Origin of the sequence: Streptomyces sp. NPDC102462 (genome assembly GCF_044765425.1) — a bacterium.
Classification (GTDB): domain Bacteria; phylum Actinomycetota; class Actinomycetes; order Streptomycetales; family Streptomycetaceae; genus Streptomyces.
On record NZ_JBIWKB010000019.1, the window covers coordinates 53,363 to 111,033 of the forward strand.

General features: G+C 71.7%; 48 protein-coding genes and 1 tRNA gene (1 of these 49 cut by a window edge). 12 read left to right on the forward strand and 37 right to left on the reverse strand.

Features of this window, described 5'->3' with window-relative positions; translation table 11 throughout:
• Positions 1-59 precede the first annotated feature (59 nt).
• Positions 60-644 carry an isochorismatase family protein gene (locus tag ACIRFL_RS18535; RefSeq protein ID WP_404029562.1) on the forward strand — a complete coding sequence of 195 codons (585 nt, stop codon included), beginning with the start codon at positions 60-62 and terminating at the stop codon, positions 642-644.
• Between the two features lie 204 nt (positions 645-848).
• Here the strand turns inward: ACIRFL_RS18535 and ACIRFL_RS18540 are convergent, their stop codons facing one another.
• Positions 849-1,208, reverse strand: a complete 360-nt coding sequence (locus ACIRFL_RS18540) for a hypothetical protein (RefSeq protein WP_404029563.1) — start codon at positions 1,206-1,208, stop codon at positions 849-851.
• Between the two features lie 121 nt (positions 1,209-1,329).
• Complete coding sequence (locus ACIRFL_RS18545) at positions 1,330-3,681, reverse strand: immune inhibitor A domain-containing protein (RefSeq protein WP_404029564.1); 2,352 nt, start codon at positions 3,679-3,681, stop codon at positions 1,330-1,332.
• Between the two features lie 399 nt (positions 3,682-4,080).
• On the opposite strand from ACIRFL_RS18545, the gene ACIRFL_RS18550 reads away from it, so the two are divergent.
• On the forward strand, positions 4,081-4,368 hold the full coding sequence (locus tag ACIRFL_RS18550) for a hypothetical protein (RefSeq protein WP_404029566.1): 288 nt from the start codon (positions 4,081-4,083) through the stop codon (positions 4,366-4,368).
• Between the two features lie 85 nt (positions 4,369-4,453).
• Here ACIRFL_RS18550 and ACIRFL_RS18555 read toward each other — a convergent pair whose 3' ends face one another.
• Both ACIRFL_RS18555 and ACIRFL_RS18560 read right to left on the reverse strand, forming a co-directional pair.
• A complete protein-coding gene (locus tag ACIRFL_RS18555) occupies positions 4,454-5,242 on the reverse strand; it encodes an RDD family protein (protein WP_404029567.1) in 789 nt (262 codons plus the stop codon).
• 118 nt (positions 5,243-5,360) lie between these two features.
• A complete protein-coding gene (locus ACIRFL_RS18560) occupies positions 5,361-6,908 on the reverse strand; it encodes an RDD family protein (protein WP_404029569.1) in 1,548 nt (515 codons plus the stop codon).
• Between the two features lie 241 nt (positions 6,909-7,149).
• Between ACIRFL_RS18560 and ACIRFL_RS18565 the strand changes: the two genes are divergently transcribed.
• Entirely contained in the window at positions 7,150-7,563 is a 414-nt protein-coding gene (locus tag ACIRFL_RS18565; protein WP_404029570.1) for an SsgA family sporulation/cell division regulator, read from the forward strand.
• Between the two features lie 19 nt (positions 7,564-7,582).
• On the opposite strand, the gene ACIRFL_RS18570 is transcribed toward ACIRFL_RS18565, so the two are convergent.
• Complete coding sequence (locus ACIRFL_RS18570; protein ID WP_404029572.1) at positions 7,583-8,989, reverse strand: FAD-binding oxidoreductase; 1,407 nt, start codon at positions 8,987-8,989, stop codon at positions 7,583-7,585.
• 92 nt (positions 8,990-9,081) lie between these two features.
• On the opposite strand from ACIRFL_RS18570, the gene ACIRFL_RS18575 reads away from it, so the two are divergent.
• Positions 9,082-10,542 (forward strand): tetratricopeptide repeat protein, encoded by a 1,461-nt coding sequence (locus ACIRFL_RS18575; RefSeq protein WP_404029573.1) that lies wholly within the window; start codon positions 9,082-9,084, stop codon positions 10,540-10,542.
• Between the two features lie 80 nt (positions 10,543-10,622).
• Here the strand turns inward: ACIRFL_RS18575 and hppD are convergent, their stop codons facing one another.
• On the reverse strand, positions 10,623-11,777 hold the full coding sequence (gene hppD / locus ACIRFL_RS18580; RefSeq protein WP_404029574.1) for a 4-hydroxyphenylpyruvate dioxygenase: 1,155 nt from the start codon (positions 11,775-11,777) through the stop codon (positions 10,623-10,625).
• Positions 11,778-11,899: 122 nt separating this feature from the next.
• Here hppD and ACIRFL_RS18585 point away from each other — a divergent pair, with 122 nt between their 5' ends.
• Positions 11,900-12,379 (forward strand): Lrp/AsnC family transcriptional regulator, encoded by a 480-nt coding sequence (locus ACIRFL_RS18585; RefSeq protein ID WP_404029575.1) that lies wholly within the window; start codon positions 11,900-11,902, stop codon positions 12,377-12,379.
• Positions 12,380-12,424: 45 nt separating this feature from the next.
• Here the strand turns inward: ACIRFL_RS18585 and ACIRFL_RS18590 are convergent, their stop codons facing one another.
• From ACIRFL_RS18590 to ACIRFL_RS18605, 4 genes are all read right to left on the reverse strand, one after another.
• Positions 12,425-13,216 carry a S16 family serine protease gene (locus ACIRFL_RS18590; RefSeq protein ID WP_404029577.1) on the reverse strand — a complete coding sequence of 264 codons (792 nt, stop codon included), beginning with the start codon at positions 13,214-13,216 and terminating at the stop codon, positions 12,425-12,427.
• 302 nt (positions 13,217-13,518) lie between these two features.
• Entirely contained in the window at positions 13,519-14,160 is a 642-nt protein-coding gene (locus ACIRFL_RS18595; protein ID WP_404029579.1) for an IclR family transcriptional regulator, read from the reverse strand.
• A 289-nt stretch (positions 14,161-14,449) separates the two neighbouring features.
• Positions 14,450-16,237, reverse strand: coding sequence for a DEAD/DEAH box helicase (locus ACIRFL_RS18600; RefSeq protein ID WP_404029581.1), 1,788 nt, complete (start codon positions 16,235-16,237; stop codon positions 14,450-14,452).
• A gap of 574 nt (positions 16,238-16,811) precedes the next feature.
• A complete protein-coding gene (locus ACIRFL_RS18605; protein ID WP_404029583.1) occupies positions 16,812-18,344 on the reverse strand; it encodes an MFS transporter in 1,533 nt (510 codons plus the stop codon).
• 198 nt (positions 18,345-18,542) lie between these two features.
• Here ACIRFL_RS18605 and ACIRFL_RS18610 point away from each other — a divergent pair.
• Positions 18,543-18,614: transfer RNA gene (locus tag ACIRFL_RS18610), tRNA-Cys, on the forward strand.
• Between the two features lie 39 nt (positions 18,615-18,653).
• Here the strand turns inward: ACIRFL_RS18610 and ACIRFL_RS18615 are convergent.
• The 10 genes from ACIRFL_RS18615 to ACIRFL_RS18660 form a co-directional block, all read right to left on the reverse strand.
• On the reverse strand, positions 18,654-19,811 hold the full coding sequence (locus tag ACIRFL_RS18615; RefSeq protein WP_404029585.1) for an SUKH-4 family immunity protein: 1,158 nt from the start codon (positions 19,809-19,811) through the stop codon (positions 18,654-18,656).
• 329 nt (positions 19,812-20,140) lie between these two features.
• The gene (locus ACIRFL_RS18620; protein WP_404029587.1) at positions 20,141-22,450 is read right to left on the reverse strand and encodes a xanthine dehydrogenase family protein molybdopterin-binding subunit; all 2,310 of its coding nucleotides are present in this window, start codon (positions 22,448-22,450) and stop codon (positions 20,141-20,143) included.
• Complete coding sequence (locus ACIRFL_RS18625) at positions 22,447-24,216, reverse strand: 2Fe-2S iron-sulfur cluster-binding protein (RefSeq protein ID WP_404029588.1); 1,770 nt, start codon at positions 24,214-24,216, stop codon at positions 22,447-22,449. Before ACIRFL_RS18625 ends, ACIRFL_RS18620 begins: the two co-directional genes overlap by 4 nt.
• Complete coding sequence (locus tag ACIRFL_RS18630; protein ID WP_404029590.1) at positions 24,213-25,106, reverse strand: FAD binding domain-containing protein; 894 nt, start codon at positions 25,104-25,106, stop codon at positions 24,213-24,215. Before ACIRFL_RS18630 ends, ACIRFL_RS18625 begins: the two co-directional genes overlap by 4 nt.
• Before the next feature lie 781 nt (positions 25,107-25,887).
• The gene (locus ACIRFL_RS18635; RefSeq protein WP_404029592.1) at positions 25,888-27,609 is read right to left on the reverse strand and encodes a beta-N-acetylhexosaminidase; all 1,722 of its coding nucleotides are present in this window, start codon (positions 27,607-27,609) and stop codon (positions 25,888-25,890) included.
• A gap of 1 nt (position 27,610) precedes the next feature.
• Positions 27,611-28,456, reverse strand: a complete 846-nt coding sequence (locus ACIRFL_RS18640) for a carbohydrate ABC transporter permease (RefSeq protein WP_404029594.1) — start codon at positions 28,454-28,456, stop codon at positions 27,611-27,613.
• Between the two features lie 5 nt (positions 28,457-28,461).
• Positions 28,462-29,466: a carbohydrate ABC transporter permease gene (locus ACIRFL_RS18645; protein WP_404029596.1), complete on the reverse strand. Its 1,005-nt coding sequence runs from the start codon at positions 29,464-29,466 to the stop codon at positions 28,462-28,464.
• A gap of 5 nt (positions 29,467-29,471) precedes the next feature.
• Positions 29,472-30,767 carry an extracellular solute-binding protein gene (locus ACIRFL_RS18650; RefSeq protein WP_404029597.1) on the reverse strand — a complete coding sequence of 432 codons (1,296 nt, stop codon included), beginning with the start codon at positions 30,765-30,767 and terminating at the stop codon, positions 29,472-29,474.
• A gap of 220 nt (positions 30,768-30,987) precedes the next feature.
• Positions 30,988-31,263, reverse strand: a complete 276-nt coding sequence (locus ACIRFL_RS18655; protein WP_351736304.1) for a DUF3039 domain-containing protein — start codon at positions 31,261-31,263, stop codon at positions 30,988-30,990.
• Between the two features lie 29 nt (positions 31,264-31,292).
• Entirely contained in the window at positions 31,293-31,865 is a 573-nt protein-coding gene (locus ACIRFL_RS18660; RefSeq protein ID WP_404029675.1) for a YqgE/AlgH family protein, read from the reverse strand.
• A 318-nt stretch (positions 31,866-32,183) separates the two neighbouring features.
• Here ACIRFL_RS18660 and murA point away from each other — a divergent pair, with 318 nt between their 5' ends.
• Positions 32,184-33,524, forward strand: a complete 1,341-nt coding sequence (murA, locus tag ACIRFL_RS18665; RefSeq protein WP_404029599.1) for a UDP-N-acetylglucosamine 1-carboxyvinyltransferase — start codon at positions 32,184-32,186, stop codon at positions 33,522-33,524.
• Positions 33,525-33,857: 333 nt separating this feature from the next.
• Here the strand turns inward: murA and ACIRFL_RS18670 are convergent, their stop codons facing one another.
• The 6 genes from ACIRFL_RS18670 to ACIRFL_RS18695 all read right to left on the reverse strand — a co-directional run bounded on the left by ACIRFL_RS18670 (position 33,858) and on the right by ACIRFL_RS18695 (position 41,314).
• Entirely contained in the window at positions 33,858-34,139 is a 282-nt protein-coding gene (locus tag ACIRFL_RS18670; RefSeq protein WP_351736298.1) for an HU family DNA-binding protein, read from the reverse strand.
• Positions 34,140-34,428: 289 nt separating this feature from the next.
• A complete protein-coding gene (locus ACIRFL_RS18675; protein WP_404029601.1) occupies positions 34,429-35,844 on the reverse strand; it encodes an NAD-dependent malic enzyme in 1,416 nt (471 codons plus the stop codon).
• Between the two features lie 357 nt (positions 35,845-36,201).
• Entirely contained in the window at positions 36,202-38,637 is a 2,436-nt protein-coding gene (locus tag ACIRFL_RS18680) for a HelD family protein (protein ID WP_404029603.1), read from the reverse strand.
• Positions 38,638-38,754: 117 nt separating this feature from the next.
• Entirely contained in the window at positions 38,755-39,522 is a 768-nt protein-coding gene (locus ACIRFL_RS18685; RefSeq protein WP_404029605.1) for an anti-sigma factor family protein, read from the reverse strand.
• A 59-nt stretch (positions 39,523-39,581) separates the two neighbouring features.
• On the reverse strand, positions 39,582-40,103 hold the full coding sequence (locus ACIRFL_RS18690) for a sigma-70 family RNA polymerase sigma factor (RefSeq protein ID WP_010039908.1): 522 nt from the start codon (positions 40,101-40,103) through the stop codon (positions 39,582-39,584).
• 623 nt (positions 40,104-40,726) lie between these two features.
• Positions 40,727-41,314: a CGNR zinc finger domain-containing protein gene (locus ACIRFL_RS18695; protein WP_404029607.1), complete on the reverse strand. Its 588-nt coding sequence runs from the start codon at positions 41,312-41,314 to the stop codon at positions 40,727-40,729.
• Positions 41,315-41,560: 246 nt separating this feature from the next.
• Between ACIRFL_RS18695 and ACIRFL_RS18700 the strand changes: the two genes are divergently transcribed.
• Positions 41,561-42,070 carry a DUF1772 domain-containing protein gene (locus tag ACIRFL_RS18700; protein ID WP_404029608.1) on the forward strand — a complete coding sequence of 170 codons (510 nt, stop codon included), beginning with the start codon at positions 41,561-41,563 and terminating at the stop codon, positions 42,068-42,070.
• Between the two features lie 57 nt (positions 42,071-42,127).
• Here ACIRFL_RS18700 and ACIRFL_RS18705 read toward each other — a convergent pair whose 3' ends face one another.
• Positions 42,128-43,279, reverse strand: coding sequence for a uroporphyrinogen-III synthase (locus ACIRFL_RS18705; RefSeq protein WP_404029610.1), 1,152 nt, complete (start codon positions 43,277-43,279; stop codon positions 42,128-42,130).
• Between the two features lie 143 nt (positions 43,280-43,422).
• Positions 43,423-44,805 carry a nitrate/nitrite transporter gene (locus ACIRFL_RS18710; RefSeq protein WP_404029611.1) on the reverse strand — a complete coding sequence of 461 codons (1,383 nt, stop codon included), beginning with the start codon at positions 44,803-44,805 and terminating at the stop codon, positions 43,423-43,425.
• An 802-nt stretch (positions 44,806-45,607) separates the two neighbouring features.
• Between ACIRFL_RS18710 and ACIRFL_RS18715 the strand changes: the two genes are divergently transcribed.
• The 4 genes from ACIRFL_RS18715 (at position 45,608) to ACIRFL_RS18730 (ending at position 48,714) form a co-directional block, all read left to right on the forward strand.
• The gene (locus ACIRFL_RS18715) at positions 45,608-46,030 is read left to right on the forward strand and encodes a hypothetical protein (protein ID WP_376523774.1); all 423 of its coding nucleotides are present in this window, start codon (positions 45,608-45,610) and stop codon (positions 46,028-46,030) included.
• Positions 46,031-46,211: 181 nt separating this feature from the next.
• Complete coding sequence (locus tag ACIRFL_RS18720; RefSeq protein ID WP_404029613.1) at positions 46,212-46,832, forward strand: cell wall protein; 621 nt, start codon at positions 46,212-46,214, stop codon at positions 46,830-46,832.
• A gap of 11 nt (positions 46,833-46,843) precedes the next feature.
• On the forward strand, positions 46,844-47,764 hold the full coding sequence (locus ACIRFL_RS18725; RefSeq protein ID WP_404029615.1) for a MauE/DoxX family redox-associated membrane protein: 921 nt from the start codon (positions 46,844-46,846) through the stop codon (positions 47,762-47,764).
• Between the two features lie 425 nt (positions 47,765-48,189).
• On the forward strand, positions 48,190-48,714 hold the full coding sequence (locus ACIRFL_RS18730) for a hypothetical protein (RefSeq protein ID WP_404029616.1): 525 nt from the start codon (positions 48,190-48,192) through the stop codon (positions 48,712-48,714).
• Between the two features lie 83 nt (positions 48,715-48,797).
• On the opposite strand, the gene ACIRFL_RS18735 is transcribed toward ACIRFL_RS18730, so the two are convergent.
• The 9 genes from ACIRFL_RS18735 to ACIRFL_RS18775 all read right to left on the reverse strand — a co-directional run.
• On the reverse strand, positions 48,798-49,457 hold the full coding sequence (locus tag ACIRFL_RS18735; RefSeq protein ID WP_404029618.1) for a hypothetical protein: 660 nt from the start codon (positions 49,455-49,457) through the stop codon (positions 48,798-48,800).
• Positions 49,458-49,475: 18 nt separating this feature from the next.
• Positions 49,476-50,075, reverse strand: coding sequence for a hypothetical protein (locus tag ACIRFL_RS18740; RefSeq protein ID WP_404029620.1), 600 nt, complete (start codon positions 50,073-50,075; stop codon positions 49,476-49,478).
• Between the two features lie 90 nt (positions 50,076-50,165).
• Complete coding sequence (locus ACIRFL_RS18745; RefSeq protein WP_404029622.1) at positions 50,166-51,272, reverse strand: hypothetical protein; 1,107 nt, start codon at positions 51,270-51,272, stop codon at positions 50,166-50,168.
• Between the two features lie 137 nt (positions 51,273-51,409).
• Positions 51,410-51,727, reverse strand: coding sequence for a hypothetical protein (locus ACIRFL_RS18750; RefSeq protein WP_404029624.1), 318 nt, complete (start codon positions 51,725-51,727; stop codon positions 51,410-51,412).
• A gap of 125 nt (positions 51,728-51,852) precedes the next feature.
• The gene (locus tag ACIRFL_RS18755) at positions 51,853-52,890 is read right to left on the reverse strand and encodes a hypothetical protein (protein ID WP_404029625.1); all 1,038 of its coding nucleotides are present in this window, start codon (positions 52,888-52,890) and stop codon (positions 51,853-51,855) included.
• The gene (locus tag ACIRFL_RS18760) at positions 52,878-53,534 is read right to left on the reverse strand and encodes a hypothetical protein (protein ID WP_404029627.1); all 657 of its coding nucleotides are present in this window, start codon (positions 53,532-53,534) and stop codon (positions 52,878-52,880) included. The genes ACIRFL_RS18755 and ACIRFL_RS18760 overlap by 13 nt, the downstream gene beginning before the upstream one ends.
• A gap of 204 nt (positions 53,535-53,738) precedes the next feature.
• The gene (locus ACIRFL_RS18765) at positions 53,739-55,055 is read right to left on the reverse strand and encodes an acyltransferase (protein ID WP_404029629.1); all 1,317 of its coding nucleotides are present in this window, start codon (positions 55,053-55,055) and stop codon (positions 53,739-53,741) included.
• Positions 55,052-57,247 (reverse strand): glycosyltransferase, encoded by a 2,196-nt coding sequence (locus tag ACIRFL_RS18770; protein WP_404029631.1) that lies wholly within the window; start codon positions 57,245-57,247, stop codon positions 55,052-55,054. The genes ACIRFL_RS18765 and ACIRFL_RS18770 overlap by 4 nt, the downstream gene beginning before the upstream one ends.
• Positions 57,247-57,671, reverse strand: partial view of a hypothetical protein gene (locus ACIRFL_RS18775; RefSeq protein WP_404029633.1) — the 3' portion only. It continues 400 nt past the right edge of the window; 425 of the gene's 825 nt are visible here — the last part of the coding sequence; its start codon lies beyond the right edge, outside the window; its stop codon occupies positions 57,247-57,249. Before ACIRFL_RS18775 ends, ACIRFL_RS18770 begins: the two co-directional genes overlap by 1 nt.

Genomic DNA, 57,671 nt, shown 5'->3' on the forward strand with positions numbered 1-57,671 from the left:
TCGTATCTTCCCTCCCCGGGCTCTGGGAGCCGGGGACCGCCAGTCGAAGGACACCGACCATGCGCCGCGCCTTGATCGTCGTAGACGTGCAGAACGACTTCTGCGAGGGGGGCAGTCTCGCGGTGGCCGGGGGTGCCGATGTGGCCGCCGCCATCACCGAGCTGATCGGCCAGGCGCCGGCCGGCTACCGGCATGTGGTGGCGACCCGTGACCACCACATCGCGCCCGGTGGCCACTTCGCCGACAACCCCGACTACGTGCACTCCTGGCCCGCGCACTGCGTCGCCGGCACGGAGGGCGTGGGCTTCCACCCGAACTTCGCCCCCGCGGTCGCCTCCGGTGCGATCGACGCCGTCTTCGACAAGGGGGCGTACGCGGCGGCCTACAGCGGTTTCGAGGGCACCGACGAGAACGGCGTCCTGCTGGCCGACTGGCTCAGGACGCGTGGGGTCGACGAGGTGGACGTGGTGGGCATCGCCACGGACCACTGCGTGCGCGCCACCGCCCTGGACGCCCTGCGGGAGGGGTTCCGCACGAACGTCCTCCTGGACCTGACCGCCGGAGTGGCCGAGGACACAACGCAGCGCGCGATCGAGGCCCTACGCCAAGCAGGAGCAACCCTCACAGGCAAACCCCTCACCTGACCAAAGGGGCGCGAGGAACCGCGCACAGAACGACAACCCCGGCCCCCCGGCAAACCCCGCCCAGCCACCCACAGGGGCGCGGGGAACTGCGCGACCGGCCACAACACAGCCGCACCCGCCCGACAACCCCACACCCCCAAACCCACCGCGCACAGACCCCACCCGCGCCACAAAGGTCACCGCAAGATCAACAACCCCCCACGCCTAACCCAGCGGAGCGCTGGGGCGGAGGAGCGCCCTGATCGGATGCCACAGCTCGGTCACCAGATCCGCCGCGGTGACGTCGGCCGCGGGCGCGGTGCGCCATATCAGCCCGTCCGGATGGTGCAGGACCGCCGTGATCTCGTCCGGTGTCGGCGGAGCCGCGTTGCCCCGCAGATACACCGCCCGCATGCCCAGGTTGCGCAGCCGGGTCAGGGCCCGCGCCCGGTTCTGGGCGTGCACGAGCACCCGCACCCCGCACGCGGGCGTACCCGTGGGCGAGCCGTCGGCGGCGGGGCTGGGCAGGTTCAGTGCCACCACCACCGTGCCGTTCGGCAGCTTGCAGAAGCCTCCTGCGGCCATGCGGTCACATCCCCGTTTCGGTCGGTGTCAATAAGAGCGCCACAGGACGCACCTAAACACGATCGGCGGCGACCCGCCAAGGGGCCGCCGCCGATACGCCTCTGACCTGCGGAGATGCTGACTACTTCACCGCGGGACCGACCTCGATCTCGATCGTCGAGCCATCCTTGGCCTGCTTGTCGATCTTGATCTTGGTGTTGGTGTCAGTGATCTTGACACCACCGGCCGGGTTGGCCGGGTCGTAGTAGGTGTTGGTGTGGTCGTTGAAGACCGACACCCCCTTCGACGACTTGATCACGGTCGGCACGCCCGCCTTGTGCAGCGTGATGCCGTCCGTGCGCTCCAGGCTGAACGTCGAGTCGTAGGCCTGGATGCGGTTGCGCATCAGCGTGCCGTCGGTCCAGCGCAGCGCGGTCGGGTGCGAGTCGACCGGGAGGATCAGACCGGTGCCGGGGTGGCTGCCGGTGTTGTTGTCCTGCTGGGAGGTGTCCCACTTCCAGATCAACAGGCCGTTCTGGTACGGGTAGTGCTCCACCCAGTCCGGACGGGTCGTCGAGAAGCCGAAGTTGTACGGGCCGGTCTTCAACGTCGTGTCGTACGACTCGTACTGGCGGTTCTCGGCGATGTAGTACTGCTTGTAGTCCTTGGTGAAGGACGCGCCGACCCGGGAAAATCCGTTCGCCGTCCAGGCCGCGTCCGCGCTCTCCGCGTCGTCCGAGAAGACCGTCGCGCCGTCCGCGGTCACGGTGATCCGGTCGGCCGTGAAGCCCTTCTGCGCCACGCCGCCGTCGGTCTGGTAGCGGAAGCGCAGCTGGAACTTCTGGCCCGCGTAGGCGTCCAGCGGGTACGACAGCTTCTCGTAGCCGTCGATCGTGCCGGTCAGGGCCGGCTTGTCGCTGCCGTCGCGCGGGATGGGCCGGCCGTCCACCGTGCCGTCGAGCGCGGTCCAGTTGGCGCCGCCGTCGGTCGACACCTCGGTGTAGAGGTAGTCGTACTCGGCCTCGATGTCGTACCAGCCGTCCAGGGTCAGCACCGCCGAGGACGTGCCGGTCAGGTCGACGGAACGGGTCAGCGTGTTCTTGAGGTCGTCACCGCTGCCGCTCCACCACTGGGTCGCGCCCTGCGCCGGGGTGATGATCTCGGTCGTGACGGCCTTTTCGGGCAGCGTGACGACGAGGGCCTGCCGGTGCTTGGTGTTGTACTCGGCGAGGCCGAGCTTGTGCCAGGAGCTGATGCCGGCCTTGGCCACGTCGTAGTTCAGCCAGCCCAGTTGGAGCTTGTCCCAGGCGTTCATGTCGCCGGGCAGGTCACCGATGGCCTGCTGGCCACGGCCGAGCCAGGAACCGGACGACATCAGGGTCCAGAACCCGGTGGAGTTCTCGCCGCCCGCGGTGTCGTACTCGTCCGGCAGGCCGAGGTCGTGGCCGTACTCGTGGGCGAAGACGCCGAGGCCGCCGTTCTCCGGCTGGATGGTGTAGTCGCCGACCCAGATGCCGGTGCTGCCTATCTGCGCGCCGCCGAGTTTGTTGTAGTCGGGGCCGGTGGCGCCGGCGTCGGTGCCGAAGGCGTACCAGCGGTGGGCCCAGATGGCGTCCTCGCCCTGGACGCCGCCGCCGGCGGACTCGTCCTCGCCGGCGTGCACGATCTGGAAGTGGTCGATGTAGCCGTCGGGCTCGTTGAAGTCGCCGTCGCCGTCGAAGTCGTAGCGGTCCCACCGGTCGTACTGGGCCACGTCCGCCTTGATGTCGGCGTCCGTGCGGCCGGCCGCCTTCTGGTCGGCGACCCAGGCGTTCAGGCCGTCGCGGACGACGTTCCAGACGCTGGAGCAGGTGCTGCCGCCGCACGCGTTGTTGCCGTAACGGGCCTCGTTGTAGGGGACCTTGACCCAGTCGGAGACCTCGCCGTCCACCGAGTAGCGGCCCGAGGACTGCTTCTCGTAGTACTTCTTCAGCGACTCGGTCTTCTTGCCGGTGCCGAAGTAAAGGTCCTCGTAGTGCTTCTGGTTGTAGTCGGACTTCCAGTCGGTGCTGTTGTCCTTGGTGCGGTCCGGCGCCGCTATCTCGTTGTGCAGCGGGCCGGCGTCGCCGCCGTAGCGGGGGTCGACCTGGTCGCCGAACTCGACCAGGATCGTGAAGATCTTGTCGGTCTTCTCCCGGCCGAGTTCGACGTACTTGCTGTTGCCCTTCTTGCTGTCGAGCCGTACGACCTTCGAGCCGTCGCGGTCCTTCACCTGGGCCTTGCCGGCGATGACCTGGTCGAGGGCTTCCTGGCGCTGAGCCTCCTGGGTCTTGCTCAGCGGGCCGTCGAGGTCGTGTGTCTCCTGTTTCACCGGGGCCGGGTCGTGCCGGTTCGCGGCGGCCGACGCGGCCGTGGTGCTCGCCTCCGCGACGGCGAACGTCGCGAACGTGGCCGAGGCCGCCGCGAGCGCGACGCCGACCGCGGCGACTCTGAACGTCCAGGGTCTGCTGGTCACTTGAGTTCCTCCCCCGCGTCGCGCACACGGAATGGAGGGGTCCTGGCTTGGAGGTCCGTGCACGCCTGATCAACGCGTGTAGTCAAGTGACGACATTTGACTAGAGGTTTACGAGAAAAGACAGCCCTTGACTTGAGCAGGTCAACTGCACTATGGAGCGGCGGTGATTCGGGACGGATGCCCGTGGCATACCCAACCGGCGCGTGAGACCGTCCACTTGCTGGATGCATGACTCCGTGCGCCCCCTGTGCACCGGTACCGTGGGTTAGGCCACGCTTACCGGCCGTTCCGCTCGGGCATGCACGCGAATAGAGTCGAATGTGGAACGCCCGGAAGTCGGCGGAGAAGCCAGGCCGGTTGCCCGCCTCACCCCCAATATCCTCCGAGGACACGATTGCCATGCCTCGTCCGACTGCCGCACAGCTCGCCTACGGTTCCTGCACCGTGATCCTCTCGACGCTCGCCATGCTGCTGCTGTCGCAGACGAGTTCGGGAGCGGGGATCGCCGTGATCGCCCTCGCGGCGCTCGCCCTGGGGCTGCTGGTCGCCCTGACGGTTCCCCTGCCCAAGCCCCGTACGGTCGCCCCGGCGGCCGGGACGCCGGCCACCGCCGAGCGGGTGGTGCCGGCGCCGCGCAAGCCGGTGGCCGCCGTGGCCGAGCCCGTGCGCGAGCCCACCGCTCGCTGAGTGACACACGAAGTCGGCGGGTCCGTGAAGGATACGGACCCGCCGACTGCTGTTCGTTCCCGGCGGCTCGTGCGGCCCGCCGGACTCATCCGGTGCTGACCACCACCGTCTTGGCGGCCTTGTCGTGCAGGCCCTGTTTGTAGGGCCGGTCGAAGAAGCTCCAACCGCCGCAGATCGCGGTCCAGATGCAGGCGCAGCAGAACGCGAACGGGATCCACAGCACCAGCGCGCGCACCAGCGAGGTCTGCACGGAGGGCGTGGAGCCGTTGTCCAGGTTGGCCACGCGCATGCCGAGCCACTTCTTGCCCAGGGTCTGGCCCGTCCGGGAGATCAGGACGGTGTCGTAGGCGATGTAGAGCACGGCGGCGATCAGCGACTGCGCGAACGACTTGCCGACCTCGACCCTGTCGCTGTTCACCTGGTACTCGCGCACCCCGAAGGCCCAGGTGATCAGCCAGACGACGATGCCGACCAGGATCAGGTCGATGATGCGGGCGAGGGTGCGCTTGCCGCTGTCGGCGAGCGGGGGCATGCCGGCGAGCGGGTCGGCGGGCCCACCGCCGCCGCCGTAGGGTCCGGCTCCATAGGGCCCGCCCCCGTAGGACGGGGGCTGCTGACCGCCGTAGGGCGGGGGCTGCTCACCGCCGTACGGAGGCGGCTGCTGCCCGCCGCCGGGCGGAGGCTGCCCGCCTTCGCCGCCCCCGGGCGGGGGTTGGCCGCCTTCGCCGCCTCCTGGCGGGGGTTGGCCGCCTTCCCCGCCGCCGTGCGGGGTGTCGTAGGGCGAGCCCGACCCCGGGCCGGACGGGGGCCGCTTCCTGAACGGGTCTTCTTCCGGTGGCTGCTGTCCTGAGCCGGGGGGCGGTTCGCTGCTCATGGCCCGAGTGGACCGCGAACCGCCCGATTCCGCATCCGGCGGGCGGCCATCCGGGGTACGGAATCGAAGGGGCCGTACGACGGACCCACACCCGCCGCAACGGGCGTAGGGCCCTTGGTCAGCCCGCGACGAAGGTGTGGGCCGCCTTGTCGTGCCAGCACTGGTGCCACGGGCGGTCGAACAGGCACCAGGCGAAGCCGACGACACCGATGCCGAGCAGACCCGGGACGGTGTGCACGAGCCAGCGCCGCAGGGACGCGCCGAAGGCCGGCGGCTCATGGCCCTCGATGTCCCGCACCTCCAGGCCGCACAGCCGCTTGCCCAGGGTGCGGCCCCACTTGGCGGTGGGCAGCACCTCGTAGAGGACACCGGCGAGGAGCAGGACGGCGAGGACGATGCCGAGGTACGTGCCCGTCGTGCCGTCGAGCAGCCAGACCGTGACCGTGCGGCCGGAGAGCTTGGCCGCGTCGATCTTCTCCTGGATGTGGTCGGCCGCCCTGGTGCCGAGCGGTACGGCGGCCACGGCGGTGACGGCGCCGACGGCCACGGTGTCGACCAGCCGGGCCGCGAGCCGCTTGCCGAGCGCCGCGGGCCGGGCCGCCGCCTGCCGCCGCGCCATCGCCTGGAAGGGGTCCTCCACGGGCGGCTTCCAGGGCGCCACGGGCTGCTCGTCGCCGCCGCCCGCGAGCCGGTGCACCTGCTGGGCCCAGGAGGACTGCCCGCCGCCGGGCCCGGTGGTCACGGGGGTGGACTGCTGCGGTACGGCGGGAGCGGCGGTCCGGGCCGCGGCGCCCGCCGCCTGGCCCTCGCCCTGCGCCGCCGCGGCACGGGCCGCGGCGGCCTTGCCCGCCCCGAACCCGGGCCCGCCGGAACTGCCGCCGGGGGAAGCACCGGAGGAACCCGCACCGGGCGAAGCCGCACTGCCCGTGCCCGGAGCGCCGGCGGGAGCGGAGGCGGAACCGGCCGCGCCGGAGCCCTGTGCCGGGATCGCCGCGCCGGACCCGCCGGACCCGGCAGGACCCGGCTGCCCCGAGGGCGCGCCGAAGGCCGGCCCGCTCCGGTCGGCGGGGGCCGCCGCGCCCGGCTCCCCGGTGCGCGGCACCGCGCGGAAGGTCATGGTGCCCTCGTCCTCGGCGGCGGGCGCGGCGGCCGGGCCGGGGATGGGACGGCGGAAGACGAACGTGCCGCTCGCGGGCAGATCACCGGATTCGGCCGGCGGGATCGTCGCCGTGCCGTCGGTGCTGGTGGCCCGGCCGTCCGGCGCCGGCGGCGGATCGGCGGGCACCCGCGGGTCGGCCCCGGGCACCCGCGGGTCGGCGCCCCAGGAGATCCGGCGGTCCGGTTCGCCGCCGAAGCCGGACTGCCGGGACCGGTCGGCACCCCACGCGGATGCCGGCTCGGGCCCGGCGGGCTCGGGCTGCGGCCCGGCGGGCTCCGGCTGCGGGTCCTCGTCGAAGAAGTGCGGGCCGGTCTCCTCGACCGCGGGTGCGGCCGGACGCGTCCCGGGCGGCGGGGTGAGCGGTTCGCCGTCCCGGGGGGCTGGCCGGCTGGTGCCCGGCACCCAGGCGGCCCCGTTCCAGTACCGGACGTAGCCGGGGATGGAGGGGTCCGGGTAATAGCCCTCGCGTGGCCTGTCGTCGCCGGGGGCCGGGGTTGGGGCGCTCATGTCCGTCGTCCCGTATCTGCTCGGAAGTCGGTTGGGGGCCTCCACATCTATCAGACCCGGTGGCCCGCCACGGCCAGTCCGGCCGGACCCACTCCTTTCCGGGGATCCGCGCGCACCGGCTCCACAGCCGTGGGAAAAAGTTCTCCGAACCCGCGTAATGCCCGCGCCCCCGCCCTCTCTCCACTCGTACGGGACCGCCCGCGGCGCCCCGTACACCTGCCCGAGAGAGGAACCGCACGTCATGCACTGCACCGTGGTGGAGCGCGAACTGGAGCTGAGGCTCATCCTGTCGCCGGAGCGCAGCGTGCCGGTCCCGGCGCGGCTCTCCTACCGCACCGACGACCCGTACGCCGTCCACATCAGCTTCCACATCAACTCCGAGCAGCCCGTCCACTGGACGTTCGCCCGCGAACTGCTGGTCGAGGGGGTGTTCCGGCCGTGCGGGCACGGGGACGTGCGGGTATGGCCGACCAAGGCGAGCGGCCGCAGCGCCGTGCTGATGGCGCTCAGCTCGCCCGACGGCGACGCCCTGCTGGAGGCGCCGACCACCCTGGTGTCCGCCTGGCTCGAGCGGACCCTGCGGATGGTGCCGCCGGGCTCCGAGGCGGAGCAGCTGGGCCTCGACGACGCGCTCCACCAGTTGCTCGCCCGGTGACGCCGGGTGCGGCGCGGGGTCAGAACAGCTTGCCCGGGTTGAGGATGCCCAGCGGGTCGAAGACCTGCTTGACGGCGCGCTGCAGCTCCACGCCGACCGGACCGATCTCCTGGGCCAGCCACTCCTTCTTCAGGACGCCGACGCCGTGCTCGCCGGTGATGGTGCCGCCCAGCCTGAGGCCGAGGGCCATGATCTCGTCGAAGGACTCGCGGGCCCGCCGGGACTCCTCGGCGTCCTGGGCGTCGAAGCAGACGGTGGGATGGGTGTTGCCGTCGCCGGCGTGCGCGCACACCCCGATGGTCAGCCGGTACTTGTCGGCGATGCGCTCGACGCCCTCCAGCATCTCGCCCAGCCGGGAGCGGGGCACGCACACGTCGTCGATCATCGTGGTGCCCTTGACCGCCTCCAGCGCGGTCAGGGACAGCCGGCGGGCCTGAAGGAGCAGGTCGGACTCGGCGGCGTCGTCGGCGGGGACCACCTCGGTGGCGCCGGCGGCCTCGCACAGCGCGCCGACGGCGGCCAGGTCGGCGGTCGGGTCGGGGGTGTCGAACGCGGCCAGCAGCAGCGCCTCGGTGGACTCCGGCAGGCCCATGTGGGCGAGGTCGTTGACGGCCTTGACCGTCGTCCGGTCCATGAGTTCCAGCAGGGACGGCACATGGCCGCCCGCCATGATCCGGCACACCGCGTCGCAGGCGGCGGCCGCGGAGGCGAACTCGGCCGCGAGCACCAGTTGCCGCGGCGGCTTGGGCTTCAGCGCGAGGACGGCTCGTACGACGATGCCGAGCGAGCCCTCGGAGCCGACGAACAGGCGGGTCAGGTCGTACCCCGCCACTCCCTTCGCGGTGCGGCGGCCGGTGGACAGCAGGCGGCCGTCGGCGAGGACGACGTCCAGGCCGAGCACGTACTCGGCGGTCACCCCGTACTTCACACAGCACAGGCCGCCGGAGGCGGTGCCGATGTTGCCGCCGATGGTGCACATCTCCCAGCTGGAGGGGTCCGGCGGGTAGTACAGGCCGTGCTCCTCGACCGCGCGGGAGAGCGTGGCGTTGACGACTCCGGGCTCGACGACGGCGACGCGGTCGACCGGGCTGATCTCCAGGATGCGGTCCATCTTGGTGAGGGACAGCACGATGCAGCCGTCGGCGGCGTTGGCGCCGCCGGACAGGCCGGTGCGGGCGCCCTGCGGGACGACGGGGACGCGCAGTTCGGTGGCGGTGCGCATGACGTGCTGGACCTCTTCGACCGTGCGCGGCAGCACCACCACGGCCGGGCTGCCGGCCGGGCAGAAGCTCGCCATGTCGTTGGCGTACGAGGTCGTGACGTCGGGATCGGTGAGGACGGCCTCGGCCGGCAGGCCCGCGCGGAGCCGGTCGGTCAGGTCGCCCAAGGCTGTGTCGGGTGCGGCTTCGATTCGGCTCATGATCACAGCCTCGCACCCGGGGCCATCGGTGTGAACCCCATCGGGGGCGCGCCTTCGGCTGCCGGACTGCGGTGGTCATATGAACGCACAGTATGACTATGGAGAACGAACAGTCCGGTCCTGGCACGTCCCTGGTGGCCGCCGCGCCGCGGCGGCGCGGTCGCGTGCTGCGGCGGGTGCTGGTCACCCTGGTGACGGCCGGTACCGCGGGTGCCGCCGGATACATCGGAGTGCTGATGCTGCTGCCGCCCCCGCAGCCGCCGCCGGTCCGGCCGCCCGCGCCCGCGCCGGGCCCGCCGCAGCTCACCACGGTGACCGCCGGGATGCCCGCCGCGCTGCCCGGCCTTGCGGCACTCATCAGGGACCGGGAGCTGTATCTGCGGACGCATCCGCGGGACGCACAGGCATGGGCCGTGCTGGGAACGGCCTATGTGGAGCACGGACGCAGAACCGCGGACGCCCAGAACTTCCCGAAGGCCGAGACCGCGCTGCGGGCCTCCCTGCGGGAGCGGCCGACGGCCAACGCGCAGGCCCTCGACGGGCTGGCGGCCCTCGCCAACGCCCGGCGGGACTTCGGCGAGGCCAGGCGGCAGGGCGAGCAGGCGCTGACGCTCCAGCCCCCGCGCTGGACGACGTACGCGCTGCTGATCGACGCCTATACCGGGCTCGGTGACTACGAGGCGGCCCGCGGCACGCTGGACAAGCTGATGGCGCTGCGCACCTCGCCCGCCGAACGCCCGGCGGTGATGGCGCGTGCCTCCGCCGTCTACCGCGACCGGGGCTGGCGCGAGGACGCGGCGGCGCAGCTCGCGGACGCCGCGGCGACCGCCGGTACCCCCGCCGAACAGGCCGCCTACCTGGAGCAGGCGGGGCAGCTTGCGTGGGAGCGCGGGGACCGGGAGGACGCGCTGCGGCACTTCGAGGCGGCCGTCCGGCTGGACCCGGACCAGCGGGCCGCGCTCGCCGGGCAGGGACGGGCGCTGGCCGCGCTGGGCCGCACGGCGCAGGCGGTCGACGCCTATGTCCTCGCGCTGACGGGCCGGCCGTCCCCGCAGTACGCGCTGGAACTGGGCGAGCTGTACGAGTCGCTGGGCATGGTGCAGGAGGCCCGGGGCCAGTACGACCTGCTGCGGCAGCGCGCGGAGCGGGACATCGCGGGCGGGGTCGACGACGACCTGGTCATCGGGCAGTACGAGGCGGACCACGGCGACCCGCAGGAGGCGGTGCGGCGGCTGCGCGGCGAGTGGGAACGGCAGCCGGGGATCGAGGTGGCGGACGCGCTGGGCTGGGCGCTGTACCGGTCCGGGGACCCGGATGAGGGGCTGGAGTACGCGGAGAAGGCGACGGACAAGACGAAGGGCGGCGGCGTGCGCAGCGCGCTGTACGTCTTCCACCGCGGCATGATCGAACGCGACCTGGGCGAGTACTCCCTGGCTCGCCGCCACCTCAAGGAGGCCCTGCAGATCAACCCGTACTTCTCCCCCACCCGGGCGGCCCAGGCGAGAGCGGCCCTGCAGTCCCTGGGCGACCCCCCGGACGACCCGGCCCCCGCCTGGTGAACCGCCGCGGGGGCCCCGGCGAGGTACCGCCGGGGCCCCCGGACCCCGCGGCCCGGACCTGTGCCGGGCCGGAGGTGGGCTCAGAGGTTGCCGCGTCGCTCCTGTTCCCGCTCGATCGCCTCGAACAGGGCCTTGAAGTTGCCCTTGCCGAAGCCCATCGAGCCATGGCGTTCGATGATCTCGAAGAAGACGGTCGGGCGGTCCTGGACCGGCTTGGTGAAGATCTGCAGCAGATAGCCGTCCTCGTCGCGGTCGGCGAGGATCTTCAGCTCACGGAGGGTGTCGACCGGGACGCGGGTGTCCCCGACCCAGTCGCCGAGGGTGTCGTAGTAGGCGTCGGGGGTGTCCAGGAACTCGACGCCGGCCGCGCGCATGGTGCGTACGGTCTGGACGATGTCGTTGGTGCTGAGGGCGATGTGCTGGACGCCGGCGCCGCCGTAGAACTCCAGGTACTCGTCGATCTGGGACTTCTTCTTGGCGAGCGCGGGCTCGTTGATCGGGAACTTGACCTTGAGCGTGCCGTCGGCCACGACCTTGGACATCAGGGCGCTGTACTCGGTCGCGATGTCGTCGCCCACGAACTCCTTCATGTTCGTGAAGCCCATGACCTTGTTGTAGAAGCCGACCCACTCGTTCATGCGGCCGAGTTCCACGTTGCCGACGCAGTGGTCGACGGCCTGGAAGGTCCTCCGGGCGGGGGGCTCGACGATCGGGTCGGCGGCGGCGTAGCCGGGCAGGTAGGGCCCGTCGTAGCCGGAGCGTTCCACCAGGGTGTGCCGGGTCTCGCCGTACGTCGCGATCGCGGCGAGGACGACCGTGCCGTGCGCGTCCTTCAGCTCGTACGGCTCCGCCACGGAGCGGGCGCCGTGCTCGACGGCGTAGGCGTGGGCGGCGCGCGCGTCCGGCACCTCGATGGCGAGGTCGACGACGCCGTCACCGTGCTCGGCCACGTGCTGGGCGAGGAAGCGGCCCCAGTCGGTGGCGGGCTTGATCACGGAGGTGAACACGAAGCGGGCGGAGCCGTTCTCCAGGACGTAGCTAGCAGTCTCGCGGCTGCCGTTCTCCGGTCCGAAGTAGGCGACCAGCCGCATGCCGAAGGCGGTGGAGTAGTAGTGCGCGGCCTGCTTGGCGTTGCCCACGGCGAAGACGACCGCGTCCATTCCCTTGACCGGGAAGGGGTCGGCCTGCCGTGCGGTGTCGGGCGTGTGCTGTGAGTTCGCATCGATTACGGCCATAGCGGAAGCCTGGCTCCGGCCTGCAAGGTGCGCAATAGTTTGCGTATCCACTGGGCAATCTGTAGGGCCGAACGGCCGTATCGGCGGCCCATCTGTACAGGATGACCACCGCGGGAGGCGCGATGGCGATCGATCATCTGGACGGGCGCATCATCGTCCTGCTGGCCCGGGAGCCGCGGATCGGCGTACTGGAGATGTCCCGCCGGCTGGGTGTCGCCCGGGGCACCGTGCAGGCGCGGCTGGACCGGCTCCAGTCCCACGGTGTCATCCGCGGCTTCGGCCCGCAGGTGGATCCGGCGGCCCTCGGCTATCCCGTCACCGCCTTCGCCACGCTGGAGATCCGGCAGGGCCAAGGGCCCGACGTGCGGGCGCACTTGGCTTCCGTGCCGGAGGTGCTGGAGCTGCACACCACCACCGGGACCGGGGACATGCTGTGCCGTCTGGTGGCCCGCTCGAACGCCGATCTGCAGCGGGTGATCGACCGGGTCGTCGGTTTCGAGGGCATCGTCCGCGCCGCCACGGCGATCGTCATGGAGAACCCGGTCCCACTGCGGATCATCCCGCTGGTGGAACAGGCGTCAGGGGACCGGGCAGCGCCTTGAAGGGGCGCGGGGCTGTATCGATATGCGGCTCCTCCAGCGGAGCGCCTAGCAGGTCGGGACCGAGGGCTTGTTCTTCTCCAGGGCGACCAGGGAGTCCACCGCGCCCTTGAGCGTGGTGACGGGGATCAGCCGCAGCCCCTTCGGCAGTTCCGCCTTGGCGTCGGCGCACTCCGCCTTCGGCACCAGGAACACCGTCGCCCCGTCCCGCCGGGCCGCCTGCGTCTTCAGGGACACACCGCCCACCGCCCCGACGGTCCCGTCGGTGTCGATCGTGCCCGTGCCGGCGATGGTGCGCCCGCCGGTGAGGTCGCCGCCGCTGCCGTCGCCGTCCAGCTTGTCCACGATCCCGAGGGAGAACAGCAGGCCTGCGCTGGGGCCGCCGACGTCCGCGAGCCGCAACGTGACCTTGACGTTCTTGTCGGTCAGATCGAGGTAGCCCAGCGCGGCCCGAGTGGCGGCGTCCTGGGACTGCTGCATCTGCTCGACGTTGTGCCGCTCGATCTCCTTGACGCTGTTCCCGCTCGGATAGACCGAGTCGCGCGGCATGACCGCCCGGTCCGTGCGGAACCAGTTGTCGATCACGTCGCCGAGCGAGACGTTCGCGTCCGGGGAGGTGGCCTCGATGGTCGTCATCCGCAGTTCGCCGCTCGTCCGCCGGCTCGGCGCACCGGAGATGGTGATCACCTCGGTGCCCCTGTTCGCGCCGAGCACGTTCGCCGTCATCCCGGGCTGCGCCACCGAGAACGGCAGCGGCGCGAAGACCGCGGTGGCGATCAGTGCCGCGACGGGCAGGGCACAGACGGCGACGGCCTGGAGGCGCGTGAGACGAGAGAGCACGGGGTCAATCTAACGCGACCCGCCCACCGGGCCACCGCCCGCCCAACCCCACCCACCACGGCAAACACCCCGCCAAACGGCACCGCCAGCGGAGGCCGCGCCCCTCAGGGGCGCGGGGAACTGCGCGACAAGCCACAACGCACCCACACCCGACCACCGACCGCACGGGCTGAGGGTGCCATGTGATCCCGGCCAGGGGGCCGCGCCCCTCAGGGGCGCGGGGAACTGCGCGACAAGCCACAACGCACCCACACCCGACCACCGACCGCATGGGCTGAGGGTGCCGCAAGCCGGAGGCGCCGTCAGCGAAGGGCCTCGGCGACCTCTCGCGCCGCGTCCAGGACCCGGGGACCGACCCGCTCCGGGACGGAGTCCGCCAGCATCACCACACCGACGCTGCCCTCCACCCCGGTCACCCCGATCAGCGGCGCCGCCGCCCCGCAGGCCCCGGCCTCCAACTCGCCCTGGATCAGGGTGTAACCGGGGTCCGCGGGCGGCGCCTGCCGGGCCGCGAGGATCGCCCGGCCCGCGGCCCCGCGGTCCAGCGGATGCCGGAACCCCGCCCGGTACGCCACGTGATAGTCCGTCCACGTGGGCTCCACGACGGCGACCGCCAGCGCGTCCGAGCCGTCCACCAGCGTCAGATGGGCCGTCGCCCCGATGTCCTCGGCCAGCGACCGCAGCGCGGGCAGCGCGGCCTCCCGTACCAGCGGATGCACCTGCCGACCGAGCCGCAGCACGCCCAGTCCGACCCGGGCCCGACCGCCCAGGTCGCGCCGGACGAGCGCATGCTGTTCGAGCGTGGCGAGCAGCCGGTACACCACGGTCCGGTTCACGCCCAGTCGATGGGAAAGCTCGGTGACGGTCAGCCCGTGGTCCGTGTCGGCCAGCAGCTTGAGGACCCGCAGTCCCCTGTCGAGCGTCTGGGAGGTCTCCGCGGTCACGACGCCCACTCCTTAGGTGGTGAGGTCGGCGACCTACTGGTGGCGGTTGCGTCACCGAGTCCCGTCGGCGAGGCGTTTCAGAGGCCGCCGATCGGCAGGACGGCCCGGCGGCTCCGGGCCCAGTCGCTTCACGGCTGCGCTCCGCGGCGGCGCTGCCACGGGGCGTGTGCGTATCCGGACAGTAGCGAAGCCGGTTCGCTGAGCGGAAGCCTCCGTCCAGAATCCGGGCACCCCCCGGTATGAACCATCCGTGTTCGTCCCGATACGCTCCCCACACCGAACTCCGGTGTCACCGCATCCGCGTGGCCCACTCCTGCACCTTGGCGATCCTCTGCCGCAACTGCCCCGCCGTCGCCTCGGCGCTCGGCGGCCCGCCGCACACCCGCCGCAGCTCGGTGTGGATCACCCCGTGCGGCTTACCGCTCTGATGGACGTACGCGCTGACCAGCGTGTTGAGCCGCTTGCGCAGCTCCATCATCTCCTTGTGGCTGACCACCGGCCGCCGCTCGGCGGGCAGTTCGAGCAGGTCGGCCTCGGCATCCGGTTTCTTGCGGCTGTGCGCGATCTGCCGTGCCTGCCGCTTCTGCAGCAGCAGTTGCACCTGGTCGGGCTCCAACAGGCCCGGAATGCCCAGGTAGTCCTGTTCCTCCTCGCTGCCCGGGTGGGCCTGCATGCCGAACTCGGCCCCGTCGTAGAGCACCCGGTCGAAGACGGCGTCGGACTCCAGCGCCTCGAAGGGCAGCATGTCCTGCTCGCCGGTGTCCTCGTCCTGCTCCTTGTTCGCCTCCTCCATCTCCTTCTCGGACTCGGCGTACGGGTCCTCCTCGCCCTCCTTCTTCGGCTTGTCGAGGGCGTGGTCGCGCTCGACCTCCATCTCGTTGGCGAAGGTGAGCAGGTCGGGAATGGTCGGCAGGAAAACGGAGGCGGTCTCGCCGCGCCGCCGGGAACGCACGAACCGGCCGACGGCCTGAGCGAAGAACAGCGGCGTGGAGATGGTCGTGGCGTACACGCCGACCGCGAGCCGGGGCACGTCCACGCCCTCGGACACCATGCGGACGGCGACCATCCAGCGGTCGGTGCCCTCGCTGAACTCGTCGATCTTCTTGGAGGCGCCGATGTCGTCGGACAGGACGACCGTCGCACGGCTGCCGGTGATCTCCCGGATGAGCTTGGCGTAGGCGCGCGCCGAGTCCTGGTCGGTGGCGATGACCAGCGCGCCCGCGTCCGGGATGGCCTTCCTGACCTCGGTGAGCCGCTGGTCGGCGGCGCGCAGCACGCTCGGCATCCACTCGCCGCGCGGGTCGAGCGCGGTCCGCCACGCCTGGCTGACGGCGTCCTTCGTCATGGGTTCGCCGAGCCGGGCGGCGACCTCGTCGCCGGCCTTGGTGCGCCAGCGCATGTTGCCGCTGTAGGAGAGGAAGATGACGGGCCGCACCACTCCGTCCGACAGCGCGGACCCGTAGCCGTACGTGTAGTCGGCGGCGGACCGCCGGATTCCGTCCTGCCCCTCCTCGTACATGACGAAGGGGATGGGATTGGTGTCGGAACGGAAGGGGGTGCCGGTGAGCGCGAGCCGCCGCGTCGCAGGCTCGAACGCCTCCAGGCATGCCTCGCCCCAGGACTTGGAGTCGCCGGCGTGGTGGATCTCGTCGAGGATCACGAGGGTCTTGCGCTGCTCGACGCGGTTGCGGTGCAGCATCGGGCGCACACCGACACCGGCGTAGGTCACGGCGATCCCGTCGTACTCCTTGCCGAGCGGGCCCGCGCTGTACTCGGGGTCCAGCTTGATCCCTATCCGCGCCGCCGCCTCAGCCCACTGCTTCTTCAGATGCTCGGTCGGCGCGACCACGGTCACCTGCTGGACGACATGGTGGTGCAGCAGCCAGGACGCCAGGGTCAGCGCGAAGGTCGTCTTGCCGGCGCCGGGCGTGGCGACGGCGAGGAAGTCACGCGGCTGCTCCTGGACGTACTTCTCCAACGCCCCTTGCTGCCACGCGCGCAGCTTGCTGGCGGTGCCCCAGGGAGCGCGGCCGGGGAAGGCGGGGGAAAGGTGGTGGGAGGAAGCGGCGGTAGTCACGGTCTCCGGTGCAGAGGGTCGAAGCAGTGGGCCGCGCTCAGCGGTTCGGCCACGGCGGTCATGGGTGAGGTCGGGCGGCTCGGCTGGGTATGACAACCGGGCCACCCTACCGGCGCCCCACGGCCACCCACGCGCGAACCGGCCCGGGTCGCCCGCGGGTGGGACAGACGTCACAGGAGACACACGCCGCCACATCCGCCCACACGGACGGACGCCACCCCCGAACCCCGCCCGCACCACGGTGCTCCACGGTGGTGCACAGCGGGACCAGCCCACGCCGAACACGACACCGCCCCCGAGCGAAGCCCCGACAGGCCGGCCCAGCCAAGGAGAGCAAGCCGCGCGCCGACGGACAGGGCGAACACACAACGCGCCCGCCCACCTCACCGACCGCGCCCCACACGCCGGCAGACAGGGACGAAGCCACCACACCGCCGCAGTCCACCCGTCGACGTTCAGGGGTGAAGGCACAGCACCCCCACACCACTGCACCGCACCACCTCACCGACAGCGCGCCGCGTGCCGCGTGCCGACGGGCAGGGGCGAGGGCTCGGCCGCGTGTGTCCGCGGTCGCTCAGCGGGTGCGCAGTCGCGTCGTCACCCAGACCCCGATCAACGCCACCCCGGCCATCGGCAGGAACACCGCGGCGAAGGCGCCGGGGTGGCCGGCGCCACCGGTGGCGGTCTCGGCCGCGGAGGCGGCCATGCTGCCACCCCCCAGCGCGGCGAACGCGGCGCCCGCCGCCGCCAGCAGGACGACGTTGGACAGACCGTCGGAGATCTGCAGGGCGGCGGAGTTGGCGCCGGCCTCCTCCGGGGCGGACAGCCGCAGCAGGAGCACGCTGCTGGAGGAGATCACCAGCCCCATCCCGAAGCAGCCGAATCCCCAGGCGACGGCGACGGTCCACGCGGGCACGGCGGGCACGAGCACGCTGGAGGCGGCGGCGATCGCGGCCGCCGTCAGCACCATGCCGACGGTCATCAGCCGCTCCCGGTGCGGTTCGGCACGCGGCCGGGACTGCACCCAGGACCCCAGCGCCCAGGTGCCGCCGCCCGCCGCCAGCGAGAACCCGGCCAGCGTCGGCGACAGCCCCCGCTCGGTCACCAGCATCAGCGGCACGAACGACTCGGCCGCGATGAAGGACCCCGCGGCGACCCCGCGCAGCAGCACGACGGACGGCAGCCCGCGCGCCGCCCGGTAGGTGCCGCGGGGCAGCAGCCCGAGCACGGCCGGCACCAGCAGCGCCGCGCCCGCCACCCCCGGGACGAGGGAGACCCAGCGCAGGTCCTGCGCGGCGAACTGGAGCAGCGCCGCGCCCAGGGAGACGGCGAACGCGAGCCGGATGCGCCGCCGGCCGACGGAGCCGGACGCCTTGCCCCCGGACGCCTTGCCCCCGGACCCCGTGCTGTCAAGAGCAGTGCCGCCGGAGGCGGTGCCGCCGGTCCGGGCGCCGGTGTCCACGGGGCCGGCCGCGCGCCGTCGTATCTGCGGCAGCGCGAGCGCCAGCGGGAGCACGACCAGCACCGGGATCGCCAGGAACACCCACCGCCAGCCCAGGTGCTCGGTGACGGCGCCGGCGGCGAGCGGGCCGACGATCGACGGGACGACCCAGCCGGCCGCGAACGCCGCCATGATCGCGGGACGCAACCGCTCCGGGTAGGCCCGGCCCACGACCACGTACAGCGCGACGATCACCAGCCCGCCGCCCAGGCCCTGCACGGCCCGCCCCAGGATGAACACCCACATGGAACCGGCGGCCCCGGCCACCACCAGCCCCACCGCGAAGGAGCCGATCCCCGTGGTCAGCGCCCCCAGCGGCCCCCGCCGGTCCGACCACTGTCCGGCGAGCACCATGCCGAACAGGCTGGTGGTGAAGTATCCGGAGAACGCGAACGCGTACAGGGACACCCCGTCCAACTCGCGCGCGGCCACCGGCATCGCCGTACCCACCGCGGTCGCCTCGAAGGCGATCAGTAGCACCACCGAGACGATCCCGATGCTCAGCGCCCGGTACGTCCGGCCCAGCACTCCTTCCTCGGGTCTGCCTGCGGGCTCGTCTGCTGGTTCGTCTGCGACGTCGGTGTCGCGCGGCTCATGGACGGTCATGACGGCCAGCGTAAGGCCCACAACCGACATTGACCCCTGTCGCAGGGCTGCCCCGGCCTGAGACCTTGGTCGTACGTCTCCCCTGGATGGCTCCCCCCTTTCATGAACTTCATGAACGCCGTATGGCAGTCCCGTTGCAGCCCCCGCGTCCCCCTTGATCCGCTTCCCCGCCCCGCCCTACGGTCGTCCCATCGACACGGCCGTGTGCCCGAGTGGTTCAGGGGCTCGCCTGCAAAGCGAGTTACGCGGGTTCAATTCCCGCCACGGCCTCTATCGCGTCTCGACCGGTCCCGGAGGGGCTGGTGTGCTTCAGAGGACGCCGCCTGCCTCGTTCTGGAAGAGTTCCGTCCAGTAGTGCCAGTCCGCGTCCGTTGTCGTCGGGGTCGGGTCGATCGACGTGAGGGTCCGGATCATCGTCGCGGCCAGCTGGTCGTATGCCTCCGTGGTCAGTTCGTGGCCCAGGTGCTCGTCGATCGTGCGCTCGTGGTGCAGCAGCCAGAGGGTGTAGGCGAGGGTGGAGATGTCCGTGTTGAGCGGGTACAGCGCCGCCTCGGGCTCGCTGAAGTTGAGGATCGCGCCCGTGCTGCCGTCGACCACCAGGCTGTTGTCCTCGATCAGGTAGCCGAGGCGTATCAGGCGGTCGGCGTGCGCGGGGAGTGCTTCGAGGGGGTATTCCGACCGCTCGTCCCTGTAGTACTCCCTCAGCGTCGGCAGCGGTACGTCCGTGTCGAGGCGGAAGAGCACCGCGTCCTCGGGCAGGCCCGTCTCGCGCAGGAAGCGGCGGGTCGGCTCGTGGGTGAGCGCGGCGGAGAAGTCCACCTCCTCGAAGCGGGCCACCCGGCCCGGCCCGAACTCCTCGTCCAGGAGCCGGCCGGGCAGGTCAAGGGCGAGGCCCTGGGCGGTGCCGGGGCCCGCGACCAGGGAGAGCGGGCGGATCAGCGCGGCGGCCTTCCAGTACGGCGGCACCTCGCCGTCCGTGCCCTCCTCGAACAGCGCGAGGAGCCGGCGGGATGCCTCGGTGGCGGACTTGGTGCCGTACCGGCCCGCGTAGCAGGCGAACCGGCCGCGCAGACCGGCCAGTTCCTCGGTGACCGCGGCGAAGCGCAGCAGCGTGTGCAGGGAGGGCGCGAGGGGGCGGCTGTCCGTCGGGTCGAACAGGTGGGTGGTGGTGATCTCGCCTGTGCTGCCGTCGAGCAGGATCGACTCCGTCTCCATGCCCGAGGGGGCGAGGAGTTCCCCTATCACCAGCCGGTCCCGCAGCTCGCCCGCCAGCCGCGCCGGGCCGTCGACGGCGTCCGCGAGCGTGCGCAGGCCGGTCGTGCGCAGCGGCGCGAAGGTCAGCAGGTCGCTGTCGTCGGGCAGTCCGGGGCCGGTCAGCAGGCCGCGCGTGGGCGCGTGCGTGACGTAGAGGTCCAGCTCGGCCTCGGTCAGTGTGATCGCCGCGGCCCTGGTGTCGGTCGTGCTCATCGCTCCCCCGCGATTCCCGTCGTACGCCGTCCTGCGTGGTCGTACGCCGTCGTGCTCGGTCCGGTCTTCCCTGGCGCGGGGCACGTCCGGTCCGGCGTCCGAAGCGGCCGTCCCCCACTGACCGTCACACTACGCGGCACCACTGACAACGCCCCGCCGGAGAGGACGTCGTGCGGCCCTCGCACGTTCCGTCGCGGCCGAAATCGCCTTTCACCGGCCCGAATCGACCGCACCGGCAGGAGCCGCCCGCACCGGCCGGAACCGCCTCGCCGTCCCGGCCGCGGACCGCGGCCCCGCGCACCGCGTGCCCCGGGACGCCCCGGGCGTGCTCACCGGTCGGTGACCACCGCGGCCTGCGGGCGGATCGGCAGCCGGTTGACCGGGCGGCCGGTCGCGGCGCGTACGGCGGAGGCGACGGCCGCCGGGGAGGTGACCACCGGGACCGCGCTGATCGACTTCGCGCCGAACGGAGCGACCACGTCCCGCTCCTCGACCAGCTTGACGATCTTGATGTCCGGTGTGTCCAGGGCCGTGGGCAGCGCGTACCCGGTGAGGTCGGGGTGCCGGATCAGGCCGCGGGGCGTGCGCAGGTTCTCGGTGAGCGCGATGCCGACGCCCTGGGTGACGCCCGCCTCGATCCGGGCGGTCAGCTGCGCCGGGTTGAGTACGCGGCCCACGTCCTGCGCGACGGCCAGCTCCACGACCCGCACGGAACCGAGTTCGATGTCGACGTCCACCACCGCGCGCACGGCGCAGAACGCGAGGCCCACGAAGGCGTCCCCCTGCCCGGAGGCGTCCAGCGGCTCGGTGGGGTGCGGGCGGCACTGGGCGGTGGCCCACAGTTCCTTGCCGTCCAGCGCCTCCGTGACGGTGGTCGACAGCACGCCGTCGTACGAGGTGATCTTGCCGTCGGTGATCTGGAGGAGTTCGGTCGACATCCCGAACTGGTGCGCCAGGGGCTGCAGGAGCTGGGTGCGGACCATCTTCGCCGCGCGTTCCACGGCTCCGCCGGAGACCCAGGTGTGCCGGCCGCGGGAGCCCGCGCCGGCCGGGGGCTGGTCGGTGTCGACGGGCGCCACGTGGACCTCGTCGATGCCCAGGGTCTCCTGGACGATCTGCCGGGCGAGCGTGGTGAAGCCCTGGCCGGTCTCCACCGCCGCGCACAGCACGGTCGCCACCCCGTCCTGGACCTTGACGGTCGCCGTGGAGACCTCGTCGGCGCCCTCCGCACCGAGCATGTGGACCATGCCGAGGCCGTAGCCGACGCCCCGGCGCACCGCGCCCGGCTCGCCCGCGCCCTCGGGGCCGCCGGGCAGCAGCCAGTCCTCCTCGGGGGTGTCCTTGGGGAGCGCGGGCAGCGGGAAGTCCCGTACGGCCTGGAGGAGTTCGGCGACCGGCGCCGGGCAGGTCACCGTCTGGCCGATGGGCAGCACGTCCCCGGTGGCGAGCGTGTTGCGCAGGCGCAGCTCCGCCGGGTCGAGGCCGAGTTTCTTCGCGAGCTTGTCCATCTGCGCCTCGTAGGCGGCGCAGACCTGCATCGCGCCCTCGCCGCGCACATGCCCGGAGGGCGGGTTGTTGGTGCGCACGGCCCAGCCCTCGATGAAGGCGTTCGGCACGACGTAGGGGCCGCAGGCGAAGGACACGGCGGCGGCCAGCGCCTCGGACGAGGTGTCGGCGTACGCGCCCGCGTCGAGCAGGATCTGCGCCTCGACCTTCACCAGCCTGCCCTCGGCGTCCGCGTGGTGGCGGTAGCGCAGCAGCGTGGGGTGCCGGTGGGCGTGGCCCAGGAAGGACTCCTCGCGGGTCGCGGTCAGCTTCACCGGGCAGCCCGTCTTCAGGGCGAGCAGGCCGAGCGGGAGCTGGAAGCCCTGGTCCTCGCGGTCGGCGGTGGCCCCGGGGACACCGGTGACGACGATCTTCACCCGGTCCGGGGGCAGGCCGTAGCAGGCGGCGGCGGTGTTGCGGTCGGTGTGCGGGTCGGTGGAGGCCAGGTACAGCTCGACGCCGCCGTCGGGGCGTGGCACCGCGAGGCCCGCCTCGGCGCCGATGGGCGCGGGGTCCTGGCGGCCGATGCGGTACTGGCCCTCGACGACGACCTCGCCGGCCGCGTCCGGGTCGCCGTGGCGCAGCGGGATGTGCCGGATCAGATTGCCGTCGGGGTGCAGGGGTTCGGCCTCGAACGCCTGCTCGGGGTCGGTGACCGGGTCCAGGGCCTCGTACTCGACGATGACGGCGGCGGCGGCCATCCGCGCGGTGTCGGGGTGGTCGGCGGCGACGGCCGCGATGGGCTCGCCGTGGTGCCGTACCACCTCGGAGGCGAACACCGGCCGGTCGGGGATGCCCCGGCCGTGCCGCGGGGTGCCGGGCACGTCCTCGTGGGTGATGACGGCCCGTACGCCGGGCATCTCGCGCGCGTGGGAGGTGTCGATGGAGACGATGCGCGCGTGCGCGTGCGGGGAGCGCAGCACGGCCGCCCACAGCAGGCCCTCGGCCCACAGGTCGGCCGCGTACGGGAAGGTGCCCTCGGTCTTGGCGCGGGCGTCGGCCGACGGCAGGGACGCGCCGAGGCCGTGCGGCAGTTGTTCGGGGGCGTCGGCGGCCTCCGGGACCGTGGTCGCGGTGCCGGCTTCGTTGCTCACGCCTGGCCTCCGTCCTGGCCGTAGGGCTGGTCGTGCGGTCCCGGCGCGTGCTGCGTCTCGAACGCCGAGGAGCGGACGCCGCCGGCGCCCGGGCCCGCCTGATGCGGAATACGTGCCCCGTCCGCGTCCTGTTCGGCGTCCGCCGCGCTGTGCGCCTCGCGTTCGGCGACGACCTCCTTGACGGCGTCCAGGACGCCCCGGTAGCCGGAGCAGCGGCACAGGTTGCCGCACAGGGCCTGGCGCGCCTCCAGTTCGGTGGGCGCCGGGTTGCCCTCCAGCAGGTCGTGCACGGTCATCGCCATGCCGGGGACGCAGAATCCGCACTGCACGGCGCCGCGTCGGGCGAGCGCCCGCTGCACGTCGGAGGGCCGGCCGTCGACGGCGAGGCCCTCGACTGTGCGGACCTCGCTGCCGGCCGCGGTGACCGCGGGCACCAGGCAGGAGGCGACGAGGCGCCCGTCCACCTGGACGTTGCAGGCGCCGCACTCGCCCTGCGAGCAGCCGTCCTTGGCGCCGGCGAGCCCGAGCCGCTCGCGCAGCACGTACAGCAGCGACTCGCCGATCCAGGCGTCGGTGACGGGGCGGTCGGTGCCGTTGACGCGCAGGACGTAGGAGGCGAGGGGGTGGTCGTCGTGCGGGGGCGGCGGGGCGTCCGCGGCCTGCTCGGCCGGGGCGGCGGGGCCGTCGGGCGTGGCGGGCGGCTGCGGGCCGTGCGGACCGGTCGGGGCGTCGTCGGTCGCCTCGGGCCCTGCCGGGGGCTCAGCGGCCCCTTCAGGGCCCTCCTCGTCGCCGTCGGCGGCCCCCGGCGCCCCGCCGCCCCCGACGGCCTCGTGGTCCGCGGCGGGCCCGGTCGCCTCAGGGGCGGCAGCGGTCCCGTTCGTCTCGTGGGTGACCGGCGCGTCGGCCTCGGGCGGGGCCTGGGGGGCGGCGTGTTCGGCCACGGGCTCGTGGCCGTCGCCGGGCCGGACCGCCGTGCCGTGTCCGGCCGTGCCGTGTCCCGACGCGGTGCGGTCCGCCGGGTGGTTCGCGGGAGCGTGGCCCGCGGGGGCCTGGTCTGTCGGGCCGTCAGGGGCCGGGGCCGCCTCGCCCGGTCCTGCCGGAGCGTCCCGGTAGGGCTCGGCGGGCGCGAACCGCTGCGGAGCGGTGGGCTGCGCGCCCCCGTCCGGCCGTCCGTCCACGGCCGGGGGCGCCGCCGGCTGTCCGGGCGGTGCCGCCTGCTGTCCCCAGGGCTGTCCCGCGGTCTCCGTCGCCCAGGGCGCGGGGGCGCCGCCGGGCAGGGTGGCCGGCGGCGTGCCGCCCCACTGCTCGACGAGGGAAGACGCGCTGAACTCGCCCGATTCATCCGGAAGGTCGCCCCCGGCGACAGGGATGGACCACTGCCCGGTCACGTCCTGGCCGGCGGCCGGCGCCGGCTCCTCGTAGGTCCAGTGCTGGGTGGCCGCGGGCGGGTACGTGAACCGGTCGCCGGCGCCCGGCTGCGGGGGCACGGCGTTCGGGTCGGGCCACTGCGCGCCGTCGGCCGGCAGCGACCAGCCGCCGGTGCCCGCCGGGTCGGTGCCGTCCCCGGCGGCTGCCGCCGCTATCTGCGGCGGCACATAGCCGTGGCCGGGCGCGGCGAGCGGGCTGTCCGAGGACAGCAGCGCGTCGATGCCCCCCTCGGGCAGCTTCACGAAGGCGGTGGCGCCGTCGTCGTAGTCGCCCTGGGGCAGCGGGTCCCAGCGGCCGCGCTCCCGGGCCGGGTTCTCTCCGTGCTGGTCGTCGGTCACGACAGCGCCCTCCCCAGTGCTCGTCGGGCCAGCGCGGCGACGGTGCGCCGCAGGTGCAGTACGGCGGGCGGCAGCTGCGGTACGGAGCCGTCCTGCTCGGGGGCCGGGTCGGGGATGCAGGCCGCGGCGACGTACTCCCCGAAGGCGTGCAGCGCCTCGGGCACGATCGCGCGGTCGTTGTCCCAGTCGATGAGCCGGGCCACCCACTGCTCGGCATCCAGGGGCCGCAGCGGCATCGGCGCTATGGCGCCCACGGCGCACCGCACTCCGCGCCGGGCGGGGTCGAGGACGAGCGCCACGGAAGCGGCGGCCCGGCCGGGGCCCGTGCGCCCCGTCGCCTTCAGGAAGACCTGCGGGGCGTGCAGCAGCGGCACGCGTACGTAGCCGATGAGTTCGCCGCCGCCGAGCATCTCCACGCCGGCCAGCAGATGCGAGACCGGGATCTCCCGGCGCGCCCCCTGGGGGCCCGCGATGACCAGCGTCGCCTCCAGGGCGGCGAGGACCGGCAGCGCGTCGCCCGTGGGCGCGGCCGAGGCGATGTTGCCGCCCAGGGTGCCCGCGTTGCGGATGTGCGGCGGGCCGGCGGCGCGCGCGGCGGCGGCGAGCGCCGGGATCAGGGCCGCGAAGTCCGGGCGGCCCATGCGCGCGTGCGTGAGTCCGGCGCCGAGGAGCGCGTGGCCGTCCTGGTACTGCCAGCCGCGGATCTCGCTGATCCGGCCGAGGCCCACCAGGGCGGCCGGCCTGAGCTGCCCGGAGTTGACGGCGGCCATGAGGTCGGTGCCGCCCGCCACGGGGACGGCGGCCGGCATGGCGGTGAGCGCCGCCACGGCCTCGTCCAGCGTCGTGGGCAGGGTGACGGCCTGCGCCGCCTGCGGTGCGTGCGTGGTCAAACCGGCTGCCCCTTCCCGCTGCCCCACCTGGTCCCACCTGTGTTGCCGTACGGTACGTGCTGACAGGGCGGACGTGGCAACTCTGGCACATCTTCGCAAGGCCCGAACGCGGGGGTCCGCTAGGAGGCATTCGCCCGCCTCGCTGGGGAGATGGCCCGTTTTCGACCGCCCTCACCGGTGCGCGACGAATGACACTCTTCGGTGACCCCTGAGGTCTTTTTCCACCACGTGTTCGGACCGCGCCCCCGAGCCACCGACCCGAGCGGGCTGTGCGGCAGCGGGGCGAGACGAGAACGGTCCACGCAGGAGCGAGGCGGGGCGAGAGCGAGCAGCGCAGCAAACCTCCGACGGGAGCGGGCTGTGCGGCAGCGGGCGGGGCGAGGGCGGGCGGTGCGGCAGCGGGCCGCGCGGCGACCGGCCTCGGGGCGGGTGGAGCGGGCGGCCTGTCGCGCGGGCAGGCAGGCGCGGCGGCGGGCAACGCGGCAACCCACCGACGGGAGCGGGCCGTGCGAGCGACCGGCCGCGGGGCGGGTGACACGGGCAACCAGCCGCGAGACCAGGCCGCGCAGGCGACCGGCCGCAGGGCGGGCAGCGCTGGCGACCGGCCGCCAAGGTAGGCAACACGGCAACTGGCCACGCGGCAAACCTCCGACGGGGCCGGCCGCGCTGCAACAGGCAACACGGCAAGCCGCCGACAGGAGCGAGCGACCGGCCGCGGGGCGGGTGGCGTGGGCGGCCGGGTGCGCGGGGAGGTGGTGCTGGTGGGTGGGCTGGCGAGGGGTTAGCGCTTTGGGGGTGGGCCGTCGAGGGGGCGGCCCGGTACGCCGGGGCGGCGCTGCCAGGGCCGGGGTCCGGACGGCGGGCGGTAGTCGACGCCCAGGGCGTCGAGCCGCCGGTAGTGGGCGGTCATCCGGCGTTCGAAACCGGCGAAGTCCCGCTCCGCCGGGGCGGGCAGACGACTCCAGGCCACTTCGGCGAAGGCGGCCAGCCTCGGGAACGCCTGGTAGTCCACGCGCGCGTGGTTCTCCATCACCTCGGTCCACAGGTTGGCCTGGGTGCCCAGCACATGGCCGGCCTGCCGCGCGTCCAACTCCGGGGGAACGGGCTCGAAACGGTAGACGTCCTCCAGGGTGCGGACGAAGCCGATCGGTACGGGTTCGTCCGGGCCGGCGGCCTGCCGGTGGTCGAGGTAGACGTGCTGTTCGGGGCACATGACGACGTCGTGACCGGCGCGCGCGGCGGCGATCCCGCCCTGGTAGCCGCGCCAGGACGCCACGGCCGCGCCCTCGGCGAGCCCGCCCTCCAGGATCTCGTCCCAGCCGATGAGCCGGCGCCCGCGCGCGCTGAGCCAGCGGTCGAAGTGCCGGATGAACCAGGACTGCAACGCGTCCTCGTCGGCCAGCCCGAGTTCCTTGATGCGGGCCTGCGCGGCCGGCGACCGCCGCCACTGGTCCTTGGGGCATTCGTCGCCGCCGACGTGAATGAACGCCGAGAACGACGGGTACGGCGGGGCGGCCGGGTCCGCGGGGAACTCGGTGGCGTCGGCGGGGAAGAGTTCCAGCAGTTCCTCGAACACCCCCTCGTAGAACCGCAGGGTGGTGTCAGTGGGGGCGAGTACGTTCGGAGAGATCCCCCAGGTGTCCCAGACGGAGAGGGCGGTGGTGTCGATGACGTCGGTGTTGCCGAGTTCCGGATACGCGGCGATGGCGGCCTGCGAGTGGCCGGGCAGGTCGATTTCCGGTACGACGGCGATATGCCGCTCGGCGGCGTAGGCCACGATCTCCCGGATGTCGTCCTGGGTGTAGTGGCCACCGTGTGGCTTCTCCTCCCACAGCGGTGAGGCCCGGTGACCGAATTTCGTCCGTGCCCGCCAGGCCCCGGTCTCGGTCAGCTTGGGGTACCGCTTGATCTCCACCCGCCATCCCTGGTCGTCCGTCAGATGGAAGTGGAAGACGTTGAGTTTGTGCGCGGCCATCAGGTCCAGATACCGAAGGACGCCTTCCTTGGGCGTGAAGTGCCGGGCCACGTCGAGCATGAGACCGCGCCAGCGCAGCCGCGGGGCGTCCTCGACGGCGGTGCCGGGCACCGTCCAGCGGCGGCCGGGGGCGAGCGGGGCGCGCCGGAACGCGTCGGGGCCGAGCAGTTGACGCAGTGTCTGCGCGCCCCAGAACACGCCGGCCGGGCCGCCGCCGTGCACGGTGACGGCGTCGCCGTCGACGTGCAGCGTGTAGCCCTCCGGCCCGAGCCGGGCGGACTCCTCGGGCCTGATCCGCAGCTGGACTGCCCCGCCGCCGTCGCCGGATCCGGGCGGCAGCGCGAACCCCGTCGCGGCCCCCAGCGCACCGCGCAGCCAGCGGGCGGTGCGCTCGGTGCCGGGGCCGGCGTCGAGCACCGTGCCCGCGTCGAGCAGGAAGTCGGCGCCGGCGCCCGGAATCCCCGCGCTCGCGGCCGGTTTCCCCACCGTCAGGGGGGCCGGGATCAGTTCCGTCGTCGTCGAAGTCACGTCACTCCTTAACCGCTCCGCCCAGTCCGGAGACCAGCCGTCGCTGTACGAGTACGAAGAAGATCAGCACCGGAATCGTCATCACCGTGGACGCCGCCATGACCCCGCCCCAGTCCGGCTCGTCGGGCTTGTAGAAGACCAGCAGGGCCATCGGCAGGGTGGACTGGGAAGTGTCGCTGATGATGAAGGACTTGGCGAACAGGAAGTCGTTCCAGGCCGAGATGAAGGAAAAGACGCTGGTGGCCACAAGACCCGGGAGGACGAGCGGGAAAAGGATCTGCCACAGGAATCGCGTGCGGCTCGCCCCGTCGATGTACGCGGCCTCCTCCAGGGCCTCGGGCACCGCTTTCACGAAGCCCCGCAGCATCCAGATCGCGAAGGGCAGCGAGAAGGCGATGTGCGGCAGGATCAGCGAGCCGAGCGTGTTCAGTTGGCCGAAGTCCCGCATGAGGAAGAACAGGGGGATCGTGAGGGCTTCCACGGGCACGGTCTGGGCCACCAGGAACATGATCAGCAAGGTGGTCCGGAAGCGGAAACGGAATCGGGTCACGGCGGTCGCCGCGAGAAACGCGATCAGTGCCGAGGCGATCACGACCGCGCACGCCACGACGAGGCTGTTGAGGAAGTAACGGCCGAATTCCTGCTGCCCGAAGACCCGCCGGAAGGCGTCCAGGGACGGCGTCAGGGTCCACGGCCGTGGCTCGTCCGACTCGATCTCGCCGGCCGGTTTGAAGGCGCTGAGCACCATCCAGTACAGCGGGAAGGCGACCACCGCGGCGACGAGGAGCGCGGTCGCCTCGGCCATCGCGCGGCCGGGCCGCCGCGGAAAGCCGCGCACAAGATTCACGGGACTCACAGCTCCTCCCCCTGCCGGCGCAGCGATCGCAGGTAGCCGAGGGTCACGGCGAGCAGGATCAGCAGCATCACGACGCCGATCGCCGAGCCGAGTCCGTACTGCGAGGAGGCGAACGCCTTCTGGTAGGCGTACACGTTCAGGACCAGGTTCTGGCCCGCGATGCCGCCGCCGTTGGTCATGACGTAGATCTGGGTGAACACCTTGAAGTCCCAGATGACCGACTGGATGGTGACGACCGTGAGGATCGGCCGGAGCATCGGGGCGAGCACGGACCGCCAGGTCCGCCATTGCGAGGCGCCGTCGAGGGCGGCGGCCTCCAGGACCTCGGCGGGCACGGCGCGGATCCCGGCGTACACGGTGACCATCACGAACGGGAAGGAGCACCAGACGACTTCGAGGAGAACGAGGAGGAAGGCGCTGTAGCGGCCGTACGTCCACGAGTGGTCGCCAAGACCCAGGAGCCGGTTGACCGGGCCGAAGTCCGGGTCGAACAGGAACAGCCACACGGTCGAGCCGGTCACCGCCGGTGTCGCCCACGCGCCCAGCGCGGCCAGCATCAGCGCCAGCCGGGGCACGGCCCGTACGCGCGTGAGCAGGACGGCGAGGGCGCAGCCGACGGCGAGGGTGGCGCCGACGCAGGCCGCGGCGAAGACGAGTGTGGCCAGCAGCACCTGCCAGAACTGGCCGTCGCCGAAGAGTTCCGCGTAGTTGCCGAACCCCTCGAAGACGGTCGGTTCGCCGCCGCTGACCTGGGCCTGGGTGTACCGGAAGAACGAGATCAGGCCCAACTGGTAGATGGGGTAGACCAGCAGCCCGCCGAGGACCGCGAGGGCGGGCGCGAGATACAGCCAGGGCGTCCACCCGCTCGCCCCACGGGCCCGCCGCGCCCCCTTGCCGTACGGCCGCCGCCGGGCCGCGCCCTCCCCCGCCGGCACCCGGCCCACACCCCCCGCCTCGCCCACCGCCACGCCGACGGGTTCGTTGCGGGTACGGGCGCTCATGGGGCTCATCCGGCGGAGCCGAACGCGGTGTTCATCTTTGCCGCCGCGTCCTTGGCGGCCGCCGGCACGGACTTCTTGCCGCTGATGACCTCCTGGAACATGGTCGGCAGGACCAGGGAGGAGTCGATCTGGGACCAGGCGGGGGACGCCGGGACGAACTTGGTGCCGGCGGACAGCGTCCGCACGAAGGGCTTCACGAACGGCTGCCGCGCGGCGGCCTGGTCGCGCACGTCGGTGAACGTCGGCAGGAAGCCCATCGCGTCGAACAGCGCGGACTGCGTCTTCTTCGACGCCAGCCGCTCCATCAGGTCGACGGCCAGGGTGCGGTGTGTCGTGCTCTTCAGGACGCCGATGTTGTTGCCGCCCGCGAACGCGGGGGCGACCGATCCGGGCGTCACCCCGGGCAGCGGCACCACCGCGTACTTGCCCTTGACCTTCCCGGCCTCGACGGCCGCGTGGCTGAAGTCGCCGCCGATCACCATGCCCGCCTTGCCGGCCGCGAACGCGGTCACCGTGTCGTTGCCGGTCATGCCGGCGCACTTGGCGGCGGGACAGTTGTCGTCGGAGAACAGGGACGTGTAGGCCCTGATGCCCTTCTGTGCGGCCGCGCCGTCGATCGCGGAGGCGTACGAGCCGCCCTTGCCGGTGGCGAGTTCGCCGCCGCCCGCCCACACGAAGGGCAGCGCGCCGTACGTGTAGGCGCCGCCGACGGCCAGGCCGTACAGGTCCGGTTCGGCCGCCCGGATCGCGCGGGCCGTGGTGGCCAGTTCGGCCATCGTCTTCGGCACGTGGAGGCCCAGGTCCTCGAAGACGTCGGTGCGGTAGTACAGGGCGCGGACGCCGACGTAGAAGGGCGCGCCGTAGACCTTGTCGTCCACGGTGACCGACTGCCGGGCGGTCGGGTCGGTGTCGTCGGCCTCACTCCAGGCGCCGAACTCCCGTGTGACGTCGAGGAGCCCGCCGTCGCGGACGTAGCCGGCGGTGTCGGTGTTGCCGTACTCCATGACGTCCGGCGCGGACTTCGGATCGTTGAAGGCGGCTTTGACGCGCTGGGCGCGGGTTTCGACGGGGATGTACTCGACGTCGACCTTCACCCCCTCGTGGGCCTTCTCGAAGTCCGCCGTGACGGCGTCGACGACCTTCTCCTTCGGCTGGTTGCCGACCTCCTGGAAGAGCCACACGCGCAGGGTGCCGCTCTTGGCGTCCTCGTCGGAGGCGGAGTTGGAGGAGGACTGCGGGGCGCAGGCGGTGAGGACCAGGGCGGTCAGCAGTGCGGGGGCGAGACGTGCGGACAGCTTCATGGAGTGACCCTCCGGAAGTGCGTTGCAGCATATGCAATGACGGTTTCGCTCTGCACAACACAGGGAGGCTATGAACTACATGAACATGCCGACAAGAGGTCTGAACCAATCTGTGACCCGGCCGACGCACTTCCCCCATGGCCCGGACACGACAAAGGCCCCCGGAGCACGCCAAAGCGCACCCGGAGACCTCGCGGGGTATCAGCCGGCGGAACGCCGGTTACTTGCCGTCGCCCTCGTCACCGCCGCTGCCCATGGACTCGTAGATCTCCTTGCACATGGGACACACGGGATACTTCTTCGGATCGCGGCCCGGCACCCACACCTTGCCGCACAGCGCCACGACGGGGGTGCCGTCCAGGGCGCTCGCCATGATCTTGTCCTTCTGGACGTAATGGGCGAAGCGCTCGTGGTCACCGTCGCCGTGGGACACCTGTGGCGTCGGCTCTACGAGGGTCCCCGTACCAGTCCCGCGCTCGGGCTCAAGAGTGCTCATACCAGCCAGGGTACTGAAGCCCGCACCCATCAGTTGAGGGACGGGTCGTCCGGGTACGTGGCCACCATCGCCAGCTCGCCGCGCTGACGGCGCAGCACCTCGCGCCACAGCCGCTCCGGGGAGGGCGAGGAGACGTCACCGGGCTCGGACTCCACGACGTACCAGGCGCCCTCCACCAGCTCGTCCTCCAACTGCCCGGGGCCCCAGCCGGCGTATCCGGCGAAGATCCGCAGCGAGCCGAGTGCCGAGGCCAGCAGCTCGGGCGGGGCCTCCAGATCGACGAGGCCGATCGAGCCGTGCACCCGGCGCCAGCCCAGCGGGGCGCGGTCGCCGGACGCTCCCCCGGGGATGACCGCGACACCGAGCGCCGAGTCCAGCGAGACCGGCCCGCCCTGGAAGACCACCCCGGGCTCGCCGGCGAGGGCGGCCCAGCCCTCCAGGATGTCGCCCACGTCCACCGGGGTGGGACGGTTGAGGACCACACCGAGGGAGCCCTCCTCGTCGTGGTCGAGAAGGAGCACCACCGCGCGGTCGAAGTTCGGGTCCGCCAGGGCGGGCGTTGCCACGAGCAACCGCCCTGTGAGCGAGGACACCTCGGTCATGCCAGACATGATCCCGCATCTTCCCGCCGAGTGGGGAGCCAACCGGGGTACGCGGGTGAATGCGGCCGGGTTTCACCGGCGGGGCGGAGCCCGGGCCTGGTGGGAGCGCGTCGCGGGGCGGCGGCGCGGGACCCCCGAGGCCGGGTGGCGCACGCCCGGCGAACCCCGCGGCCGGTGACCCCATGTGCCCGCCGGGAAACGGTTCGTGTTGTGACACAGCTATGACGTGACTGGGCGCCCCTTGGGCTTACGGGAGGGGGGCTCACGGCGATTACTCTGTCTCCTCTGGCCCTGCCCCCTCCACGGAACGCGAGTTACATGACCGTCAACGACGATGTCCTCCTTGTCCACGGCGGAACCCCGCTGGAGGGCGAGATCCGTGTCCGCGGTGCGAAGAACCTCGTACCGAAGGCCATGGTCGCCGCCCTGCTGGGCAGTGCGCCGAGCCGGCTGCGCAACGTGCCGGACATCCGGGACGTGCGGGTCGTCCGCGGGCTGCTCCAGCTGCACGGGGTGACGGTGCGGCCGGGTGACGAACCCGGCGAGCTGGTGCTGGATCCGACGCACGTGGAGAGCGCGAACGTCGCTGACATCGATGCCCATGCGGGCTCCTCGCGCATCCCGATCCTGTTCTGCGGCCCGCTGCTGCACCGGCTGGGGCACGCGTTCATCCCGGGCCTGGGCGGCTGCGACATCGGCGGCCGGCCCATCGACTTCCACTTCGACGTGCTGCGGCAGTTCGGCGCGGTCATCGAGAAACGCGCGGACGGCCAGTACCTGGAGGCGCCCAAGGGGCTGCGCGGCACGAAGATACGGCTGCCGTACCCGTCCGTGGGCGCGACCGAGCAGGTGCTGCTGACGGCCGTACTCGCCGAAGGCGTCACGGAGTTGTCCAACGCGGCCGTCGAACCGGAGATCGAGGACCTGATCTGCGTCCTGCAGAAGATGGGCGCGATCATCGCGATGGACACCGACCGCACCATCCGCATCACCGGTGTGGACAAGCTCGACGGCTACGCCCACCGGGCCCTTCCGGACCGGCTGGAGGCCGCGTCCTGGGCGTCGGCGGCGCTCGCGACCGAGGGCCACATCTATGTCCACGGCGCCCAGCAGCGCTCGATGATGACCTTCCTGAACACCTACCGGAAGGTGGGCGGCGCCTTCGAGATCGACGACGAGGGCATCCGCTTCTGGCATCCCGGCGGCCAGCTGAAGTCCATCGCGCTGGAGACGGACGTGCACCCGGGCTTCCAGACCGACTGGCAGCAGCCGCTCGTGGTGGCGCTCACCCAGGCGACGGGCCTGTCCATCATCCACGAGACGGTCTACGAGTCCCGGCTGGGCTTCACCTCCGCGCTGAACCAGATGGGCGCGCACATCCAGCTCTACCGGGAGTGCCTGGGCGGATCCGACTGCCGGTTCGGGCAGCGCAACTTCCTGCACTCCGCGGTCGTCTCGGGCCCCACCCGCCTCCAGGGTGCCGATCTCGTCATCCCGGACCTGCGGGGCGGTTTCTCGTATCTGATCGCCGCGTTGGCCGCGCAGGGCACGTCCCGGGTGCACGGCATCGACCTCATCAACCGCGGCTACGAGAACTTCATGGAAAAACTCGTCGACCTCGGCGCAAAGGTGGAACTCCCCGGCAAGGCCCTCGCCTGAGCGCTCCGCTGGAAACGCCGCGATATGCCGTCGGTCGTCCGCGGCACCGTCGTGGCTGGCCGCGCAGTTCCCCGCGCCCCTTCGGGCGCTGTCGAACCGCAGCGGACTCACTGGACCTGCTTAGCCACCCGCGTCCCGGAGGAGCGCGGGAACCCATGAAAATGGGCGGCCCCCGGCAAAGGAGGGCCGCCCCATTTATCGATATTCGCGCCCACCGCGGACGCACCCCGAAGGGGCGCAGGCAACTGCGCGACCAACCACAACCGCCCCGCAGTCACCCACGGCGCACCGGCCGAACGACGCTCCCGTGGACCACCGCTCGAAGCGGAGCGCTTACTTGCCCTTGGCCGATTCCTTGAGCTTGCTGCCCGCGGAGACCTTCACGCTGTAGCCGGCGGGGATGTTGATGGGCTCGCCGGTCTGCGGGTTGCGGGCGGTGCGAGCGGCCCGGTGGGTGCGCTCGAAGGTCAGGAAGCCGGGGATGGTGACCTTCTCGTCGCCCTTGGAGACGACGTCACCGACGACCTCGGCGAACGCGGCCAGAACGGCGTCGGCGTCCTTGCGGGTCACTTCGGCGCGGTCGGCCAGCGCGGCCACCAGCTCACTGCGATTCATGTTGTTACTCCCGTGTTCTTCTTGCTGTTGGGGCGTGCCATGCGGCGGAGCCGCAGATCAGGCACAGCGAAGCCGATGCGCTCGCGCCCAGGGACGCATCCTGCCCCCACCTGCGGCGGGAAAGCCAATCCGGCACCCGTAGGAGTCGTGAGAACACCCTAGGGAGTCACCCGAAAAGCGCCTGCTCGGCCGTCACCCTAGAGGGCGCCCGGCGTCAGGAGCTTCCGCGACGCGCCGGTGCGAGGCCGCCATGTCGATCGTCACGCCTTGCACACTACGGTACGAGGCGCTACATCGCGCCCGCGGCCGCCCTGGCCGCGTCCCGCACGGCGCCGGCGACGGCACCCGCGACCTTGTCGTTGAAGACGCTCGGCACGATGTAGTTCGGGTTCAGTTCGTCCTCGGTGACCACGTCGGCCAGCGCCTGCGCGGCGGCCAGCATCATCTCCGTGTTGACGGTGCGGGACTGCGCGTCCAGCAGGCCGCGGAAGACGCCCGGGAAGACCAGCACGTTGTTGATCTGGTTCGGGAAGTCGGAGCGGCCGGTGGCCACAACTGCGGCCGTCTGACGGGCGATTGCCGGGTCGACCTCGGGGTCCGGATTCGCGAGCGCGAACACGATCGCGCCGCCCGCCATGGCCGCCACGTCGTCGCCGTCGAGCACGTTCGGGGCGGAGACACCGATGAAGACGTCCGCGTCGCGCACGGCCTCCTTCAAGGTGCCGGTGAGGCCCTCGGGGTTGGTGTTGTCGGCGATCCAGCGCAGCGGCGAGTCGGTGGGCGCGGCCACCAGATCCTCGCGGCCGGCGTGCACGACGCCGTGGATGTCGGCGACGACGGCGTTCTTGACGCCCGCGGCGAGCAGCAGCTTGAGGATGGCCGTACCCGCCGCGCCGGCCCCGGACATGACGACGCGGACGTTCTCGATCGCCTTGCCCACCACGCGCAGCGCGTTGGTCAGCGCCGCCAGGACGACGATCGCGGTGCCGTGCTGGTCGTCGTGGAAGACGGGGATGTCAAGGGCCTCGCGCAGCCTGGCCTCGATCTCGAAGCAGCGGGGCGCGGAGATGTCCTCCAGGTTGATGCCGGCGAAGCCGGGGGCGATCGCCTTGACGATCTCGACGATCTGGTCGGTGTCCTGGGTGTCGAGGCACAGCGGCCAGGCGTCGATGCCGGCGAACCGCTTGAACAGGGCCGCCTTGCCCTCCATGACGGGCAGCGCGGCCTTCGGGCCGATGTTGCCGAGGCCCAGCACCGCGGAGCCGTCCGTCACAACCGCAACGGAGTTGCGTTTGATGGTGAGGCGGCGGGCGTCCTCCGGGTTCTCGGCGATCGCCATGCAGACCCGGGCCACCCCGGGCGTGTAGACCATGGACAGGTCGTCACGGTTGCGGATGGGGTGCTTGGACTGCATCTCGATCTTGCCGCCGAGGTGCATGAGGAACGTACGGTCGGAGACCTTGCCGAGCGTGACGCCCTCGATGCCGCGCAGCTTCTCCACGATCTCGTCGGCGTGCCCGGTCGAGGTGGCCGCGATGGTGACGTCGATACGGAGCTTCTCGTGGCCGGACGCGGTGACGTCGAGGCCGGTCACCGAGCCTCCGGAGGATTCCACCGCGGTGGTGAGCTGCGAGACGGCGGTTCCGCTCGCGGGCACCTCCAGCCGGATGGTCATCGAGTAGGAGACGCTGGGCGCCGTTGCCATGGCCGACTTCCTCTGCTTTCACCGTGTCGCTGAGTTGTGCCGTCCGATCGTCGCACCTACCCCCGAGTACGTGGTAGCCGCCCCGGATTGCGGACGTTTTGTTCACGGACACGCCTCAATTCCGGAAAATAACTTTCACCATACGAGAGGTGACCGGGCAAGGAAAGAGGCCCACGTCCCGATGAGACGTCGGCCTCTCCACCGTTCATGACACCGACCCGCCATGCTCGCCTCGCGGCAAGTGGTCGCTCGTAGCGACGAAGGTTGGGCCCGGGGGCTTGGATCGAGCCGGTGTCACACCCAGGCTAACAAACGGATCCCGTACAGCCATTCCCGTCCGGAGAGTTCATCGCTCGTTCAGTCCCGCAGGAGGTCCGGCACCCCGGCCGCGTCCGGCTCGTCCCGGTCCCCGGAGACGACCGTCAGCTGCTGGGTGGCGCGGGTCAGCGCGACGTACAGCACCCGCAGGCCGGCCGGGCTCTCGTCGGCGATCTCCGCCGGGCAGACCACGACCGTCGCGTCGTACTCCAGGCCCTTGGCCTCCAGGCTGCCGAGCGCCACCACCCGGTCGCCGAGCCCGGCCAGCCAGCGCGCGGCCTCCGCGCGCCGGTTCATGGCGACGACGACGCCGACCGTGCCGTCCACGAGACCGAGCAGCCGCTCGGCCTCCGTACGCACGGTCTTCTCCAGGGAGTCCCCGAGCACGGTGAAGCGCGGCTCGACCCCGGTGGAGCGCACCGCGGTCGGGGACTCGGAGCCCGGCATCGCCAGGGCCAGCACCTTCGCCGCCAGGTCGGCGATCTCGGAGGGGTTGCGGTAGTTCACGGTGAGCCTAAAGCGCCGGGCGCGCGCGGAGCGGCCCGCCGCCGCCCCGCCCCCGCCGGGCCGCTGGTGCGAGCCGGGCACCCGGGTGCCCAGGGCCTCGTCGCGGGCCTCGGCCGCCTCGTCCGGGTCGGACCAGGAGGACTGGGCCGGGTCACCGACGACCGTCCAGCTGGCGTGCCGCCCGCGTCGGCCGACCATCCGCCACTGCATGGGCGTGAGGTCCTGCGCCTCGTCGACGATGACGTGCGCGTACTCGGTGCGCTCCTGCGCCAGCCGCTCGGCCCGCTCCCGCTGTGACTCCTCGCGCGCCGGCATCAGCTCCTCCAGGCCGGTGAGCTGGTCCAGCGGGTCCAGTTCGCGCCTCTTGCGGGGGCGGGCAGGGCTGCCGAGGATCGCCTGGAGCTCGTCGAGCATCGCGATGTCGTGCACGGAGTACCCGTCCCGCTTCAGGGAGCGGGCCACCTTGCGGATCTCGCCCGGGTTGAGGATGCGGCGGGCCCAGCGGCCGAGCCTGCGCTCGTCGGCCATCGCGTCCAGGACGGCCTTCGGGGTCAGCTCGGGCCACCACGCCTCCAGGAACGCGGTGAAGGCGTCCTCGCCGGTGACGTCCTCGTCGAACGAGGCGCGTAGCTCGGCGGCCAGCTCCGGGTCGCTGTGCCGGGCGGCGGCGCCGGACTGCTCGTACAGGGCGTCCAGGAGCAGCCTGCGGGCGCGCGGGCGCAGCAGGTTCACGGGGGCGGTGCCGCCGAGCGCGGTGCGGCGGATGCGGTCCAGTTCGGCGGCGCCCAGCTCCAGCCGCCGCCCGAAGGCGACGACACGGAGCCGGCCGGGCGTCCCCGAGGGTGCCTGCGGGCGGCCGTCGGTGTCGTCGTCCTCGCCGAGGACGAGCTGTCCGGCGGCCGGTGCCGCGCCGCCGGCAGGACCCGGCTCCAGCGCCCCGCGTGCCGCCTTCCGCAGCACCTTCAGCATCCGGTACGACCCCTTCGCCCGCGCCACCGACGGCGCGTCGTACAGCGTGGCCTCCGCGCCGTCGACGAGCGAGCCGATCGCCCGGATCGCGACCTGCCCCTCCTCGCCGAGCGAGGGCAGCACGCCCTCGGTGTACGCCACCAGCAGCGGGGTCGGCGAGACGATCAGGATGCCGCCCGCGTACCGGCGCCGGTCCTGGTAGAGGAGGTAGGCCGCCCGGTGCAGCGCGACCGCCGTCTTGCCCGTGCCGGGCCCGCCCTCCACATACGTCACCGAGCCGACGGGGGCGCGGATGACCAGGTCCTGCTCGGCCTGGATGGAGGAGACGATGTCCCGCATGGTGTGGCCGCGGGCCTGGCCCAGTGCGGCCATCAGGGCGCCGTCGCCGATCACCGGCAGCCGTCGGCCGTCCAGGAAGGCGGTCAGCTCGGGGCGCATCAGGTCGTCCTCGACGCCCAGTACCCGGCGCCCCTTGGAGCGGATGACGCGGCGACGCACGACCCGTCCGGGGTCGACGGGGGTGGCGCGGTAGAAGGGGGCCGCCGCGGGGGCCCGCCAGTCGATGACCAGCGGCGCGTAGTCCTCGTCCAGCACGCCGATGCGCCCGATGTGCAGGGTCTCGGCGATGTCGGCGGTGTTGTCGGCGCGCACCGCGCCCTCGGCGGGTTCGACGGCGGTGTAGGCGCCGTCGGGACCCTTCTTGCCGTCCTTGCCGAGGAGCAGGTCGATCCGGCCGAACAGGAAGTCCTCGAACTCGTTGTTCAGCCGGTTGAGGTGGATGCCGGCCCGGAAGACCTGCGCGTCGCGCTCGGCGAGCGCGCCGGGCGTGCCGACCTGGCCGCGCCGGGCCGCGTCGTCCATGAGGAATTCGGCCTCGTGGATCTTCTCCTCAAGCCGCCGGTACACCCGGTCCAGGTGTTCCTGTTCAATGCCGATCTCTCGGTCCCGTACCGAATCGTGGACCGAGCCGACGGCGGATTGCTGAGCCTGAGCGGCCACCGGGCCCCCTTCTGACGTGCTGGGCAGCCGTCAACCGTACGCGAAGGGGGCCCGTGGAAGCTACGGCCCGTCCGGCGGATCCCGCCGGACGGGCTCACATGTCGACGCCCGGCGGGCTCACGCGTCGATCTGGACGAGCTTCTTGCCGCTGAAGGTCATGACCTCGAAGTGGTCGATCTCGTCCGGTTGCAGGGACGCACCGCCGCGGACGTAGAGGGGGTTCTTGGCCTCCTCGGTCTTGGCGTCCGGCAGGCCGTAGCCCCAGTTCGGCACGGACCAGGAGGTCACCGTCTCGCGCTCGCCGTTCTTGCCGACGGCGATCAGCGAGCACTTCTCCGGTCCCGGGACGTTCTTCAGCTGCAGGATCGTCTCCGTGCCCCAGAGCTTCTTCTCCACCGCGACCGTCGCGGTGACGTGCGTCTTCGGGTCGGTCGCCGTGACCTTGTCCGACATGGTGGTGAACGCGGTCTGGGCGGGCGGCGCGGCCACCGTGCCGGTGCCGCCGTCCGAGCCGCCGGACGCCGCCAGCGCGGTCAGCGGGCCGCCGATGATCAGTGCGGCCGCCGCGGCGACCAGGTAGAAGCTGCGCCGCCGCTTGCGGGCCCGACGCTCGGCGACCTCGTCGACCAGCTTCTCCGCGAGCCGCGGGCTGGGCTTGGCGGACAGCGACTCCCCGATGGCGGGCGTGCCGGCCCCGGGCAGGTCCGCGAGCGCGGCCAGCATGGGTTCCATCCCGGCCAGTTCGTCGAGTTGCTGCGCGCACCATTCGCATCCCGCGAGGTGGGCTTCGAAAGCCGTCGCCTCGGCGTCGTCGAGGATGCCGAGCGCGTAGGCGCCGACCGTCTCGTGCTCGTTGGGCGCCGGAGATCCCTGCCTGGGGGTCATGGGTCCAGACATACCCGGACCACCCGTGCTGAATCCGTTGAGTCCCCCGTACCCACTCATCACGCCGTCACCCCCCGCTCCTCCAGTGCCAGCTTCATCGAACGCAGGGCGTAGAACACCCGTGAGCGGACCGTGCCGCTGGGTATGCCCAGTGTCTCGGCCGCCTCATTGACGGTACGCCCCTTGAAGTACGTCTCGACGAGCACCTCCCGGTGGGCCGGGGTCAGGTCGTCGAGCGCGTCAGACAGCGTCATCAGCCACAGCGCCTTGTCGATCTCGTCCTCCGCGGGGATGACCTCCAGCGGCGACGGATCGACCTCCTGCGGCCGGGCCTGCCGGCTGCGGTGGCCGTCGATGACGATGCGGCGCGCGACCGTCACCAGCCAGGGGCGTACCGATCCGGTCGCTCGATTGAGCTGACCGGCGTTCTTCCAGGCACGGATGAGCGTCTCCTGCACCACGTCCTCGGCGCGCTGCCGGTCCCCGGCGACCAGCCGGAGGACATAGGCGAGGAGGGGTCCGGCGTGCTCGCGATACAGCGCACGCATCAACTCCTCGTCGGGCTCCGAGGGCTGGGACATGCGATGTCGGGCCCTCGATCCACGTTCATTGGCCACGACGGAATCCTTGCGCACGCCCACCTCCGATGTCCGGGGGTTCCCCCAGTCGGTCGCTCGACCACGGGTACGGATGCGGAGTGCGGCGTGTTCAAAGTGGGGTGACGGTTTTCCTCGGTGTGCCGCGACGAGAGGGACATGCGCGCACATTCCCACCGCGTTTTCTTTACATTTCCGACACGCTCCCCGGGGGACGGGCGCTGCCCGCGGGTTGACGCGAACAAACCCCGTGTTACGCACATCACTTCCCCGACTGACCTGCGGCCGGGCTCAGTTGGACGAAGGGACGGGGTTGAGGACGGCGCAACGGACGGGAGCGGCGGTGGGGTTGGGGCGCGGCAGGCACACACCACACGTGGACTGAGGCGGGGTTTTGGCGCGTGCGGCAAGCGCGCACCGCACGCGAGCCGGGCGGGGTTGGCGTGTGCGGCAGGGGCGTACCGGGTGGGAGCCGGGCGAGGGCGGGTCGTGGCAAGCGTTCGCCCCATCGCCCACTGCACGCGGGCGGGCCAGGTTGCGATCCGGCATGTTCGCGCCGTACGGCGGTCGGCGGCAGGCGTTGGCGCGTGGCTGGGGTGGGGGTGGGGTCAGGTGCGGGAGAGGGCTGCTCGGCGGCGGTGGCGGGCCACCCTCTCCCGGTTTCCGCAGACCTCGCTGGAACACCAGCGCCTGCGCCGCCCACGGGACGTGTCCAGGTACACGATGGGGCAGTTGTCCCCCTCGCACTCCCGTACGGCCGCCCACGCCACGGGGTCGGTGAGCAGTTCCACGGCGTCCCGCGCGAGGGCCCCGAGCAGCGCCGCGCACTCGGGCGGACCGGCCAGCTCCCGCACGAGGGCGCCGTCACCGCGGCGCACCGCGCGCGGCGCCGGGGGCGCGGTCCGCGCGAGGGCGTTGACCCGGGCGAGCGCGAGATCGTACGGCCGCCCGTCACCCGTGCCACCACCGCGCACCAACTGGCCGACATGCACGCGTAGTTCGCGGAAGCCGAGCAGCCAGGACGGGTCGGCGTGGGCCAGCGGGGTGCCCGGCGGTACGAGTCCGGAGCCGAGGATCCAGGCCCGCAACGGCTCCACCGCGTGCAGCCGTTCCTCGGGGTGCGCGGTCGCGAGGAGGTCCAGACAGCTCCGTCCGGCGTGGAACCGCGGCTCGTAGGAGGCCGTACCCAGTGCCATGTACCAGTCACCGCCTAGGGCAGGGAACCGTTCCCTCTCCCACAGTGCCTGCCCGCTTCCGCGCCCGGAACCCCTCACACCACCCGAGGCCGGTAAGGACCGCCTGCCCCGGCCCGGCACGATCCCGCTACAGGCTCCCTGCCCCGGCCCCCCGCGCGAGCAGGTGCCCGTGCCTTGCGTGCCGCGCGTATGCGGGTGCGCGTCTCGGCCATGGTCGGGGCGCGGCCGGGTGCGTTGACTGGCGACATGACAGCGAACATCAGCTCGGCGCCGCGTACCGGCGCGGGGGTCGTCCTGGGCGCGGCCACGGTCGCCACGGGCCTGGTCGCCGGCGTCTTCTACATCTTCGCGTGCGCGGTGATGCCGGCCCTGCGGCGCAGCGGCGACCGCGTCTTCGTGGAGGTCATGCGGAACATCAACGACGTGATCCAGAACCCGGTGTTCTTCCTGAGCTTCATGGGGGCGCTCGTGCTGACGGCGGTGTCGGCGTGGCAGTTGCGGCACACCCCGGCCGCCCGCTGGGCCCGGGCGGGCCTCGCGGCCTATGCCCTCGCCTTCCTGGTCACGGTCGCCTTCAACGTGCCCCTGAACGACGCCCTGGCGGCGGCGGGCACCCCGGCGGCCGCCCTGCGCGATCGCTTCGAGGACCCGTGGGTGGCGTGGAACGCGGTCCGCGCGCTGCTGTCGACGGCGGCGACGGCCTGCTTGACACGTGCGCTCGTGCTGTACGGCCACGCGCACCGCAGGCCCGCCTGACCGCCTGCCCCGGCCCCGGCCCCGGCCCCGATGGGACGGGCAGGCGGTCAACCGCCGTCAGCCGTCGGCGTACTTCGTGTCCGCCGCCGGGTCAAGGGCCAGCCGGTAGCCGCGTTTGACCACCGTCTGGATCAGTCTGGGCGTGCCCAGAGCCGTACGCAGCCGGGCCATCGCCGTCTCCACGGCGTGCTCGTCCCGCCCGGCGCCGGGCAGCGCCCGCAGCAGTTCGGCCCGGGCGACCACCCACCCCGGCCGCCGCGACAGCGCCCGCAGCAGCGACATCCCGGCCGGCGGCACCGGCCGGAGTTCCCCGTCCACCAGCACCGCGTGCCCCCGGATCTCCACCCGGTGCCCGGCGATCGGCAACGCCCTTGCCCGGCCCGGCAGTTCCTGGCACAGCACCTGCACGAGCGGCCCGAGCCGAAAGCGTTCCGGCTGCACCGTGGTCACCCCGCGGGCCTCCAGCGGCAGCGCGGTCACCGGCCCGACGCACGCGGGCAGCACGGCATGGTGGAAGGCGTCAAGCAACTCGCCGAGCAGGCCCCGCTCCTCCGCCCGGGACAGCAGCGACGCGGCGGCGGGCGCGCTGGTGAAGGTGAGCGCGTCCAATCCTCGCGTCAGGGCCGCGTCCAGCAACCGGTCCACCGGGCCGATGTCCTCCGGCGGCATCCACCGGTACACCGGCACCGGAAGCACCTCCGCTCCGCCGGCCCGCAGCGACTCCACGAACCCGGGCAGCGGCTCCCCGTGCAACTGCACGGCGACCCGTCGCCCGGCCACGCCCTGCTCCAGCAGCCGGTCGAGGACCTCGGCCATCGACTCGCTGGTCGGCGACCACTCCTCGGTCAGCCCCGCGGCCCGGATCGCGCCCTTCACCTTGGGCCCGCGCGCCAGCAGTTCGACGCCGCGCAGCCGCCCGAGCAACGGCTCGCCGAGCCCCCACCCGTCGGCCGCCTCGACCCAGCCGCGGAAGCCGATGGCGGTGGTGGCCACCACCACGTCGGGCGCCTGGTCGATGATCTCCTTGGTCGCGGCGAGCAGTTCGCCGTCGTCGGCCAGGGGCACGATGCGCAGGGCGGGCCCGTGCACGACGACGGCACCGCGCCGCTGCAGCAGCGCCCCGAGTTCGTCGGCGCGGCGCGCGGCCGTCACGCCCACGGTGAACCCCGCGAGGGGACCGCGTTCCGGTCGCTGCTGTTCGTCGTACATGGCTTTCGTCCCGCACTCCAGTCGTCGTACAGCGGACAGCGGTGCCGATCCGGCTGAACCAACCGATCCGGCACCCGTATACCCAACGAGCCTGTCAACGGCGCATGACGGACTCGGTTCGGCTCGATGTCGACGGTGTTACGTCACACCTTGGCGTAGCTGAGCTGCCGTTTCGCCTCGGTGGCCGCCTCGGTCGGGGCCGCGGCGGACGGCCGGCGAAGGTATACGGCCCAGGTGACCCCGAAGCAGACGGCGTAGAAGGCGAGGAAGGCGACGAACGCGCCGGTGCCGGAGCCGGAGCTGAGGAACGACTGCCGGAAGGCGAGGTTGATGCCGACCCCGCCGAGCGCGCCGACCGCCCCGATGAGCCCCATGGAGGCCCCGGACAGCCGCCGCCCGTAGCGCGCGGCCTCCTCGCCGGTCAGCCCCGAGGCCAGCGCCTTGGCCTGGAAGATGCCGGGGATCATCTTGTACGTCGAGCCGTTGCCGAGCCCGGTGAGCGCGAACAGGACGACGAACACGACGACGAACAGCGCCAGCGACTCCCGCAGACTGGCGGCGACGAGCACGGCGGTGGCCGCCGCCATGGCCACATAGGTCCACAGGGTGATGCGGGCGCCGCCGTACCGGTCGGCGAGCCGGCCGCCCAGGGGCCGTACCAGCGAGCCGAGCAGCGGCCCGATGAAGGTGAGGTAGGCGGCCTGCAGCGGCGTACGGCCGAACTGGGTGGTCAGCACCTGCCCGAAGGCGAAGCTGTAGCCGATGAACGATCCGAACGTGCCGACGTAGAGGAAGGACATGATCCAGGTGTGCCCGTCCTTCGCGGCGTCCCGGGCGGCCCCGGTGTCGTTCTTCACGGTGGCGAGGTTGTCCATGAAGACGGCGGCGAGGACGGCCGCGACGACGATCAGCGGGATGTAGACCCCGAGCAGCACCCGCGGCCCGCCGCCGGCCCCGATGATCGCGAGGGCGACGAGCTGGATGACGGGCACGCCGACGTTTCCGCCGCCCGCGTTGAGCCCGAGCGCCCAGCCCTTGTGCCGCAGCGGGAAGAAGGCGTTGATGTTGGTCATGGAGGAGGCGAAGTTCCCGCCGCCGATGCCGGCCAGCAGGCCGATCCCCAGGAAGGTGGCGAAGGACGTGCCCGGCTCCATCACGACGAACGCGGCGATGGTCGGGATCAGCAGCAGGCCGGCGGAGACGATCGTCCAGTTCCGCCCGCCGAAGAGCGCGACGGCGAAGGTGTACGGCACCCGGACGACCGCGCCGACCAGCGTGACCACGGACGTCAGCAGGAACTTGTCGGCCGGGGTCAGGCCGTACTCCGGGCCCATGAAGAGCACCAGCACGGACCACAGGGTCCAGATCGAGAAGCCGATGTGCTCGCAGAGCACGGAGAAGTACAGGTTGCGCCGGGCGATCCGCTCGCCGGTCGTCCGCCAGAAGGTCTCGTCCTCGGGGTCCCAGTCCTGGATCCAGCGGCCTCCCCCGCCGCTCGGTGCGGGGGCCGTACCAGTGGCTGTCATGACGCCTCCAGGGTGCTGCGGGGATCGGTTGTTACGGGGTTCGGGTGCTGCGGGGTTCGGGTGCTGCGGGGTTCGGGTGCTGCGGGGTTCGGGTGCTGCGGGGTCTGGGTGCTACGGGATCGGTTGTTGCGAGGCTCGGGAGCCGCGGGCTCGGGTGCTGCGGGGATCGGTCGTTATGGGACTGCTCGGTCGTTACGGGGATCGGGGGCCAGGGGGTCGGGCGGCCGGGGCTCGGTTGCAGGGGGTCGGGCGGCCGGGGGGCGGTTGCAGGGGGTCGGTTGCCGGGGGGCGGGGGACTCGGTTGCCGGGACCGGGCCACCGCGGCGGGCGAGCGGGTGGTGCGCGGTGCCGGGCGGCTGCTGACTCCCGAAGGTAGGAAGGGCGCGTTTCCGGTCTGTGGCGCCGGGTGACCGCCCGGGAACGTTGCTCTCACCCTGCGACCCGGCCGGCTGAGAGATCCGCTCGGGCCCGGCGGCGCCCCGGCCGGCGCCGGGCCCGAGCGGATTGGCCGCGCACGCCCACTTCCGGACGCGCGTAGAACTCGGCATCATGGCTGTGCTCCCCGCACCGCCGTCCCATCCGACGCCCTACGGCACAGCGCGTACCGCACCCGATCGCACGGCACCGCACGCGACGGACTCCGGCCGCCCGCGAGGACGCGGGCCGCGGACTGTTCCGGCGGCTTGGTCCGGCGACCACGAAGCACAGCGTTCCGAGCGGCCTCTACCGGTTGTTCATTTGTCATGGACAGGACATGCATGGGCCTGCCCTGCGGCCCGTGCCCACACGAAAGGGAACAGACATGGCCTGCGGATCGACCTCGCTCTGGGCGGGCGAAGCGACCTGGTTCTGCTGCGGCAACGCCTGGGGCTCGTGCGGCAGCGCCGGCACCGGCGCCTGCGGCACCTGCCAGTCCGCCAAGAACATGGCGGCCTGGCCCAACCTCTCCTCGGCCTGCTGGGACATCACCCGGCCCGACCTGTGCGGCGAGAACATGCCGCGGCGCGGCTGCGGCGCCGTCGTGAACGTACGCCACCAGTGCTCGGGCGCCACGGTGTGCGTCACGCTCGCCGACTGCGGCCCGCGCACCAAGAGCTTCTGCGGCGAGGCGACCTGCTGCAACGGCGCCTGCCGCACCAACAGAGTCCTCGACCTGACCCCGGCCGCCTTCTCCGCGATCGGCAGCCTCAGCTCGGGCATGGTGCCGGTCTACATCTACGAGTGACCCGGTCACCCCACGAGCCCCGACCGGCGTCACCGCACGCGCCCCGGCCGAAGTCGAGGCACGCGCCCCGGCCGAAGTCAGCGCACGAGTCGCACCGAAGTCGGCGCGGAAGTCACGTCGGCGCGGAAGTCACGCCAGAACCCAGCGCAGAAGTCGCATCAGAAGAGCAGGAGAGGACGACATGAGCCACAGCCAGACACCCGGCGGGCGCCGGCTGGACCGCAGACGCTTCCTCACCACGGCCGCCGTCGGCGGCGCCACCATCGTCGGCGCCTCCGCGCTCGGCGGTCTCGACGCCGAGGCGGCCTTCGCGGCGCCGATGCCCTCGCTGGACCCGGCGGTCTCCGCCGCGTTCGCGGAGGGCCGCGTCGTCGCCGTCAACCGGAGCGTGCTGGACGTCGCCGGCTCGCATGGAGAGCGGCACCTCGTCCAGCTGACCAACGCCACCAGCGTATGGAAGCTGCGCACCACCACCGCGGAGGCCATCGAGACCGGCGACGGCCTCTACGCCCGCGGGGTGACCATGCCCGACGGCACCATCGCGGCGGACGCGGTGTGGGTCAACATCGTGAACGTCTACTGCACGATCCGCGGCATCGCCAAGGACCGGGTGCACCTCGCCCACAACGACCACGAGCTGGTCGGCCGGGTCGTACCCGAGACCACCACCGCCTCCTACCAGGGCGGCGCGCTCACCTCCGACCTGTCGCGGATGCGGATCGGCCAGACCGCGCAGGTACTCGGCGCCTGGCGGCCCGCGGACAACCACATCGACATCGCCCGCGTCGCACTCGGGCACTGAGGGGCGGTGTCATGATCCCGCTCCTTTCCGACCTGACGCCGCTGGTGTGCGGAGTGCTGCTGGCACTGACCGGCGCGGCCAAGCTGTTCGGCCGGCGCACCGCCCAACTGGCCGCAAACACCGTGCTGGTACGGGTACTCAACGACGGCCGGCAGGCCACGCTGGCGCTGCGGACCGTGGGCGGGGTCGAACTCGTCCTGGCCGCCGCGTTGTTGGCCGTACCCACCGGCGCCGTTTCCGGTCTCGCCGCGGCCGTTCCGGGCCTGGCCACGGCGGCGCTCGGCCTCGGCTTCACCGGCTACCTGGCGTACGCCAGGGCAACCGCGCCCGAGTCGTCCTGCGGATGCAGCGCCCGCTCCGAAGGCCCCATCGGCGTACGGTCGTTCATCCGGGCCGGGCTCGTCGTGGCCGGCGGCCTGGTGGCGGCCACCGCGGACACCGCCTGGTGGTCGACGCTCGCCGGGCGCCCCGGCGGAAGTGCGATCCTGCTCCTGGCCGCGGCGGCACTGCTGCTTGCCGTCTCCTCGGACCTGGACCACCTGTGGCTGGTGCCGCTGCGCCGGGCCCGGCTGCGGGTGTTCGGCAATCCGCTGCCGTCGGCGGGCGGTGAGCGCGTACCGGTCGACGCGACCGTGCAGTTGCTGGAGCGCTCCGTGGCCTGGGAGACCGCACGCCCGGTGGTCCGCTCGGCGCTGCTCGACCACTGGGACGACGACGGCTGGCGGGTGCTGCGCTACGCGGGCACGTACGCGGATGCCCGCGGTGCCCGTCCGGTGAGCGTGCTGTTCGCCCTGGACATCACGGCGGACATCACCTCCGCGCCCCAGCCGGCGATCCGGGTCTCCCTGGTCGACGAGGAGACGGAAGAGATCCTTCCGGCCGAGGCCCTGGCTCCCGTGCCCCGGCGGACGCCGCTGCCGATGGCCACCTGAGGCTGCGCCCGGGGCGCCGGCGTGCCGTACGCCTGCGGCAGCGCGGGCGCACGGAGCGCGGGCTCCACGTCCGCCGAGACGCCGATGCCTCTCGTCCGCCGAGGCGTCGAGGTCTCTCGTGCGTCGAGGCGTCGAGGACTCTCGTGCGTCGAGGCGTCGAGGACTCTCGTCCGCTGAGGCGTCGCGGCCCCGAATCCATCAAGGCCCCGAATCCATCGAGGCGTCGAGGCGTCGAGGCGTCGAGGCGTCGAGGCGTCGAGGCGTCGAGGCGTCGAGGCGTCGACGTCAGGATGTCGCTGACATGACACGGCGGCCATCTGGCCCTCACCCCTGGCGGACACGCGTAGACCTCGGGCACCATCTCACTGCACCACCCTGCACAGCCGCCCCATAGGAAGCACGGCCCGACCGCAGGAAGGTCCCCCATGAAGATCCGTTCCGCCCTCACGGCCCTCGCCCTCACCGTCGCCCCCGGGCTCGCCGTCCTCGCCGGCGCCGGGGACGCCCTGGCCGCCCAGGACGGTGCCCAGGCGGCCGCCGTCACCAAGATCTCGCACGCGACCGCCACCTCGATGTTCCGTTCGTCCGGCATCACCTGGTCGTCGTCCGGGAACTGCTCCGACCGCAACAACCCGACGTGTACGTCCTTCGAACAGCTCAACCTCGCCACCGCGCAGGGCGCCCAGACCCTCAAGGGGTCCTCCGGCTGCGCGCTGAACATCACCGGCGGCACGGAGACCGGGCACGCGAGCGGCACGTACTCGCACTGGAACGGTTACAAGCTCGACTACGGCAAGAACACCTGCGTCACCAACTACATCAAGGGCAACTTCACCTACATCGGCCTCCGCGGCGACGGCGCGCCCCAGTACCAGTCCGGCGCCGGCAACATCTACGCAGACGAGGGCAACCACTGGGACGTCCTCTACTACAACTGCGGCGGCTGCTAACCCACCCCCGGGCCCGCCGCGAGGCGGGCCCTTCCGCATGTCCCGGGAGCGCCCGGCGAAGGGCGACATGCACGAACGCCTGCCTAGCCGAGGAGCGGGTTCTCGAAGCTGACCAGTTGTGCGATCCCTTGCAGGAGGGCGCGGTACCGCTCGCGCCGATGCACAGCAGTCGTACTCAGCACGAGGATTGCCATGCGCTTGCCGTCGGGACAGGGAAGGTGGGCGTACACCTGGAGCAGCGGTTCCTGCGGCAACTCGGGGTTGTCAGCAGGTGGACGGATGCTCTCGCTCATGGATACCGGCCCACAGGGCAACTCCAGGTACGCGACGTGCGTGTGGCCTTCCGCTGTCGCTACGGCACGGGCGGCGCTCACGGCGCGCGGAGACCATGCGATGTCACGCCAGGAGACCGTGAGCGTGCAGACCAGAATCCGCCCGTCACCCCCTTCGGCGTCGTCACGGTGCACCCCGAGGAAACAGTGGACGGCCCCCGCCTCGTTCAACGCCAAGAACAGTTGCTGAGCTCCGACGATTTGCCCGATGAATTGCTGTCGCGCGACGCCGGCCGGGATGGTTTCCACGAGCGGGATGAGCGCATCGAACAGCGCATCGGCTTCATCCGAGCCCGGAGCGGCAAGAAGAGCCTGCATGGGCAACTCGACAAAACTCGCCGGGGCAGCGAACCACATGCCGGCACGAGGGTCCCTGACGGAGTCGTCCACAATGAAGGGAGTTGTCGACATAAATTTCCTCGTTACGGATCAGCGCACATCTACATGGACGCCGACGCGGCGACCCCGCTCGATGTCTTCCCGGGTGGCTCCCCAGTCAGTGAGGGTTCGATGTCCGCCTTCTGACCTCATTTGCTGACGAAGGATGCGCATCCTGCATGGTCGAGAATTCTCGCCCAAGCCCACGGCGACCAGTCCCACAAACCGCGGGTCACCGGCGAACCATACCGGCTGGATCTGCGCCTTCAACTCGGGCTTCGCACGTGATGCCATACGCCGATGCCACCAACCGACCTGCCTGTGACTGGGAAAGTTGACCACCAAACGCTGCTCAGGCCGGGCAGGATTGGGGAATTCAAACCACCCATGCTGTCGGCCGGCAATTTGCGGATGCTTGGACAGGCCGTACGGAACCTCGATGTAAGCACGCCAAGGATACTCTCTCAGGATGCGCGCCATACGTAGAGCCGACGGCAACTGAAGCAGCTGAGCTAGCACGCGATAGAAGGAGTAGATCAGGAGCGGGACGAAGAGCACGGTAAATACCGGATCAACGAATTGCACCAGGAGTGCCAGCAGGAGGAACCATGCGGTCGACCACCCGACTAGGGCCAGAAAACTCGCTGCCACGTGTCGTCTCCACGCACGGCGCGTAGGAGGGTGGTTCCATGCGACAGTACAACCGACTGAGTTCACCTGGTCTCCCTCCCACTCGCAGACTTAGAAAACGTGGCCCGCGAGGTCGATAATCCCACCGAAGTCGAGGACGGATCGGACACCGTCGATTCCAGTGCCCCCGGCCTGGAGAACATCACTGTCAAGAGCCTCCACACCTCCGGAGAGCAGCCCATACCCTGCCGTAGCGACACCCAGCGATGCCGAAGAAATCTCCACCACGCGTCCAGCCTTTACTGGGTCCCTTGCCCCGCGCACAACAAGATCTAGCACGGGATTCTCCAGACCTGAAATCGCCCGGGCTTCACTCATCGTCTTGGTTCCGACCAAGGCCAGTCTCTGTCCCAGCGGCAACACTTCACCACTGGCCCTGACGGAAGTCACTGTCTCCCGGATCCCCGCACCCATGGCACCGATACCGGGAAGCGCCCCGAAAATGTCGCCGCCGACACTTACCAAGTTGCTCCAGAAGTCAGAATCCAGTTCTCCGTGGAATCCGTCTGCCAAAGAAGCTCGAACCTTGGGGTCGGAGAGCCGCATGGTGAGTGCACCCGCGCTCAGCACCGCCGCGGCCAGCAGCAGTACCGCGGCCAGCGTGCCTCCCGACATCACAAACAGTGCGACAACCCCAATGACGCCCGCCGTGAAGCTGAGGAGGTCTGGGAGGTTGTCGGTTAGCCAGTTGAGGGTGGTTTCTGCGGGGCCTGGTTTTGCGGGGGCCAGTTTTTTGGTTGCTGTTTGGATCTTGGTGGCCCGGCGGTGGGCCTTCTCCTCGTGTTCCTCGGCGAGCCTCCGCGCCCGGAGGATGACGGCGTCCAGGTCGGCCTGGGCGCGCGCGACGGCCGCGTTCGCGTCACTCAGACACTTTTGGGCGTCGTCATGGCCGGGGACGGTTTCCCTCTGCGCCCTGGACGCCCGGCCCCTCGCCTTGTCCAGGACGTCCCGGGCGTCCCGAGCGTCCGCGTCCAGTCGGCCCGCCCGGCGTTGGAAGTCGTCGAGTTCACCCTCCCAGCGGACCAGTTGCCCGGCGGCCTTGCGGATGGAGTGCGCGGCGTTCCTCAGGTTGACGGCCAGCGGTCCGGCCCGCAGTTCCTCCCGGAAGGCGACCGCCGCGTCACCCTTCCAGTGGCTGCCGTCCAACAGTTGCGTCACCAGGCCGTGCGTCTCCTCCAGGACCTCGGCGCACGAGCCCAGCTTCGTGTGGAGGCCGCGCACACAGTGGGGGTCGCCCGGAGCCGGGTCGAAACCGAGGTACGGGTACGGGTTCGCCTCCGTGCCGTGAGCCGTGGTCACCGTACGGCCCTGTCCGTACCGCGCGCGCCCTTCCTCAGCGCCGCTTCCAGGGCCCTGTCGACCTCCCGGTAACCGTCCTTGCTCGCGCCGATGATTCTCGCCAGGGACTCGGTCTGCTCGCCGATCCGCTCGGTGCCGTACTTCCACTCCGCCTGGAAGTCCTCGCACGCGGCGTCGAGGTCATCGGTGCCGAGGCCGCTGACCGTCGCGTCGGCCAGCGCCCTGCGCAGGCCCTTCAGCGCATCGCTCGACTTGTTCAGCAGCCTCATGAAGTGCTTCAACTCGTCGTCGTCGACGGCCAGTCGGTCTGCCATGCGGTCCGCTCCCCTGGTGTGCCCTCGGACGAAGCGGAATCACGCTATCCGCCGTCGCGGCACACCGGCCCGCCCGTTCCCCCGGGTGGCGGCACGGGCGGGCTACGCCTTGACGGCGATACCCCTCACCGGTTGACGGCCTGGATTTCCTGGACGACCACGTCCTGGGTGGCGCCGAACGTGCCCTCCCCCAGGTCACCGCCCGCGCCGCCGGTGCCGGTCCAGTGGATGTGCCAGGTGATGGTCGCCTTCAGCGGGTAGGCGCCGTTGCCCGAAGCACGCAGGTACTTCACTCCGCACGGGGGTGTCCGGTCGGCCTTGCCCCTGGCGTACGGCTCGCCGATGCGTTGGTTGTCGATCCCACAGACGCCGGACGCGGGGTAGGTCAAGGCGTCCCCGGTACCGGGGTCGATCCTCAGGGAAACCGGTTCCGCCGTGGTCGTCGCCGTGATGCCGAGGATCGGGACGGAGGCGGTCACCGATACCGGCCTGAACGTGGCGCCGTCCAGCCAGGCCCAGGTGGGGAGGTTGACCTTCGTCGTGTCCGCGGGGGCCAGATCCACCGTTGTGCTCGGCACCCGGATCTCGTTGTACGCCAGCTCGGCAAGGATCTCGGGGGTCACCGCGTTCTGGATGTCGGCCGGTGGGGGGTCGCCCTTGTCCACCCAGAAGTACGGCTCCTTGCACTTGTCCCAGCCCGGCGGGAAGTCCTGGTTGACGTACGAGTCCCACCAATAGCCCTTGCCGGCCTTGTCCTTGTTGAAGTCCGTGTAGGGGTGGCCCTCGACGTAGCGATCGCGTTGCTGGGCGTCCCACTCATACCCCGTCGAGTCGGCGGCCCAGATCGGCTCCAGGTGCGCCTTGAGCTGGTCGGGCGTGTACTTGGGCGCATACCAACAGGCAGGCGGGGCCCAACTGGCGGTGGACGTCAGAGCCCCCACAGAACCCCCGACCCCATTCTTGGAACGGTCGTAGACGATGACTCCGGCCTGGGAGCTGATGGTGTCGCCGTCAACACCACCCGACGTCTCCCCACTGGGAGCGGGCGTCTGGGCGCCACCGCCGATCTTGTTGTCGGCCATGGCAGGGCCGGCCCCCACCACAACCGAGCCGACCAACGACAGCGCGGCCAGCGACCGTGCCGCGACGCTCAAGGCTGGCACTTGGCGCTCCCCCTCTGCGACATGAGCTTCTCGACGGCCCAGACACCCTTGTCGTTCTTCTTCAACTGGCTGCTGTAGAGGACGTAGCTGTTCTTGGTGACTGGGGTCTTGTCGGCCTTCTTCGTCTTCAAATACAGGTCGTACGCCTTACCCTGATCCTCGCAGTAGACGAGCGACGCCGTGCTGCCACCGCTCACGTTCACCACGGGGTTGTAGTAGCGGTAGCTGCCCGTCGTACGGGCGTGTGCCTTGACGTACGCCTCAATGAACTGTTGCGTCTGAGCCGCTGCTTCGCCCTCGTAATAGAACCTGTACGCGTCGTCGAGCGCGTTCTGGTTGACGATCGCCAGGTCTACCGCCTTGATGGACTGCTCGCTGTCCGACAGGACCGCGTCCTTGTCCGGGTCACCCGTCTTCGGCCAGTCGAAGGTGTACATCAGGTCCGACGGGAGGTCGATCTTCGGGCGGTCTGCGGGCGTTGACTGGGTGGGGGTTGAGGGAGTGGGGGTCGTGGGGGTCGTGTCCGCGCCGGCGATCTTGTCGTTCGCCTTGGTGTCGTCGTCGTTGCCGCCGCACCCGGTGAGGAGCAGTGCGGCCGTTACTCCGGCGGCGGCTGTCGTGAGCAGGCGGGGGCGGCGGGTCACGGTGGGCTCCTGGTGGGGCGAGCGGGGTGGGCCGAGCAGCGGACACGGTAGCCGGATCGGGCGCGGGCACACCAGGCCGACATGGCGAGCCCCGCCCGCGCGGAGTGCGCGAAGCGGGGCAAGGGGAGCCAATCGGCCTCGTCGGCAGGGGCGTTGATGACCGTTCCGTGACATGGCCGACGCCGAGGGTGGCCGTGCGGGCGGTCAGGTTCTGCGGCGGTTCGCGGAGCGCTTCGCGCCGTTGGGCCACAGCCTCGGCCTCCGCTTCGCCGCGAAGTCCTCGATCCAGCCGAAGGCGAGGATCGCCAGCCCGATCAGCGGCCAGACCAGGAAGAACATCCACAGCATGTAGGTGGAGTCGAGCGCCCCGGTCGCCCGCTCGCTCTGCATGAACGGCAGGTTGTACGCCTGGTCGATGATCGGGACCGTGGCCATGATCAGCAGGTTGTGCCACAGGTAGATGGTGACCGCGCGGTTGTTGGACAGGGTCACCAGCTTGTCCCAGCGCGCCAGCCGGCCCGGCAGCTCCGGCCAGGACGGCGAGTACTGCAACAGAATGACCACAAACCCGAAGGACCATGTCGCCTGCGCCAGCGGGATGTCGTTGAGGTCCCAGCCGTCGGGGCCCAGATGGCCGGAGGCCCACCACAGGCCGAAGGCCATGACCAGCGCCGAGCAGGAGACGGCGAGATAGCGGGGTATGCGCTTGAGCAGTCCCTCGTGGTGGGCGAAGCCCAGGACCCAGCAGCCGCCGTAGACCGCGAAGTCCGTCACCGCGTTGCCGGTCTCGCCGGGGATGGGCACGAGGCCCGTGCCGACGATCGCGGTCAGGCCGAGCGGGGCCAGCAGGGTCGGCCAGGGCGCGCGCCGGAACGCCCACAGGAGCAGCGGGGAGGCGACGACGAACCACAGGTAGGCGCGCAGGTACCAGAGCGGTCCCGCCGCCTGCACCGCCCAGGTGTCCTCCAGCAGGCCCGACTTCGAGCCGATGTGCCAGGGGAAGGGCGGGGCGCCGATCGGGATGATGTAGTCGATCAGCTTGACGAGGCCCCAGGTGCCGCCGTTGTCCGGGTCCTTCACCGGGTTCCAGCCGCCCGCGAACATCATCGCCAGCGCCACCACGCTGAACGCCCAGAGCGGCGGCAGGAGTCGACGGATCCGGCCCCGGATCACCCCGAGCGCCGGGCGTTTGAGCGAGCGTGCCATCAGGGAGCCGGCCAGCGCGAACATCACGCCCATCGACGGGAACAGCACGGTCAGCCAGGCCCAGCCGAACAGGTGGTAGACGACCACGCGGACCAGGGCGATCGAGCGCAGCAGGTCCAGATAGCGGTCACGGCCCGAGGCCGCCTTGGCCGGCCCGGAACCACCGGCAGTCCCGGCCACCGCAGCGCCACCGTCGGCCCCGGCAGCAACACCGGCGACCCCGGCCGCGGGGGCCGTCGTCCGCTGCTGCGGAATGCCGTACGACGGCGTCGGCTCCTGGCCCGCGCCGGTCCCGGTCGTGTATCCGTGGGTCATGCCACGGGCCTCCGATCACTGCTGCTGTGCGCCCGCTGGCGCGGCATCGGTCCGCCCGGTGCCTCGACGACGCCCGTGCGGCGCAGTTTCTGCCAGCGCAGGCGGCCGCCGGTGAGCGCCGTGATCCAGGACTGGAGCAGCACGACGTACATGAGTTGGCGATAGAGGATCTGCTGCAGGGGCAGCGAGATCAGGTGGGTCATGCGTTCGCGGTCGAGGCGGAACGCGTACGCCGCGCACACGGCCTGGATCGCCAGGACGCCCAGCCAGGCCACGACCGTCTTCTGTGTCGGGCCGAAGACCACGCCGTACAGGAGGAAGACGTCGATCAGGGGTGCCAGCAGCGGGGCCACGACCATGAACAGCGACACGAACGGCAGGCCCACCCGGCCGAAGCGGCCCGAGGGGCCCCGCTCCACCAGGGCGCGGCGGTGTTTCCAGATCGCCTGCATGGTGCCGTACGACCAGCGGTAGCGCTGCGACCAGAGCTGCTGGACCGACTCCGGGGCCTCCGTCCAGGCGCGCGCGTTCTCGGCGTAGACGACGCGCCAGCCGTCCCGGTGCAGGGCCATGGTGACGTCGGTGTCCTCGGCGAGCGTGTCGTCGCTCATGCCGCCGATACGTTCCAGGGCCGACCGGCGGAACGCGCCCACCGCGCCGGGGATCGTCGGCATGCAGCGCAGGATGTCGTACGTGCGCCGGTCGAGGTTGAAGCCCATCACGTACTCGATGTGCTGCCAGGCGCCGATCAGCGAGTCGCGGTTGCCGACCTTGGCGTTGCCCGCGACCGCGCCGACGCGCGGGTCGGCGAAGGGCTGCACCAGCTCGCCCACCGTGGCGGGTTCGAAGACGGTGTCGCCGTCCATCATCACGACCAGGTCGTAACGGGCGTTCGCCAGGCCGCGGTTGAGTGCGGCGGGCTTGCCCGCGTTCAACTGCCGTACGACGCGCACGTTCGGCAGGCCCATCGCCTCGACGATCCGGGCCGTGCCGTCCGTCGAACCGTCGTCTACGACGATGACCTCGATGGGATGCCGGCTCGCCATCAGCGAGGTGACGGTGTTCTCTATGCACTTCGCCTCGTTGTACGCCGGGACGATCACCGAGACGGGCTCGGTCACCGGCGGACCCCAGCTGAAGCCCTTGCGGCGCACCCGTCGGGCGTGCGCGCCGGAGAGCAGCAGCATCAGCACGAAGCGCCCGATGACCAGGGTGCCGATCACCGCGAGGCCGACGACGAGCACGCCGGTGATGTCGTCCGCGGCGCGCACCAGCAGGACCCACGCCCTGCCCTTCCACAGGTCGACGCCGCTGACCGGGGTGAGCGCGCTGGGCGCGCCGAGTGCTTCGGTCAGGTTGTCGAACCGGTAGCCGCGTTCCTGGAGTTCGGGCAGGAAACGGTCCAGGGCCTGCACGGTCTGGTGGCGGTCGCCGCCGGAGTCGTGCATCAGGACGATGGCGCCCTTGCCGTGGTGCGGGGTGGCCCGGCGGATGATCTCGTCGACGCCGGGCTTCTTCCAGTCCTCGCTGTCCGTGTTGTTGACGACGGTGATGTAGCCGCGGCTGCCGATGTACTCGGTGACCGGCCAGGACTTGTTGTCCATGGCGTCGGCGAAGGAGGAGTACGGCGGCCGGAACAGCGAGGTGCGGACCCCGGCGGCCCCGGTGATCGCCAGCTGGTTCTGGGACAGCTCCCAGTCGATGCGCTTCTTCGACTGATACGACAGGTCGGGGTGGTTGAAGGTGTGCAGGCCGACCTCGTGGCCCTCGTCGACCATGCGCTTGACCAGCTCCGGGTAGCGGGAGGTCATGGTGCCGGTGACGAAGAAGACGGCGTGCGCGTGGTGCTTCTTCAGTACGTCGAGGACCTTCGGGGTCCAGGTCGGGTCGGGGCCGTCGTCGAAGGTGAGGACCAGGTGGTGGTCGGGGACGCTCAGGCTGCCCGTGCGGCCGCCGCGGGTGTCGATGACCGGGCCGCCGTCGATGATCTTCTCCGGCACCCGGTCACTGGCGGCCTCGGGCTGGATGCGGTGGTCGGCGAGGATCTCGCTGTGGACGTAGCCGCGCAGCATCAGCATCGCGATCAGGGCGACGAGGAGGCACACGGGCAGCAGCAGACGCATGGGCAGCCGGGGCCGGGAGCCGTCACGGGCTCCGAGCGCGGCCCGGTGACGGCGGGTGCGGGGTGCCATCAGAGGTTGTGCTCCGGGGACGGGTCGGTGGCGGACGATGCGGTGGAGCCGTACTCCTTGGCGATCGGCGCCGGGGCGGACGAGTCGCCGGCCAACGCGCCGGTGCCGGCGGTGCCTCCGGCCGCGGACTCGGAGGGGTCGGGTGAGGGGCCGCCGGGGTCGACGGGGTCGCTCGGGTCGGGCGAGGCCGAGGGGGGCGGCTCCGTGGAGGGCTTGGGTCCTGCGGTCGAGCCGCCGCCGCTGCCGCCGGTGCCCGAACCGGACGTGGACCTGCTCGCCGTCGGCTGCGGGTCGGTGGCCGTGCCGAGGCTGCCGGAGCTGGTGGTGGCGCCGGGCTGAGCGGCGCCCGTGCCCGGTCCCGGGGTGGTGCCGTCGCTCGCCGTGGGGGTGGATTCGGGGGTGGCGCTGCCGGTGCCGGAGGGGC

Excerpts from the sequence above, each read along its gene's own strand:
- ACIRFL_RS18770 (WP_404029631.1), bottom strand. The coding sequence starts at position 57,247 with ATGGCACCCCGCACCCGCCGTCACCGGGCCGCGCTCGGAGCCCGTGAC.
- ACIRFL_RS18585 (WP_404029575.1), top strand. The coding sequence starts at position 11,900 with ATGGCGATCGATCATCTGGACGGGCGCATCATCGTCCTGCTGGCCCGG.
- ACIRFL_RS18750 (WP_404029624.1), bottom strand. The coding sequence starts at position 51,727 with ATGGCAGACCGACTGGCCGTCGACGACGACGAGTTGAAGCACTTCATG.
- ACIRFL_RS18700 (WP_404029608.1), top strand. The coding sequence starts at position 41,561 with ATGACAGCGAACATCAGCTCGGCGCCGCGTACCGGCGCGGGGGTCGTC.
- ACIRFL_RS18730 (WP_404029616.1), top strand. The coding sequence starts at position 48,190 with ATGAAGATCCGTTCCGCCCTCACGGCCCTCGCCCTCACCGTCGCCCCC.
- ACIRFL_RS18720 (WP_404029613.1), top strand. The coding sequence starts at position 46,212 with ATGAGCCACAGCCAGACACCCGGCGGGCGCCGGCTGGACCGCAGACGC.
- ACIRFL_RS18675 (WP_404029601.1), bottom strand. The coding sequence starts at position 35,844 with ATGGCAACGGCGCCCAGCGTCTCCTACTCGATGACCATCCGGCTGGAG.
- ACIRFL_RS18535 (WP_404029562.1), top strand. The coding sequence starts at position 60 with ATGCGCCGCGCCTTGATCGTCGTAGACGTGCAGAACGACTTCTGCGAG.
- ACIRFL_RS18540 (WP_404029563.1), bottom strand. The coding sequence starts at position 1,208 with ATGGCCGCAGGAGGCTTCTGCAAGCTGCCGAACGGCACGGTGGTGGTG.
- ACIRFL_RS18555 (WP_404029567.1), bottom strand. The coding sequence starts at position 5,242 with ATGAGCAGCGAACCGCCCCCCGGCTCAGGACAGCAGCCACCGGAAGAA.
- ACIRFL_RS18710 (WP_404029611.1), bottom strand. The coding sequence starts at position 44,805 with ATGACAGCCACTGGTACGGCCCCCGCACCGAGCGGCGGGGGAGGCCGC.
- ACIRFL_RS18725 (WP_404029615.1), top strand. The coding sequence starts at position 46,844 with ATGATCCCGCTCCTTTCCGACCTGACGCCGCTGGTGTGCGGAGTGCTG.
- ACIRFL_RS18605 (WP_404029583.1), bottom strand. The coding sequence starts at position 18,344 with ATGACCGTCCATGAGCCGCGCGACACCGACGTCGCAGACGAACCAGCA.
- murA (WP_404029599.1), top strand. The coding sequence starts at position 32,184 with ATGACCGTCAACGACGATGTCCTCCTTGTCCACGGCGGAACCCCGCTG.
- ACIRFL_RS18685 (WP_404029605.1), bottom strand. The coding sequence starts at position 39,522 with ATGACCCCCAGGCAGGGATCTCCGGCGCCCAACGAGCACGAGACGGTC.
- ACIRFL_RS18560 (WP_404029569.1), bottom strand. The coding sequence starts at position 6,908 with ATGAGCGCCCCAACCCCGGCCCCCGGCGACGACAGGCCACGCGAGGGC.
- ACIRFL_RS18650 (WP_404029597.1), bottom strand. The coding sequence starts at position 30,767 with ATGAAGCTGTCCGCACGTCTCGCCCCCGCACTGCTGACCGCCCTGGTC.
- ACIRFL_RS18690 (WP_010039908.1), bottom strand. The coding sequence starts at position 40,103 with ATGTCCCAGCCCTCGGAGCCCGACGAGGAGTTGATGCGTGCGCTGTAT.
- ACIRFL_RS18615 (WP_404029585.1), bottom strand. The coding sequence starts at position 19,811 with ATGAGCACGACCGACACCAGGGCCGCGGCGATCACACTGACCGAGGCC.
- ACIRFL_RS18660 (WP_404029675.1), bottom strand. The coding sequence starts at position 31,865 with ATGACCGAGGTGTCCTCGCTCACAGGGCGGTTGCTCGTGGCAACGCCC.
- ACIRFL_RS18695 (WP_404029607.1), bottom strand. The coding sequence starts at position 41,314 with ATGGCACTGGGTACGGCCTCCTACGAGCCGCGGTTCCACGCCGGACGG.
- ACIRFL_RS18565 (WP_404029570.1), top strand. The coding sequence starts at position 7,150 with ATGCACTGCACCGTGGTGGAGCGCGAACTGGAGCTGAGGCTCATCCTG.
- ACIRFL_RS18715 (WP_376523774.1), top strand. The coding sequence starts at position 45,608 with ATGGCCTGCGGATCGACCTCGCTCTGGGCGGGCGAAGCGACCTGGTTC.
- ACIRFL_RS18645 (WP_404029596.1), bottom strand. The coding sequence starts at position 29,466 with ATGAGCGCCCGTACCCGCAACGAACCCGTCGGCGTGGCGGTGGGCGAG.
- ACIRFL_RS18765 (WP_404029629.1), bottom strand. The coding sequence starts at position 55,055 with ATGACCCACGGATACACGACCGGGACCGGCGCGGGCCAGGAGCCGACG.
- ACIRFL_RS18670 (WP_351736298.1), bottom strand. The coding sequence starts at position 34,139 with ATGAATCGCAGTGAGCTGGTGGCCGCGCTGGCCGACCGCGCCGAAGTG.
- ACIRFL_RS18655 (WP_351736304.1), bottom strand. The coding sequence starts at position 31,263 with ATGAGCACTCTTGAGCCCGAGCGCGGGACTGGTACGGGGACCCTCGTA.
- hppD (WP_404029574.1), bottom strand. The coding sequence starts at position 11,777 with ATGGCCGTAATCGATGCGAACTCACAGCACACGCCCGACACCGCACGG.
- ACIRFL_RS18550 (WP_404029566.1), top strand. The coding sequence starts at position 4,081 with ATGCCTCGTCCGACTGCCGCACAGCTCGCCTACGGTTCCTGCACCGTG.
- ACIRFL_RS18735 (WP_404029618.1), bottom strand. The coding sequence starts at position 49,457 with ATGTCGACAACTCCCTTCATTGTGGACGACTCCGTCAGGGACCCTCGT.
- ACIRFL_RS18705 (WP_404029610.1), bottom strand. The coding sequence starts at position 43,279 with ATGTACGACGAACAGCAGCGACCGGAACGCGGTCCCCTCGCGGGGTTC.
- ACIRFL_RS18575 (WP_404029573.1), top strand. The coding sequence starts at position 9,082 with ATGGAGAACGAACAGTCCGGTCCTGGCACGTCCCTGGTGGCCGCCGCG.